This is a genomic window from Photorhabdus temperata (assembly GCF_025384845.1).
GTDB classification, from domain to species: domain Bacteria; phylum Pseudomonadota; class Gammaproteobacteria; order Enterobacterales; family Enterobacteriaceae; genus Photorhabdus; species Photorhabdus temperata.
This window is the reverse complement of sequence record NZ_JAJAFX010000012.1, coordinates 1-57,671: the sequence shown is the minus strand read 5'-3', so window position 1 is coordinate 57,671 and position 57,671 is coordinate 1. Positions and strand designations below refer to the sequence as shown.

Genomic DNA, 57,671 nt, shown 5'->3' with positions numbered 1-57,671 from the left:
ACAGGGGAAAAACTGGTGCGTTGGCAACATGAATATCAGCCAAATCCTGAACATTATGAAGTGTATCAAAAAGCTAAAGAGAACTGGCAGGCGATATATGCCGATCAGTTAACTTTGGTCGATCATGGTTTGACAACTTCATTATGGAAAGCACCAGGGTTATAAAAATTTCAGGTGTAATATTACCTCTGATTTTCATTTTCTTGTTTTGCTTTTTTTACTACCTATCCCATTAAGGCTATTTTATTTGTTCTTCTTTGTCATAAAGAGTGAACCTGTGGTGGGATAGGTTCTTATAATCATATTCTTTCTTTATTATCAATGCGATTTTTTTATCTGCAATTCTTCAATTCTTATCTTTCTGTTCGAGATATATCCGGTAATCTTGTGGTAATATTTATCCTGAAAGACTTCTATTGATGGGTCTTAATGTCTTTATACCCTTCATCTTTCAAGTTGCTGCTTTGTTGGCTGCGTTCACTTACCCCAGTCACATAGTTACCTATGCTCCTGGGGATGCGTTCACTTGCCGCCGCGCTGCAACTTGAAATCTATTGGGTATAGTTTCATATTTCGGGTTAGTTGATGCAGTAATAAATTGAAAATAATAACGTCAATTATATTTTTCATAGTAATAATATGAGCATAAATAAGATTAACACGGAAAACATTAAAACAGTTTTCTTTACGGTTGGTGATTCAATATGAATAGCACTAAAACAGTCAATGTCCAACATATTATTAATAATCAAAAACTTTCAAAAGTTCAATGGCAAGTATTAATTCTTTGTTTCTTAATTGTTGTTATTGATGGTTTTGACACTGTATTAATGGGATATATTGCACCAGCAGTAATAAATGATTTTAAAGTAGAAGGTGCTATTCTTGGGCCGACTATGAGCGCCGCACTTTTGGGGTTATCGTTGGGCTCGATCTTTTCTGGGCCACTTGCAGATCGGTTTGGTCGAAAGTCAGTGCTGATGACATCAGTCACTGTTTTTGGCCTATTGAGTCTTGCCACCGCTTTAGCAGGTTCAATACAGACATTAACTATTTTGCGTTTTCTGACTGGGTTAGGTCTTGGCGCCGCAATGTCAAATGCAGTCACTCTAATGTCTGAATATGCACCGGAGCATCGGAGATCGTTGTTAATAAATATCGTTTTTTGTGGTTTTCCTCTTGGTGCAGCGATAGGCGGAATAGTTTCTGCATGGATTATTCCACATTTTGGTTGGCAGGGCGTTCTGATTTTAGGGGGGATTTTGCCATTATTTCTGTCTCTATTTCTCTTCTCTTTATTACCTGAATCACTTAGATATCTGGCTTTGAAAGGGGGAGCAGAAGGTAATATAAGACGGATTTTATCTAAAATGACCGGTAATTCTTTAAATGATATAAATAAGTTTATTTTTGATGAAGAAGAAATTATACATAAATCGTCAGTTAAAGCGGTTTTATCTAATCGATTCTTACTTGGGACTAGCATGTTATGGACAACCTATTTCATGGGAGCATTGGTCTTTTATGTGCTGACAAGTTGGCTGCCATTTTTAATGAACGATGTTGGTTTCAGTATTAGCATGGCGGCAACACTGACAGCATTATTTCCTTTGGGGGGCGTAATAAGCGCTGTTTTTTCTGGTTGGTTAATGGATCGAATTAATCCTCATAGGGTGGTAGCAACTAATTATCTATTAGCGGGTATTTTAGTTTTCTTTATTGGTCAGGGAGAGAATGTATTATTACTGAGTATTTTTATATTTCTTGCAGGAATAACAATGAATGGCGCTCAGGCATCGATGGGAGCCATCTCCGCACAATTTTATCCGACATATTGTCGGGCAACGGGGGTTGCCTGGATGTTAGGATTTGGAAGATTTGGTGGGATCTGCGGTGCTTTATTTGGAGCAGAGCTGATTAAGCTTGAATTAAATCATAGCAGTATTTTTGCAATTTTATCCATTCCCGCTATGTTAGCTGCTTTAGCATTGACATTTAAAGATGTGAGTTATAGAAGGCGTAAATAGATAACTTTATAAAGAGATTATAAATATATTTAATTAATGTCATTCTTATTAGGGCTTATTTTGTTAAGTGATTTAACAGAGATAATATAAAGTATTATTAATGTATTTCTTGGCGGTAATAAGTATCGAAAAATGGTGAGTGTAACCCTTGTTATATAGTTATTCAGATACCTTGAATTTTAATAATGTTAAATAGAGCCTCTAATTCCATAGCGCAATAATAAATGTCGTTGAATGTTAGGGAAATGACATTATTTTATTATCATAGAATAATACACAATGAAGTTATTTATGATTCTAAATCATTTCATTATGATATTAAACACAATACTGATTATATTAATTTTGTGATCTTGTTATGATAAAATAATATATAAATAAGTTAGTTTTAATTTGTATTGATTTCTTTTGTGGTATTGATATTCAGATGTTTTTTGCTGTTGAAAAGTAATGTTTTATGAATTATTTTAACCTTGTTTTATATTTTCAGATAATTGAATATTTAGTGGTGTTTTTTAATTTTCAATGAGTTAAAATTATTTTTAGGTGTTTTACCATTATTGGGATGGAGGCCTTATTCTATCTGCTACTGTCAAGGTAAACTTTTTGATAGTTTAAGGTGAATCAGTTTGGTTTATTTTTCGAAACACCTGATTTATTCTTGAAATAATTTTAATTGGAAATTAATCGAAGACAGATAAAATACAGTGGTGATTTGGTATCTATACATAATAAATGAGATTAATTATCCCATGTATAATGGTGTAATTCAGTGTCAGCCAATAAGAATTGTAGCAAATTAGTATAACGCATATAAAGAATCGAATGAAAAAGGAATATCTTATTTAAAATCATAAGATAAATCATTTATTTCATTATCGGGGAAATTAGCGTCGGAAAATTATTAATTAGAGGTTATTAACCGGACTATGGCATCCATATCTGATTGTTTTGGATTGATGTCAGACAGGTCCGTTTTCATTTCTTGGGGCAAGAAATAAGAAAAAAACATGAGTATTGACTGTCGGGAATGACAGCTTTCGAATTTATAACAGATTCGTTGGGGGAATAGATGAAAGATAATATTGTTAGATTGGGAAATGTTCTTAAAACTGAACTTGTCTCTCAGACGTCAGAAAATATCACTAATGTAAGTGACAGCTCACCGCAGAATCAGAATGTAAAGAAGATCCTCCAGGCACTTATGCCCAGTGAATTATTTTGGTATGAGCGTCTTGCTGCTTTACAACCACTCCAATTACCTTTCGAAACCACTGGGGAGCAAACGGAACCCAGTTGGGCAATAAGCGCCTGGCAGTCCCCATTGCCAGGAAATAGTGAAGAAGATCCATTACGGCTTTTATTGCAGACGTTCGTTATTTATCTTGCGCGCTTGACTCATCAAACCGAATTCCAAATTGGCTGGTGTGTGGATGAAGAAAAAGAGACACCAAATATGTTAACGGGTCTGGCGCCTGTGGTGCCCATGGCCGTGGAGATAGCGTTTGATAAGCCGTGGAGCATGGTCGCTGACTGGATTGATGACGAACTGGCCCGGCTGGCGCAGCATCGTACATTTAGTCTTGATTTCCTCTTCCGTACTCCCTCACTGCGTGCTATCCCGGCGTTGGCAACAAGCCGGCCGTGGCGGATTGCCGTCTCTGTGATACAGGATGACAGGCCGTGTGATCAGGAGATGCTCGGCGAGTTACTGACCCTCCAGATCAATGCACAGGGTGGTTTTCGCTGGATATACGATGCAAATGGCCTGAGTGCGGAAGAGATTCTGCGGATGAGTGAACACTTACAGGTGCTGGCCCTGTCGAAAAGGATGGACGATGAAGTTCCCGTCCGACAGCTGAATTTATTGCCTGAGGCTGAACGTACATTATTACTGGAAACCTGGAACACCACTCAAACACCGTATCCTGACCAGTTATGCATTCATCAGTTGTTTGAGCAACAGGCAGAAAAAAAACCGGAGGCCATTGCGCTGATCGAAGGGGATAAGACTCTTAACTATGCTGAATTGAATATCCGCGCTAACCGGTTAGCGTGCCAACTGATCGAGCAGGGAATTAGCCCAGATGAACATGTGGCGATATTATTAGAACGCTCCATTGAGCTGGTGGTGGCGCAGTTGGCAATCCTCAAGGCCGGGGCGATTTATGTCCCTGTTGATCCCAGTGTGCCGGATGAGCGGAAAATCTGGCTGATGAACGATTGCTCCGCTAAGTTGTTAATCACCAATGCACAATCTGATGTTCCGTCAGGCCTCTCGGTACCGCTGCTTCGCTTCTCCGGTGAGGCGGATACCCGCAGAGAAGAAGACAGTTTTAATCCTGATTTACCGCGCTCCAGCGCCGGGTCAGCGTATATCATGTATACCTCCGGCTCGACCGGCACGCCCAAAGGGGTGGTAGTGCCTCATCGCGCTGTGGTCCGGCTGGTCATCAATAATGGCTATGCCGAAATCGAACGGGATGAGCGGGTTGCTTTTACGGCTAACCCGGCGTTTGATGCCAGCACGTTTGAAGTCTGGGCACCGTTGCTCAACGGCGGTACGCTGGTGGTTATCGACCATGCCACGTTGCTGACACCCCACAAGTTAGTACAGGTGTTACAGGTGCATCATGTCACGGTTCTGTGGCTGACTATCGGGTTGTTTAACCGGCTGGCGGCAGAATTATCCCCGGTTCTACCACAGATTAAGGTGCTGATTTTCGGGGGAGATATCCCCGATCTGCATGTGATTGCTCAGGTTCTGGATCACCATCCGCCACAGCGATTATTACAGGCTTACGGTCCGAGCGAGGGAACCACCTTTACCACGATGTATCCTATTGAGGCCTTACCGCAGGGCGTGACTCGGATCCCGATTGGTCAGCCGATAGCGAATACCCGTGTTTATCTACTGGATGCTGATGGTCAGCCGGTGCCGATAGGGGTGATCGGTGAGATTTATGTGGGCGGAGATGGCGTTGCCTGTGGTTATCTCAATCGCCCTGAGTTAACCGCTGAACGTTTCCTGGTGGATCCGTTTAGTGATCAAGCGGATGCCCGTATGTACCGGACCGGGGATTTGGGCCGCTATTTGCCGGACGGCAATCTGGAATTTCTTGGCCGTAATGATCAACAGGTGAAAATTCGTGGCTTCCGGATTGAACCGGGGGAAATTGAGGCCCGGCTGGTGGAATACCCGGCGGTGCGTGAAGCGGTGGTGTTGGCGCTGAATGACGGGCAAGACAAACGTCTGGTCGCCTATGTGGTAGCACCAGCGGATGATGGATTGGTTAACCGCCTGCGTAGCCACCTGAGCGCCATATTGCCTGATTATATGGTACCGGCGGCGTTTGTGCGTCTGGATGCCTTCCCGTTGACGCCGAACGGCAAGTTGGACCGCCGGGCGTTACCTGCGCCCGGGCAGGAGGCTTTTGCCCGCCAGGTCTATGAAGCTCCGCAAGGCGAGATGGAAACGGCACTGGCTGCTATCTGGAGCGAATTACTGGGGATTGAGCCGATTAGCCGGCACGACAACTTCTTTGCTTTAGGCGGTCATTCATTGTTGGCGGTACGGATGATGAACCGTGTGACCGCCCTGGGGGTAGAGTTATCGTTAACTGAGTTATTTAAAGCGCCTTCTTTAATGGCCTTTGCTGAAGTGGTCATCGCCCGGCTTGATCAACCGAGCGATACATTGCCCGTCATCATGCCGATATCCCGTGAGGGAGAGTTGCCGTTGTCATTCGCTCAACAGCGCCTGTGGTTTCTCACACAGTTTGATGGCGTCAGTGATACTTATCATATCCCAATGGCGCTGCGTTTGCGTGGTCAGCTTGATATGGCCGCCTGGCAGCAGGCGCTGAATGTTTTGTTTGCCCGTCATGAAGCGTTACGTTCGGTATTTATTGTTGTCGATGGTCAGCCTCAGATACAACTATTGGCGCCGGACAGTGGATTACCGTTATCACAACATGATCTGCGCGGGATAGCGAAGGTTGAAACGGTACTTGAACGTTTGAGCGCCGAAGAAGTTTATACACCATTTGATCTCCAGCGTGGTCCGCTTATTCGCGCCTGCCTTATCCGGCTCACGGATGACGAATATCAGTTTTTACTCACCCAGCATCATATTGTTTCCGATGGTTGGTCTATCAATGTGCTGGTACGTGAATTAAGTACCCTCTATACGGCGTTTCTGGCAGAACAAGCGGATCCATTGCCTCCGCTGGCGATTCAATATCCTGATTATGCCGCCTGGCAGCGTCAGTGGTTGTCGGCCCGTACCCAAATTCAATCCGACTATTGGCGTACCATGCTGGCGGATGCGCCGGTTCTGCTGGATTTACCCACTGACCGGCCACGCCCGCCAGAACAGTCGTTTAGCGGGAATGTTGTGCCTGTCAATCTGGGTGTGGAGTTGACGGCATCCCTTAAACGTCTGAGTGAACAGCAGGGTGTCACGTTATTTATGACGTTATTGTCAGCCTGGGCTGTGATCTTGTCGCGCCTGTCAGGTCAGGATGATGTGGTGATTGGCGCGCCAAGTGCAGGCCGCAGTCGCCGGGAAGTGGAGCCACTGATCGGTTTCTTTGTGAATACGCTGGCGTTGCGCATGGATTTATCGGGTGAGCTGAATGTGGCTGAGTTGCTGGCACGGGCGCGACAAGTCGCACTGATGGCACAGGAGCACCAGGATTTACCATTTGAACAAGTGGTGGAAATCGTGCAACCACCGCGCCGACTGGCGCATACCCCGTTGTTCCAGGTGATGTTTGCCTGGCAGAACAATGAAAATACTGAGTGGAGATTGCCGGGGCTGGCGGTGTCACCGATTGACCAAGCCTTTGATTTCGTCAAGTTTGATCTTGAATTAAATCTGTTTGAGAAAGAAGACCGGATTGTCGGTCATCTTGGTTATTCAACTGCCCTGTTTGATCAATCGACAATTGAACGACACATCGGATATTTGCATGTGGTGCTGCAAGCCATGGTCGCTGACGTTCAGCAGCGGATCGGCAAAATTGACATTCTGGCGCCAGCGGAACGTAAATTGTTGTTGGAAACCTGGAACGCAACGGAAGCCGCGTACCCTGACCAACTGTGCATACATCAGTTATTTGAACAACAGGTGGAGAAGAATCCGGGGGCGACAGCGCTGGTATATGAAGGGCAAATCCTGAGTTATGCGGAGCTGAATGCTCAGGCTAACCGGCTGGCGCATCAGCTGATTGCATTGGGGGTGGTACCGGATCAGCGGGTAGCCATTTGCGTGACACGTTCACCGGCTATGGTGGTGGGATTGTTGGCGGTGTTGAAAGCTGGCGGTGCTTATGTGCCGCTGGACCCAACTTATCCGGGTGAGCGTCTAGTGCATATTCTGAATGATGCTGCACCAGCTATTTTGCTGGCGGATGAAGTTGGGCGGGCTGTGTTGGGTGAAGCGGTTCTGGCGACACTGACGGTACTCGATGCAAATATCCTGCCGGATCAGCCGGACAGTCATCCGCAGGTACCTGCATTGACTTCACGGCATCTGGCTTACGTGATTTACACCTCCGGTTCGACCGGTATGCCGAAAGGGGTGATGGTTGAACATCGCGGTGTGGTTAATCTGGTATTGACCCAAATTGCCCGGCTTAACATGCGTGTAACCAGCCGGATGTTGCAGTTTGCTTCATTCAGCTTTGATGCCAGTGTTTGGGAAATCATGATAACACTGGGCGCGGGAGCTGGCTTGGCTATCCCAGCCGACACAGTTCGTCAGGATCCGCGCCGCCTCTGGCGTTATCTGGAAGAACAGGCGGTGACGCACGTCTGTTTGACGCCCGCTTTGCTCCAGGAAGGGGCTGATTTGCCGGAGATAACGATAAAACCCACGTTAGTCCTGGCGGGTGAAACCCCCAGTGCCGCGTTGCTTCAGGTATTGCGGGGCCGGGTAACGCTGTTCAATGCGTATGGCCCGACAGAAACCACGGTTTGTGCGACGACCTGGCGTTGTCCGTCAGACTATACGGATGAGTGGATGCCGATTGGGCAGCCGATGGTTAACACGCGGGTTTATCTGTTGGATATCTATGGTCAGCCAGTACCGTTAGGAACGGTGGGCGAGTTGTACATTGGCGGTATTGGCGTCGCCCGGGGTTATCTCAATCGCCCTGATCTGACCGCGGAACGCTTCCTGGCTGATCCATTTAGTGATGCGCCAGAGGCGCGGATGTACCGGACCGGGGATTTGGCCCGCTACTTGCCGGATGGCAATCTGGTGTTTGCTGGCCGCAATGACCATCAGGTGAAAATCCGCGGTTTCCGCGTTGAGCCGGGGGAAATTGAAGCGCGTCTAACTGAACACCCTGTGGTGAGTGGCGCACGGGTAGTGGTGTTGGGCGGCGGGCAGGATAAACGTTTAGTTGCCTATGTAGTAGCGGAAGCCGATGATGGGCTGGCCGCCAGCTTGCGTGACTATTTGAATGATATTTTTCCCGATTATATGGTGCCGGCGGCGTTTGTCCGTTTGGATGCCTTTCCGCTGACGCCGAACGGTAAACTGGATCGCCGGGCGCTACCCGCTCCGGATCAGTATGCTTTTGCCCATCAGGTTTACCAAGCGCCGCAAGGCGAAATTGAGACAGCATTAGCGACTATTTGGCGTGAATTACTGGAAGTTGAGCAGATAAGTCGGCACGACAACTTCTTTGCCCTCGGTGGTCACTCGCTGCTTGCGGTACGGATGATTGAACGTTTGCGGCGTATGGGATTGGGTATCTCGGTACAAACGTTATTCCAGCATTCGACCCTCAGTGTCCTGGCTCAGTCTCTGGCCCAACATCGTGAAATCCCGGTGCCTGACAACGGTATTACACCGGATACGGTTGCGTTGACGCCGGAAATGTTGCCGTTGATTGATCTGACTCAACCTGAAATTGACCACATTGTTGAGCAGGTACCGGGTGGGATTGCCAATATTCAGGATATCTATGCCTTGTCACCGCTACAGGATGGCATTTTATTCCACCATTTGCTGGCAAATGAGGGTGACCCTTATTTGCTGATAACCCAACAGGCTTTTGCCGATCGGTCTTTGCTGGACCGTTATCTGGCGGCGGTGCAACAGGTGGTTGATCGCCACGATATCCTGCGCACTGCTTTTGTTTGGTCCGGCTTGTCCGTGCCGGCGCAAGTGGTCTGCCGTCGGGCGCCACTGTCAGTGACGGAATTGACTTTAAATCTGGCTGACGGCCCGATCAGTGATCAGCTATTCCAACGTTTTGACCCGTGCCGGTATCGTATTGACTTGGGACAGGCACCGTTGCTGCGCTTTGTGGTGGCGCAGGAAACCGATGGCCGTTGGATCCTGTTGCAACTGTTGCATCACCTGATTGGCGACCATACCACGCTGGAAGTGATGAACCGCGAAGTGCAGGCCTATCTTGCCGGACGGGCAGAGAGATTGCCAGCGCCGACACCGTTCCGCCATCTGGTGGCGCAGGCCCGGCTGGGGGTGAGTCAGGCAGAACATACCCGCTTCTTTACCGACATGTTAGCAGGGGTGGATGAACCGACGTTACCGTTCGGACTAACGGAAGCACATCATGACGGTTCACAGGTCACGGAGTCACACCGGATGCTGACGGCCGGGTTGAACGACCATTTACGTGGTCAGGCCCGGCGTTTAGGTGTCAGTGTGGCGGCATTGTGTCATGTGGCCTGGGCGCAGGTGTTATCGCGCACCAGCGGGCAGGCGCAAGTGGTGTTTGGTACCGTGCTGTTTGGGCGTATGCAGGCAGGGGAAGGCGTTGACAATGGCATGGGGTTGTTTATTAATACCTTACCGTTGCGGTTGGATATGGATGAAACCCCGGTACGGCACAGCGTACAGGTCGCCCATAGTCGGCTGGCGGGATTGCTGGTGCATGAACATGCTTCACTGGCGCTGGCTCAACGTTGCAGTGGGGTAGCCAGTGGCACGCCGCTGTTCAATGCGTTGTTGAATTACCGGCATAATACGCCGCCGGTCACTGCGGATGAAATCATCAGCGGCATTGAATTCCTTGACGCGCAGGAGCGGACCAACTACCCGTTTGCTTTGTCAGTGGAAGATTTTGGCGACGCACTGGGGCTGACGGCTCAGGTGGTGCAGCCGTTTGACCCGGAGCGGTTATGCGGCTATATGCAACAGGCGCTGGCGAGTCTGGTGAATGCGCTTGAACAGGCTCCGGAGACACCAGTACAGGCGCTGGAAATTTTGCCGGAAACGGAACGCACATTATTGCTGAAAACTTGGAATGCCACGGAAACCGCGTCTTCTGATGCGTTATGTATCCATCAACTGTTTGAACAACAAGTGGAGAAAACGCCTGCTGTCACGGCATTAGAATATCAAGAACAACGTCTCAGTTATGCCGAATTAAATGCCCGTGCCAACCAACTAGCCCATCAACTGATTGCGCTGGGTGTAGAGCCGGGCCAGCGGGTAGCGATTTGTGTATCACGTTCCCCGGCAATGGTCATTGGGATGTTGGCGGTGCTGAAAGCGGGTGGCGCCTATGTCCCGTTGGATACCGCCTATCCGGTTGAGCGTCTGACGCATATCCTGAATAATGCCAAACCGGCGGTGGTACTGGCGGATGAAGCTGGACGGGGGGCGTTGGGTGAAGACCTGCTGGCCGGATTGCTTGTCCTTGACCCGAATACCCGGCTTGACCAACCGGCCAGCAATCCACTGGTGCCGGCGTTGACGCCACGGCATCTGGCTTATGTAATTTACACCTCCGGTTCAACCGGACAGCCAAAAGGGGTGACGATAGAACATCAGGCGATTTATCAGCGTAGTTTAGGTTTTGATGCAACCTATGCGGTGACGGCGCAAGACCGGGTGCTGCAATTTTCCTCTTTTGCCTTTGATGCGTCGGTCGAGGAATTTTTCTCGTCATTATCTCATGGCGCGACGCTGGTGATGCGTGATGATAGCTGGTTGGCTTCGGTACAGGCATTTATTGTTTTAACCCGGCAACATCGTATTACGGTGATGTCTCTACCGACACTGTTTTGGTCTGAACTGGCGGCATTACCGCTACCGGAATGTCTCCGATTAATCATTATTGGTGGCGAGGCAGTTAAAAAGAGCGCCATTCAGGCGTGGTTTGGGCAGAAAGCCTATCGTCCCCGGTTATTAAATACCTATGGCCCGACTGAAAATACCGTGATTGCCACTTGTAAGGCGATATTATCGCCGGAAGACGTGGCTTCTATCGGTCGGCCGGTGAAAAATACCTGCATTTATCTGCTGGACAGCAACGGCCAACCAGTGCCATTAGGCGGTATCGGCGAAATCTATATTGGCGGTGTGGGTGTTGCCCGGGGTTATCTTAACCGGCCAGAATTGAGTGCAGAGCGTTTCCTGTTCGATCCGTTCAGTGGCAACCCGGATGCGCGCATGTACCGAAGCGGGGATTTAGCCCGTTACCTGCCGGACGGCAATCTGGAATTCTTGGGCCGTAATGACCATCAGGTGAAAATCCGCGGTTTCCGCATTGAACCGGGAGAAATCGAGACCCGGCTGATGGAATATCCAGCGGTGCAAGAGGCGGTGGTGCTGGCGTTGGGCGAGGGACAGGGTAAGCGTTTGGTGGCTTATGTGGTGGCGGAAACGGATGACGGGTTAGTTAACCGTCTGCGTGAACATTTGAGTACGTTGTTGCCTGACTACATGGTCCCAGCGGCCTTTGTTCAGTTGGATGCTTTCCCGCTGACCCCGAATGGCAAACTGGATCGCCGGGCGCTGCCGGCACCGGGAGAGGAGGCTTTTGCCCGTCAGGTTTACCAAGCGCCGCAAGGTGAAGTGGAAACTGCTCTGGCAGCGATTTGGCGCGAGTTGCTGGGGATTGAACAAATCAGCCGGCATGACAATTTCTTTGCGTTGGGTGGTCATTCGTTACTGGTTGTCCGGATGATTGAATATTTGCGGCGTATTGGTCTGGGCGTCTCGGTACAAACGCTGTTCCGGCATCAGACGCTCCGGGTTCTGGCTCAGTCTCTGGATCAGCATCGTGAAATCCAGGTACCTGAAAACCGCATTACACCGGATACGACGGCGCTGACGCCAGATCTGTTGCCGCTGATTAACCTGACCCAGCCTGACATTGATCTGATCGTCGGACAAGTGCCGGGCGGGATAGCCAATATTCAGGATATCTATGCGTTGTCGCCATTGCAGGATGGGATTTTGTTCCATCATCTGTTGGCAAACGAAGGTGATCCGTATCTGTTGATTGGTCAAATGGCCTTTGCTGACCGATCTCTATTAGATCGTTATCTGGCCGCGGTTCAACGGTTAGTTGATCGGCACGATATCTTGCGTACGGCGTTTATCTGGCGGGGATTATCCGTACCGGCGCAGGTGGTTTTGCGTCAGGCAACCTTGTCGGTGACGGAATTGACACTCGACCCGGCTGATGGGCTGGTTAGTGATCAGTTGTTCCAACGCTTCGACCCGCATCGGTATCGTCTCGATTTAGGTCAGGCGCCCTTGTTACGTTTTGTGATTGCGCAGGCAGAAGAGGATCGCTGGATCTTGCTGGAACAGCAGCATCACCTGATAGGTGACCACACCACGCTGGAAGTGATGAACCGTGAAGTGCAGGCGCATCTTACCGGTCAGGAGGGTAATCTGCCTGCGCCGGTTCCTTTCCGCAATCTGGTGGCTCAGGCCCGGCTCGGTGTCAGTCAGGAAGAACACACCCGTTTCTTTACCGGGATGTTAGCTGAGGTCGATGAACCGACACTGCCGTTTGGGTTGACGGAGGTGCATCGCGATGGTTCACAGGTGACAGAGTTTTACCGGATGCTGACAACTGGGCTGAATGATCGTCTGCGCGATCAGGCCCGGCGTTTGGGCGTGAGTTTGGCCGCTTTGTGCCATGTGGCCTGGGCGCAAGTATTGTCACGTACCAGTGGTCAGGAGAAAGTGGTATTCGGCACCGTACTGTTTGGACGTATGCAGGCGGGGGACGGTGCTGACAGCGCTATGGGATTATTTATCAATACGTTGCCGCTGCGGTTGGATATGGATGAAACCCCGGTACGGGACAGCGTGCAGATCGCCCATACCCGATTCGCCGGACTACTGGAACATGAACACGCTTCATTGGCGCTGGCTCAACGTTGCAGTGGTGTGCAGGGTGAGATACCGCTGTTTAGTAGCTTGCTGAACTATCGACATAATGCCTTGCCGACAACATCGGATGACATCATCAACGGCATTGAATTCCTCGGTGGACAGGAGCGGACTAACTATCCGTTAGCGTTATCGGTGGAGGATTTTGGTGAAGCACTGGGGTTGACGGCTCAAGTGGTACAACCGTTTGATCCGGAAAGGATATACGGGTACATGCAACAAGCGCTGGAGAGTTTGGCGGAAGTACTGGAACAGGCCCCGGAAACACCGGTACGCCAGTTGGAAATTCTGCCGGAAGCAGAGCGTACACTGTTGCTGAAAACTTGGAATGCCACGGAAACCGCGTCTTCTGATGCGTTGTGTATCCATCAGCTGTTTGAACAACAAGTGGAGAAAACGCCGGATGTCACGGCGTTAGAATATCAAACACAACTTTTCAGTTATGCCGAATTAAATGCCCGTGCCAACCAACTGGCGCATCAACTGATTGCGTTGGGTGTAAAGCCGGATCAACGGGTGGCGATTTGTGTGTCACGCTCCCCGGCCATGGTGGTGGGAATGCTAGCGGTGTTGAAAGCGGGTGGCGCCTATGTGCCACTGGATACCGCCTATCCGGTTGAGCGTCTGACATATATCCTGAATGATGCCAAACCGGCGGTGGTACTGGCGGATGAAGCTGGACGGGGGGCGCTGGGTGAAGAGCTGCTGGCAGAGTTGCTTGTCCTTGATCCGAATACCCGGCTTGACCAACCGGCCAGCAATCCACCGGTGTCGGCATTAACGCCACAGCATCTGGCCTATGTGATTTACACCTCCGGTTCAACCGGGCAGCCAAAAGGGGTGACAGTAGAACATCAGGCGGTTTATCAGCGCAGTTTAGGTTTTGATGAAACCTATGCAGTGACGGCGCAAGACCGGGTATTGCAATTTTCCTCTTTTGCCTTTGATGCGTCGGTCGAGGAGTTTTTCTCATCATTATCTCATGGCGCGACGCTGGTGATGCGTGATGATAGCTGGCTGGCTTCGGTACAGGCATTTATTGCCTTAACCCGGCAACATCGTATCACGGTGATGTCTCTGCCGACGCTGTTTTGGTCTGAACTGGCGGCATTACCGTTACCGGAATGTCTCCGGTTAATCATTATTGGCGGCGAGGCAGTACAGAAGAGCGCTATTCAGGCGTGGTTTAGGCAGAAAGCCTATCGTCCCAGGTTGTTAAATACCTATGGTCCGACTGAAAATACCGTGATTGCCACCTGTAAGGCGATATTATTGCCGGAAGATACGCGCTCTATCGGTCAGCCAGTGAAAAATACCTGCGTTTACTTGCTGGACTCAGATGGTCAGCCGGTACCATTGGGCTGCGCCGGAGAAATCTATATTGGCGGTGTGGGCGTTGCCCGGGGTTATCTTAACCGGCCAGAATTGAGTGAGGAGCGTTTTCTTGTCGATCCGTTCAGTGACAACCCGGATGCGCGCATGTACCGAAGCGGAGATTTGGCCCGTTACCTGCCGGACGGTAATCTGGAATTCCTGGGCCGCAATGACCATCAAGTGAAAATTCGCGGTTTCCGCATTGAACCGGGTGAAATTGAGTTCCGGCTGCTGGAATATCCGGCGGTGCAAGAGGCGGTGGTGCTGGCGTTGGGCGAGGGGCAGGATAAGCGTCTGGTGGCTTATGTGGTGGCGGAAACGGATGGTGAACTGGTTGATAGCCTGCGCAACTACTTGAGCGCGATTTTGCCTGATTATATGGTCCCGGCGGCCTTTGTTCAGTTGGATGCTTTCCCGCTGACGCCGAATGGCAAACTGGATCGTCGGGCGCTGCCGGCACCGGGAGAGGAGGCTTTTGCCCGTCAGGTTTATGAAGCACCGCAGGGCGAAATGGAAATTGCATTGGCAGAGATTTGGCGTGAGTTGCTGGGGATTGAACAGATTAGCCGGCATGACAATTTCTTTGCGCTGGGCGGCCATTCGTTGCTGGCGGTGCGGATGATGAACCGTGTCGCGACTTTCGGTGTTGAATTGCCGTTGAGCACGTTGTTTAAAGCGCCTTCTTTAATGGCCTTTGCTGAGGCAATGAGTTCCCGGTTTGATAAACAGCGCGCAATATTACCTGCCATTCTGCCGATATCCCGTGAGGGGGAATTGCCGCTGTCATTTGCTCAACAGCGTTTGTGGTTCCTGGCGCAGCTTGATGGCGTCAGTGATACCTATCATATTCCGGTGGCCTTACGCTTGCGTGGTCAAGTTAATATTGCTGCCTGGCAGCGGGCGCTGAATGCCTTATTTGCCCGTCATGAAGCGTTACGTTCTGTCTTCGTTTCCGTTGACGGTCAGCCTCAGGTCCGATTATTGGCGCCGGACAGCGGATTGCCTTTGTCTCAACATGATCTGCGCGGGATCCCGGATGTTGAAACGGTACTTGAACGTTTAAGAGCAGAGGAAGTTTATACGCAATTTGATCTCATGAGTGGTCCGCTTATTCGCGCCTGCCTTATCCGGTTTGCGGATGATGAATATCAGTTTTTGCTCACCCAGCATCACATTGTTTCCGATGGCTGGTCTGTCAATGTGTTGATACATGAACTCAGTACCCTTTATACGGCTTTCCTGACAGAACAAGCGGATCCATTGCCACCATTGACGATTCAATACCCTGATTATGCCGCCTGGCAGCGTCAGTGGTTGTCGGCTGAGCGTACCCAAATTCAATCCGACTATTGGCGTACCATGCTGGCGGACGCGCCGGTTCTGCTGGATTTACCCACTGACCGGCCACGTCCGCTTGAGCAGGAGTTTGTGGGGAATACTTTGCCGGTTAATTTGGATGCGGAGTTAACAAAAGCCCTTAAACGCCTGAGTGAACAGCAGGGTGTCACATTATTCATGACGATTTTGTCAGCCTGGGCGGCGGTTTTGTCGCGTTTGTCAGATCAGGAAGATGTCGTGATTGGCACACCGAGTGCAGGCCGCAGTCGCCAGGAAGTAGAGCCGCTGATTGGATTCTTTGTCAATACGCTGGCGTTGCGCATTGACTTATCGGGTGAGCCGAATGTGGCTGAATTGCTGGCACGGGCGCGACAAGTCGCACTGATGGCACAAGAGCACCAGGATTTACCGTTTGAACAGGTGGTAGAAATCGTGCAACCGCCGCGCCGATTGGCGCATTCCCCGTTGTTCCAGGTGATGTTTGACTGGGAGAACAATGAAAGTACCGAGTGGCGATTGCCAGGGCTATCCGTATCACCGGTCGATCAAGCCTTTGATGTCGTTAAGTTTGATCTGGAACTGAGTTTGTCTGAGGAGGAGGGCGGGATTATCGGTCATCTCGATTATTCAGCGGCTCTGTTTGATCACCCGACAATCGAACGACATATCGGATATTTGCATACGGTGCTGCAAGCGATGGTTGCTAACGTTCAGCAGCGGATTGGGGAAATTGATATTTTGGCGCCGGCAGAACGTAAATTGTTGCTGGAAATCGGCAACGCGACAGAAACCGCGTATCCTGACCCGTTGTGTATTCATCAGTTATTTGAACAACAGGTGGAGAAAAACCCGGGTGCGATAGCGCTGGAGTATCAAGAGCAGGTTCTCAGCTATGCCGAACTGAATGCCTGTGCTAACCGGCTGGCGCATCAACTGATTACGCTGGGCGTAGAGCCGGACCAGCGGGTGGCGATTTGCGTGGCGCGTTCACCGGCAATGGTGGTGGGATTGCTGGCGGTGTTGAAAGCGGGTGGAGCTTATGTCCCGTTGGATACCGCCTATCCGGGTGAGCGTTTAGCCCATATCCTGCATGATGCGGCGCCGGTGGTGGTACTGGCGGATGAAACTGGCCGGGCAGCATTAGGCGAGTTGGCATTGGCCGGGCTGATGGTACTTGACCCAAATATTTTGCCGGATCAGCCGGACAGTAATCCGCTAGTCCCGGCGTTGACGCCACAGCATCTGGCTTACGTCATCTACACCTCCGGCTCAACCGGGCAGCCGAAAGGCGTGATGGTAGAACATCAGGCTATTTATCAGCGTTATTTGGGTTTTAATGAGACTTATGCCGTCACGCCACAAGATCGGCTGCTACAATTCGTCTCTTTTTCTTTTGATGTCTCGGTAGAAGATTTCTTCTCGTCATTATGTAACGGCGCCACGCTGGTGATACGTGATGATCGTTGGTTGGCCTCTGTGAAGGAATTCATCAGGCTAACCCGGCAAAGTGGTGTCACGATGGTGTCATTGCCGACCTTATTCTGGTCTGAACTGGCGGCCAGAGATCATGGATTACCGTTGCCGGATTGCCTCAGGCTGATCATCATTGGGGGCGAGTCAGTCAAAAAGAACGCTATTCAAGACTGGTTTACCCATGAAACCCACCGTCCCCGGTTATTGAACGGTTATGGCCCGACTGAAAACACCGTGACGGTGACCTACAAGGATGTATTATCGCCGGAAGATGACCGTTCTATTGGCCGACCAGCGAAAAATGCCTGTATCTACCTGCTGGATAAATATGGTCAACCGGTACCATTAGGCTGCGCCGGTGAAATGTATATTGGTGGTGTGGGTGTGGCGCGTGGTTATCTGAATCGTCCTGAGTTGACCGCTGAACGTTTTCTGATTGATCCGTTTAGTCGTGTACCGGATGCCCGGATGTATCGTTCTGGAGATTTGGCCCGCTACCTACCGGACGGTGACTTGGAATTCCTGGGCCGTAATGACCATCAGGTGAAAATCCGTGGTTTCCGTATTGAACCGGGTGAAATTGAGGCCCGGCTGACGGCGTATCCGGTGGTGCAAGAGGCGGTGGTGCTGGCGTTGGGCGAGGGACAGGATAAGCGTCTGGTGGCCTATGTGGTAGCGTCAGCGGATGAGGGATTGGTTAATAGCCTGCGTCGCTACCTGAGTGCTATTTTACCTGACTACATGGTGCCGGCGGCCTTTGTACGTTTGGAGGCTTTTCCATCGACGCCGAATGGCAAACTGGATCGCCGGGCGCTACCGGCGCCGGGGGAGGAAGCCTTTGCCCGTCAGGTTTACCAAGCGCCGCAAGGGGAGATCGAAACAGCACTGGCGGCGATTTGGCGTGAACTGTTAGGGATTGAGCAGATTAGCCGGCATGACAATTTCTTCGCACTCGGTGGTCATTCACTGTTGGCGGTGCGAGTAATGAACCGTGTTGCGGCTTTAGGTGTTGAATTGCCGCTAACCACGTTGTTTAAGTTCCCCTCTTTGATTGGTTTTGCTGAGCAGATCCGTACCCGGTTTGATAAACAAGACCGGGGATTGCCTGCCATCCTGCCGATATCCCGTGAGGGTAAGTTGCCGCTGTCATTCGCGCAACAGCGTTTGTGGTTCCTGGCGCAGCTTGATGGCGTCAGTGATATCTATCATATCCCGGTCGCCCTGCGTTTGCGTGGGCAGTTTGATATCGCCGTCTGGCAGCAGGCGCTGAATGCCTTATTTGCCCGTCATGAAGCGTTACGTTCGGTATTTATTGTTGTTGACGGCCAGCCTCAGGTACGACTACTGGCGCCGGACAGTGGGTTAACTTTGTCTCAATGCGATCTGCGTGGTATCCCAGATGTTGAAACGGTACTTGAATGCTTAAGCACAGAGGAAGCTTATACGCCATTTGATCTCATGAGTGGCCCACTCATCCGTGCTTCTCTCATCCGGCTCGCGGATGACGAATATCAGTTTTTGCTCACCCAGCATCACATTGTTTCCGATGGCTGGTCTGTCAATGTGCTGATACGTGAACTCAGTACCCTCTATACGGCATTTCTGGCAGAACAAGCGGATCCATTGCCCCCGCTGGCGATTCAATACCCTGATTATGCTGCCTGGCAGCGTCAATGGTTGTCTGCCGAACATACCCAAACTCAATCCGACTATTGGCGCACCATGCTGGCTGACGCACCGGTTCTGCTGGATTTACCTACTGACCGGCCACGCCCCCCTGAACAGTCGTTTGTGGGGAGTACCTTGCCGGTCAATCTGGATGCGGAGTTAACCCAAGCCCTTAAACGCCTGAGTGAACAGCAGGGTGTCACATTGTTCATGACGATTTTATCAGCCTGGGCGGCGGTTCTGTCGCGCCTGTCAGGTCAGGATAATGTGGTGATTGGCACACCGAGTGCGGGCCGCGGTTGCCAGGAAGTAGAGCCGCTGATCGGTTTCTTTGTCAATACGCTGGCGTTGCGCATGGATTTATCGGGTGAGCCAAATGTGGCTGAGTTGCTGGCACGGGCGCGGCAAGTCGCCCTGATGGCGCAGGAGCACCAGGATTTACCGTTTGAACAGGTGGTGGAAATCGTGCAACCACCGCGCCGGCTGGCGCATACCCCGTTGTTCCAGGTGATGTTTGCCTGGCATAACAATGAGAATGCCGAGTGGGAATTGCCGGGGCTGACAATGTCACCGGTCGATCAAGATTTTGATATCGTTAAGTTTGATCTGGAGCTGATCTTGTCGGAAGTAGAGGGCCGGATTATCGGTTATCTCGATTATGCAACCGCCCTGTTTGATCAACCGACAATCGAACGACACATCGGATATTTGCATACGGTGCTGCAAGCGATGGCTGCAAATGTTCAGCAGCGGATCGGGGAAATCGATATCCTGACGCCGGCAGAGCGTAAGTTGTTGTTGGCAATCGGCAACACGCCGGAAATCGAGTACCCTGATCCATTGTGCATTCATCAATTATTTGAACAACAGGCAGAGAAAACGCCGGATGCTGCGGCGCTGGTGTATCAAGAGCAGACGTTCAGTTATGCGGAACTGAATACCCGGGCTAACCGTCTGGCCCATCAACTGATAGCGCTGGGGGTTGCACCGGATCAACGGGTGGCGATTTGCGTGTCTTGTTCCCCGGCAATGGTGGTAGGGTTGCTGGCGGTGCTGAAAGCGGGTGGGGCCTATGTACCACTGGATACCGCCTATCCGGTTGAACGTCTGACGCATATCCTGAATGATGCCAAACCGGTGATAGTACTGGCGGATAAAACCGGACGGGCAGTATTAGGAGAGCAAGCACTGGCAGAATTGATAGTACTGGATCCGAATGTTCAGCCTGACCAGCCGGGCAGTAATCCTCTGGTGCCGGCGTTGACGCCACAGCATCTGGCCTATGTGATTTACACCTCCGGTTCAACCGGGCAACCAAAAGGGGTGACGATAGAACATCAGGCGATTTATCAGCGCAGTTTAGGTTTTAATGAAACCTACGCGGTGACGGCGCAAGACCGGGTGTTGCAATTCTCCTCTTTTGCTTTTGATGCGTCGATCGAAGAATTTTTCTCGTCATTATCTCATGGCGCGACGCTGGTGATACGTGATGATAGCTGGCTGGCTTCGGTACAAGAATTTATTGCCTTAATCCGGCAACATCGTATTACGGTGATGTCTTTGCCGACGCTGTTTTGGTCTGAACTGGCGGCATTACCGCTACCGGAGTGCCTCAGGTTAATCATTATTGGGGGTGAGGCGGTACAGAAGAGCGCGGTTCAGGCGTGGTTTGCCCAGAAAGCCTATCGTCCACAGCTGTTAAATACCTATGGTCCGACTGAAAATACCGTGATTGCCACCTGTAAGGCGATATTATCGCCGGAAGATACGCGTTCTATCGGTCGGCCAGTGAAAAATACCTGTGTTTACCTGCTGGACCCCTATGGTCAGCCGGTACCATTGGGCTGCACCGGCGAAATGTATATTGGCGGCGTCGGGGTGGCGCGCGGTTATCTTAACCGGCCAGAACTGAGCGCCGGGCATTTTATGCCGGATCCCTTTAGCTTGGTATCCGGTGCCCGGATGTATCGTTCCGGGGATTTGGCCCGCTATCTGCCGGACGGCAATCTAGAATTCCTGGGCCGTAATGACCATCAGGTGAAAATCCGCGGTTTCCGCATTGAGCCGGGGGAAATTGAAACCCGGCTGGTGGAACACCCTGCGGTGAGTGAAGCTGTTGTGCTGGCTTTGGGTGAGGGACAGGATAAGCGTTTGGTGGCTTATGTGGTCGCGGAAACGGATGACGAACTGGCTAATAGCCTGCGCAGCCACCTGAGCGCCATGTTGCCGGATTATATGGTCCCGGCGGCCTTTGTTCAGTTGGATGCTTTCCCGCTGACGCCAAATGGCAAACTGGATCGCCGGGCGCTGCCGGCGCCGGGAGATAACGCTTTTGCCCGTCAGGTTTACCAAGCGCCACAAGGTGAGATAGAAACTGCGCTGGCGGTGATTTGGAGCCAGTTATTGGGGGTTGAACAGGTTAGCCGGCATGACAATTTCTTTGCCCTGGGCGGCCATTCATTGCTGGTTGTCCGGATGATTGAATCTCTGCGGCGTATTGGTCTGGGTGTTTCAGTGCAAACGCTGTTCCGGCATCAGACACTCCATGCTCTGGCTCAGTCTCTGGCGCAGCACCATGAAATCCAAATACCGGAAAACCGGATTACATCGGATACGACGGTGTTGACGCCAGATCTGCTGCCGCTGATTAACCTGACCCAGCCTGACATTGATCTGATCGTCGAGAAAGTACCGGGTGGGATTGAAAATATTCAGGATATCTATGGGTTGTCGCCGTTGCAGGAGGGGATTTTGTTCCACCATCTGCTGGCAAACGAAGGCGATCCATACCTGTTGACCGGTCAAATGACCTTTGCTGACCGTGCTCTGTTAGACAGTTATCTGGCGGCGGTTCAACGGGTGGTTGACCGGCACGATATCCTGCGGACTGCGTTTATCTGGCGAGGATTATCCGTACCGGCGCAGGTGGTTTTGCGTCAGGCGACCTTATCGGTTACTGAACTGAAGTTAACGTCTGCTGATGGGCCGATCAGTGATCAGTTAACTCAGCGTTTTGATCCACGTCAGCATCGTATGGATCTGGGACAAGCGCCGCTGCTGCGTTTTATGATGGCACAGGAAGAAGGAGAACGCTGGATCCTGCTGGAACATCAGCATCATCTGATTGGCGACCACTCGACGATGGAAGTCATGGATCGTGAAGTGCAGGTGTATCTTGCTGGTCAGGAAGCGCGTTTGCCTGCTCCGGTTCCTTTCCGCAATCTGGTGGCGCAGGCCCGGCTCGGTGTCAGTCAGGCAGAGCACACCCGTTTCTTTACCGGGATGTTAGCTGAGATAGATGAACCGACACTGCCGTTTGGGCTGACGGAGGTGCATCGTGATGGTTCACAGGTGACGGAATCATATCGGATGTTGATGACTTCACTGAATGACCGTTTACGTAGTCAGGCCCGGCGTTTGGGTGTGAGTTTGGCGGCGCTGTGTCATCTGGCTTGGGCGCAGGTATTGTCGCGCACCAGCGGTCAGGAGAAAGTGGTGTTCGGCACTGTGTTATTTGGACGGATGCAGGCGGGGGACGGTGTTGACAGCGGTATGGGATTATTTATCAATACCTTGCCGCTGCGTCTGGATATGGATGATACACCAGTACGGGACAGCGTGCAGGCCGCCCATACCCAGCTTGCCGGATTATTAGCGCATGAACACGCTTCATTGGCGCTGGCCCAGCGTTGCAGCAGTGTGCAGGGCGAGATCCCCCTCTTTAGCAGTCTGTTGAATTATCGGCATAATGCCCTGTCGGCAACGTCGGATGAACTCGTCGGCGGTATTGAATTTTTGGATGGACAGGAGCGGACTAACTATCCGTTAGTGCTATCGGTAGAGGATTTTGGTGAAGCTCTGGGGCTGACGGCTCAGGTGGTACAGCCGCTTGATCCGGAAAGAATATGCGGGTACATGCAACAGGCGCTGGAAAGTTTGGTGGAGACACTTGAACAGGCTCCAGAAACACCGGTACGGCGGTTGGAAATTTTGCCGGAAGCGGAGCGTACACTGTTGCTGAAAAGCTGGAATGCGACGGAAACCGTGTACCCTGACCAGTTATGCATTCATCAATTATTTGAACAACAGGTGGAGAAAACGCCAACGGCGCCGGCGTTGATCGCGGGAGATAAGATTCTTAACTATGCAGAATTGAATGCCTGTGCTAACCACCTGGCCCGCCAACTGATTGAGCAGGGAATTAACCGGAATGAGCACGTGGCGGTTCTGTTAGAACGCTCTATCGAACTGGTGGTGGCCCAGTTGGCTATTCTTAAGATTGGAGCCGTTTATGTTCCTGTCGATCCCCGAGTGCCAGACGAGCGGAAAGTCTGGTTGATGAACGATTGCTCCGCTAAGTTGTTGATCACCGATGCGCAATCTGAGATTCCGCTTGGCCTGTCTGTTCCTCTGTTTCGCCTCTCCGGTGAGACCGATACCATTAAGGCGAAAGATAGCCTCAATCCTGATTTACCGTGTTCCAGTGCTGGGTCAGCGTATGTTATGTACACCTCCGGCTCGACCGGTATGCCCAAAGGCGTGGTTGTGCCTCATCGTGCGGTAGTCCGGCTGGTCATCAAGAATGATTATGCTGAAATCGGGCGGAATGATCGGGTTGCTTTTACCACTAATCCGGCTTTCGATGCCAGTACGTTTGAAGTCTGGGCGCCGTTGCTTAACGGCGGTGCGCTGGTGGTGATTGATCACGCGACTGTGCTGACGCCCAAAGAGTTTGTTCAGGCATTGCAGGTTCATCGCATTACGGTGTTGTGGCTGAGTGTCGGGCTGTTTAACCGGCTGGCGACAGCGTTGTCTCCGGTTTTCCCGCAGCTCAGGATCCTGATTGTCGGCGGAGATGTACTTGATCCGCATGTCATTGCCCGGGTTCTGCATGATAGCCCGCCACAACAATTATTGAATGGCTATGGCCCGAGTGAAGGCGCCACCTTTACCACCACCTACCGTATTACGGCGTTACCACAGGGAGCGACGAGGATCCCGATTGGCCGGCCAATAGCCAACACGCAAATTTATCTGTTGGATGCTGATGGTCAACCGGTGCCATTGGGTGTGACCGGTGAGATTTATGTCGGCGGAGATGGGGTTGCCTGTGGTTATCTCAATCGCCCTGAATTGACCGCGGAACGTTTCCTAGTTGATCCGTTTAGTCAACAATCGGATGCGCGCATGTATCGGACCGGGGATTTAGCCCGTTACCTGCCGGACGGTAATCTGGAATTTCTGGGCCGTAATGATCAACAGGTCAAAATTCGGGGTTTCCGGATTGAACCGGGTGAAATTGAGGCCCGGCTGGTGGAATATCCTGCGGTGCAAGAAGCCGCGGTGCTGGCGTTGGGAGAGGGACCGGATAAGCGTCTGGTGGCTTATGTGGTGGCGGAAGCGGATGACGGGTTGATTAACCGTCTGCGAGAACATCTGAGCGCCATGTTGCCTGACTATATGGTCCCGGCGGCCTTTGTTCAGTTGGATGCTTTCCCGCTGACGCCGAATGGCAAACTCGATCGCCGGGCGTTACCGGCACCGGGAGAGGAGGCTTTTGCCCGTCAGGTTTACCAAGCGCCGCAAGGCGAGATAGAAACTGCACTGGCGTCTATTTGGCGTGAATTGCTGGGGGTTGAGCAGATTAGCCGGCATGACAATTTCTTTGCGCTGGGTGGTCATTCGTTGTTGGTTGTCCGGATGATTGAATCCCTGCGGCGTATTGGTTTGGGCGTATCGGTACAAACACTATTCCGACATCAGACACTGCGTGTTCTGGCTCAGTCTGTGGCTCAACAGCGTGAAATCCAAATACCTGAAAACCGCATTACAGCGGATATGACGGTGCTGACACCGGATCTGCTGCCATTGATTGACCTGACACAGCCTGAAATTGATCTGATCGTCGGTCAAGTGCCGGGCGGAATGGTCAATATTCAGGATATCTATGGGTTATCGCCGTTGCAGGAGGGGATTTTGTTCCACCACCTGCTGGCAGACGAAGGTGATCCCTATCTGTTGACCAGTCAGATGGCCTTTGCTGACCGCGCTCTACTGGACAGTTATTTGGTAGCGGTTCAACAGGTGGTTAATCGGCACGATATCTTGCGTACGGCGTTTATCTGGCAAGGATTATCCGTACCGGCACAGGTGGTCTGGCGTCAGGCGACCTTGTCGGTGACTGAACTGACACTGGATCCGGCTGACGGCGCGATCAGTGACCAGTTAACCCGGCGTTTTGACCCGTGTCATCATCGTATAGATCTGGATCAGGCACCGCTGCTGCGTTTTATCATTGCACAGGAAGAAGAGGGACGTTGGATCTTACTGGAACAGCAGCATCACCTGATTGGCGACCACACCACACTGGAAGTGCTGAACAGTGAAGTACAGGCGTATCTTACCGGTCAGGAAGAGAGTTTGCCTGTCCCGGTTCCTTTCCGCAATCTGGTGGCTCAAGCCCGGCTTGGCATCAGTCAGGCAGAGCATACCCGTTTCTTTACCGAGATGTTGGCGGAGGTCGATGAACCAACACTGCCATTTGGACTGACGGAGGTGCATCGTGATGGTTCGTTGGTGACGGAATCTCACCAGATGCTGACGGCGGCACTGAATGATCGTTTGCGTAGTCAGGCCAAATATTTGGGCGTGAGTTTAGCAACCCTGTGCCATCTGGCCTGGGCGCAGGTGCTATCGCGCACCAGTGGTCAGGAGAAAGTGGTGTTTGGCACGGTGCTATTTGGCCGGATGCAGGCCGGCGAAGGTGCCGACAATGGCATGGGGCTGTTTATTAATACCTTGCCGTTGCGGTTGGATATGGATGAAACCCCGGTACGGGACAGCGTACAGGCTGCTCATACCCGGTTATCGGGGTTGCTGGAGCATGAACATGCCTCATTGGTGCTGGCTCAACGTTGCAGTGGGGTAGCCAGTGGCACACCCCTGTTCAATGCGTTGCTGAACTACCGGCATAATACGCCGCTGGCGGCCTCGGATGAATTCATCAGCGGTATTGAATTCCTTGACGCGCAGGAACGAACCAACTATCCGTTTTCTCTGTCAGTGGAAGATTTTGGCAACGCACTGGGGCTGACGGCTCAGGTGGTACAACCGTTTGATCCGGAAAAGATATGTGGCTACATGCAGCAGGCGCTGGAAAGCCTGATCGAGGCGCTTGAACAGGACCCGGAAACACCGGTCCGGCAGCTGGAAATTTTGCCGGAAGCGGAGCGTACATTGTTGCTGAAAACTTGGAATGCCACGGAAACCGCATATCCAGACCAATGGTGTATTCATCAGCTGTTTGAACAACAGGTGGAGAAAACCCCTGACGCGACAGCGTTAGTGTATGAAGGGCAGACGCTCAGTTATACCGAACTGAACACCCGTGCTAACCGGCTGGCGCATCAGCTGATTGCACTGGGCGTAGCACCGGACCAGCCGGTGGCGATTTGCGTGTCGCGTTCATTGGCAATGGTGGTCGGATTGCTGGCGGTGCTGAAAGCGGGCGGCGCCTACGTGCCGTTAGACCCGGCTTATCCGGGTGAACGTCTGGGGCATATCCTGAATGATGTTGCACCGTCAGTGATACTGGCGGATGAGGCGGGATGTGCGGTACTGGGCAGGGAAGCGCTGGCCGGACTGACGGTACTCGATCCTAATCTTTTGCCTGACCAGTCAGACCGTAATCCACAGATACCTGCGCTAACTTCCCGTCATTTGGCCTATGTGATTTACACTTCCGGCTCTACCGGTACACCGAAGGGTGTTATGGTTGAGCATCGCTCTTTGTTGAATTTACATGGAACGCTGACAGCCCGCGCATTTGCATCTTCACCGGCCCCTTACCGGGTTAGCCTGAACGCCAGTATTTCCTTTGATGCGGCATTGCAAAACATACTTGGCCTGTTGAATGGCTACACGCTGGTGATTGTTCCACAAGATGTGCGCGCCGATAGTGCGGCCTTATTGCAATTTTTAGCCAGGACAAATCTTGATGTGCTGGATTGTACGCCAATGCAATTAGAGATGTTGTTGGCAGCGGGTTTGCATCAGCATCAAAAAGCGTTGACGCTGCTGATTGGCGGTGAGCCTATATCAGTACAAACCTGGCAGGCGGTAGCCAGTATACCGCAACTGACGGCTTATAACGTCTACGGTCCAACCGAATGCACCGTGGATGCGACGCTGGCCTGCATAGAGCCGGCGCATCCTTACCCGACGATTGGTCGCCCGCTTGCCAATACCCGGCTTTATTTACTGGATAAGTTTGGCTGTCCTGTGCCGTTGGGCGTGGTGGGGGAATTGTATATTGGCGGGGCGGGTGTGGCGCGGGGTTATCTGAACCGGCCAGAATTGACCGCGGAACGTTTCCTGGTGGATCCGTTCAGTGACAACCCGGATGCGCGCATGTACCGGACTGGGGATTTGGCCCGTTACCTGCCGGATGGCAATCTGGAGTTCCTGGGCCGTAATGACCATCAGGTGAAGATTCGAGGCTTCCGTATTGAACTGGGTGAAATTGAAACCCGGTTATTGGAACACCCTGCGGTGAGTGAATCTGTCGTGCTGGCGTTGGGAGAAGGGCAGGATAAGCGTCTGGTCGCCTATGTGGTGGCGCCAGCGGATGACGGATTGGTTAACCGTCTGCGTGAACATCTGAGTGCGTTGTTGCCTGACTACATGCTACCGTCCGCTTTTGTGCGCTTGGATGGCTTGCCATTAACGCCGAATAGTAAATTGGATCGCCGGGCGTTGCCGGCACCGGGCGAGGACGCGTTTGCCCGTCAGGTTTACCAAGCGCCGCAAGGCGAGATGGAAACTGCCCTGGCGGTGATTTGGCGTGAATTGCTGGGGGTTGAACAGATTAGCCGGTATGACAATTTCTTTGCTCTGGGCGGTCATTCGTTGCTGGTTGTCCGGATGATTGAATCCCTGCGGCGTATTGGTCTGGGTGTCTCGGTGCAAACGCTATTCCAGCATCAGACACTCCATGTTTTGGCTCAGTCTCTGGCTCAGCATCGTGAAATTCAGGTCCCTGAAAACCGCATTACAGCGGATATGACGGTACTGACACCGGATCTGCTGCCGTTGATTAATCTGACCCAGCCTGAAATTGATCTGATCGTCGGGCAAGTGCCGGGCGGAATGGAAAATATTCAGGATATTTATGCGTTGTCGCCGTTGCAGGAGGGGATTTTGTTCCACCATCTGCTGGCAGATGAAGGTGATCCGTACCTGTTGGCTGATCAGATGGCCTTTGCTGATCGCTCTTTGCTGGATAATTATCTGGCGGCGGTTCAACAGGTGGTTGACCGGCACGATATCTTACGGACCGCGTTTATCTGGCAAGGATTATCTGCACCGGCGCAGGTGGTTTTGCGTCAGGCTCCTTTGTTAGTCACTGAACTGAAGTTAATCCCCTCTGACGGGCCAATCAGTGCTCAACTGGCCTGGCGTTTTGACCCGCGTCATCATCGTATGGATTTGGGGCAGGCGCCGCTGTTGCGCTTTATGATGGCACAGGAAGAAGGGGGGCGTTGGCTCTTGCTGGAACAGCAGCATCATCTGGTTGGTGACCATTCGACGATGGAAGTGATGGATCGGGAAGTGCGGGCGTATCTTGCCGGTCAGGAAGCACGTTTACCTGCGCCGGTTCCTTTCCGCAATCTGGTGGCTCAGGCCCGACTTGGTGTCAGTCAGGAAGAACACATCCGTTTCTTTACCAATATGTTAGCTGAGGTCGATGAACCGACACTGCCGTTCGGGCTGACGGAGGTGCATCGTGATGGTTCACAGGTGACGGAATCGCATCGGATGCTGACAACCGAACTGAATGACCGTTTGCGCGGTCAGGCCCGGCATTTGGGCGTGAGTTTGGCCGCCTTGTGCCATCTGGCTTGGGCGCAGGTACTATCGCGTACCTGCGATCAGGAAAAAGTGGTGTTCGGCACCGTGCTGTTTGGCCGGATGCGGGCGGGAGACGGTTCTGACAGCGGCATGGGGCTGTTTATCAATACCTTGCCGTTGCGGCTGGATATGGATGATACCCCAGTACGGGACAGTGTACTGACAGCCCATAGCCGGTTAGCGGGATTGCTGGATCATGAACATGCGTCACTGGCGCTGGCCCAGCGTTGCAGCGGTATACAGGGGGAGATCCCACTGTTTAACAGCTTGTTGAACTATCGGCATAATGCCTTGCCGGAAACGTCGGACGAAATCATCAGTGATATTGAAGCCTTTGGCGGACAGGAGCGGACCAACTACCCACTGGCACTGTCAGTGGAAGATTTTGGTGAAGCGCTGGGGCTGACGGCTCAGGTGGTGCAGCCGTTTGATCCGGACAGGATGTGCGGATACATGCAGCAAGCGTTGGAAAGCCTGGCAGAAGCGCTTGAACAAGCCCCTGAGACCCCGGTACGGACACTGAACATGTTACCGCAAGCAGAACGAAAACTGTTGCTGGAGACCTGGAATGCCACGGAAACCGCGTATCCTGAGCAGTTATGTTTTCATCAATTGTTTGAACAACAGGTGGAGAAAAACCCTGACGCGATAGCGTTAGTGTATGAAGGGCAGAACCTCAGTTATACCGAATTGAACACTTGGGTTAACCGGTTGGCGCATCAGCTGATTGCACTGGGTGTCGTACCGGATCAACGGGTGGCAATTTGTGTGGCGCGTTCACCGGCAATGGTAGCGGGATTACTGGCGGTACTTAAAGCGGGTGGGGCTTATGTGCCGCTGGACCCAACTTACCCGGGTGAACGTCTGGCGCATATCCTGAATGATGCCGCGCCGACTATTTTGCTGGCGGATAGTGTTGGGTATGCGGTGTTGGGGGCGGAGGGATTGGCTGTGCTGACCGTGCTTGACCCGAATATCCTGCCTGATCAGCCGGAGAGTAACCCGCAGGTTCCTGCATTGACTCCACAGCATTTGGCGTATGTGATTTACACTTCCGGTTCTACCGGTATGCCAAAAGGGGTGATGGTGGAGCATCGTGGTGTGAGTAATCTGGCGCTGGCACAAGTTAGCCGGCTTGACATGCGTGTAACTAGCCGGATGTTGCAGTTTGCTTCCTTTGGCTTTGATGCCAGTGTTTGGGAAATCATGATAGCGCTGAGTGGGGGAGCAAGCTTAATTATCCCTGCCGACGCGGTTCGTCAGGATCCATACCGTCTCTGGCATTATCTGGAAGAGCAGGCGGTAACGCACGCTTGTCTGACGCCCGCGTTGCTGCGGGAGGGGATTGATTTGCCGGCGATAACGATAAAACCCACATTGGTACTGGCGGGTGAAGCCCTGAGTACTGTGTTGCTCCAGGCTCTGAAGGGGAAGGTAACGCTGTTCAATGCGTATGGACCGACGGAAACGACGGTCTGCGCTACGACCTGGCGTTGCCCGTCAGACTATATGGGTGAATGGGTACCGATTGGGCAGCCGATAGTTAACACGCGGGTTTATCTGCTGGACACCTATGGTCAGCCCGTACCGTTGGGGGCCGTGGGAGAACTGTATATTGGAGGGGCGGGTGTAGCGCGAGGTTATCTCAATCGTCCCGAGTTGACCGCTGAACGCTTCCTGGTTGATCCTTTTAGCGATAAACCGGATGCGCGCATGTATCGAACCGGGGATTTGGCTCGTTATCGGCCAGACGGCAATTTGGAATTCCTGGGGCGTAACGACCAACAGGTGAAAATTCGTGGTTTCCGGATTGAACCCGGTGAAATTGAGGTCCGGTTGATGGAATATCCGGCGGTAAGTGAATCTGTTGTGTTGGGATTGGGGAAAGGGCAGGATAAACGTTTGGTCGCTTATGTGGTGGCGCCAGAGGAGGAGGGGCTGGCTAATCACCTGCGTAGCCACCTGAGTGCCGTTTTACCTGATTACATGGTGCCGGCGGCGTTTGTGCGTCTGGACGCCTTCCCGTTAACGCCGAACGGTAAATTGGATCGCCAGGCGTTGCCTGCGCCCGGGCAGGAAGCTTTTGCCCGTCAGGTCTATGAGGCCCCGCAAGGCGAGATAGAAACTGCACTGGCGACGATTTGGCGTGAATTACTGGGGATTGAACAAATTAGCCGGCATGACAATTTCTTTGCGTTGGGAGGCCACTCGTTGCTGGTTGTCCGGATGATTGAATGCTTGCGGCGTATTGGTTTGGCTGTCTCGGTGCAAACACTATTCCAGCATCAAACACTTTGTGTCTTGGCTCAGTCTGTGGCTCAACATCGTGAAACTCAGGTGCCTGAAAACCGGATTACACCGGATACGACGGTATTGACACCAGAGTTGCTGCCGTTGATTGATCTGACTCAGGCTGACATTGATCTTATCGTTGGGCAAGTACCGGGCGGGGTGACCAATATTCAGGATATCTATGCGTTGTCACCGTTGCAGGAGGGGATTTTGTTCCACCATCTGCTGACAAACTCAGGTGATCCGTACCTATTGGCTGGTCAAGTAGCCTTGGCTGACCGTGCTTTGCTGGATCGTTATCTGACGGCGATTCAACAAGTGGTTGACCGGCACGATATCCTGCGTACCGCGTTTATCTGGCAAGGATTATCGATGCCGGCGCAGGTAGTTTTGCGTCAGGTACTTTTATCAGTGACTGAATTGACGCTGGACCCGGATGACGGGGCGATCAGCGAGCAATTGGTTCAACGCTTTGATCCACATCATTATCGTCTCGATTTGAGCCAGGCACCGTTGTTGCGTTTTATCGTGGTGCCGGAAACTGATGGCCGTTGGATTGTATTGCAATTGCAGCATCACCTGATTGGTGACCATACGACGCTGGATGTGATGGATCGAGAGGTGCAGGCGTATCTTGACGGTCAGGAAGCGAGTTTGCCGGCTCCAGTTCCTTTCCGCAATCTGGTGGCTCAGGCCCGGCTTGATGTCAATCAGGAAGCGCATACTCGTTTCTTTACCAATATGTTAGCAGAGGTAGATGAACCCACACTGCCTTTTGGGCTGACGGAGGTGCATCGTGATGGTTCGCAGGTGACGGAATCTCACCGGATGCTGACGGCTGCGCTGAATGATCATTTGCGTGGTCAGGCCAGACGTTTGGGCGTGAGTTTGGCCGCCTTGTGCCATCTGGCTTGGGCACAGGTGTTATCGCGTACCAGTGGTCAGGAGAAAGTGGTGTTCGGCACTGTGCTGTTTGGACGGATGCAGGCAGGGGACGGCGCTGACAGCGGCATGGGATTGTTCATCAATACCTTGCCGCTGCGGTTGGATATCAATGATACGCCGGTACGGGACAGCGTACAGGCAGCCCATACCCGACTTGCTGGATTATTAGAACATGAACACGCTTCATTGGCGTTGGTCCAGCGTTGCAGTGGTGTTCAGGGGGAGATCCCACTCTTTAGTAGCTTGCTGAACTATCGACATAATGCATTGCCAACAGAGTCGGATGAACCCATCAGCGATATTGAATTTCTGGGCGGACAGGAGCGGACTAACTATCCGTTTGTGCTGTCGGTGGAGGATTTTGGCGACGCACTGGGGCTGACGGCTCAGGTGGTGCAGCCGTTTGATCCGGAACGGGTATGTGGGTATATGCAGCAGGCGCTGGAGAGTCTGGTAGAGGCACTTGAACAGGCCCCGGAAATACCAGTTCGGGCACTAAACATTCTGCCTGAAACGGAGTGTACATTGCTGCTAAAGAGCTGGAATACGACGGAAACCGCGTATCTTGACCAGTTATGTATTCATCAGTTGTTTGAGCAGCAGGTGGAGAAAAACCCGGATGCCACAGCATTGGTGTATGAAAACCAGACGCTCAGTTATGCAGAACTGAATGCCTGGGCTAACCGGCTGGCTTACCAACTGATTGCCTTGGGTGTGGCGCCGGATCAGCGGGTGGCGATTTGCGTGTCACGTTCACCGGCGATGGTGGCCGGGGTGTTGGCGGTATTGAAGGCGGGTGGCGCCTATGTGCCGCTGGATCCCGCTTACCCGGGTGAGCGTATGGTCCATATTCTGACTGATGCCGCGCCTGCGATGTTGTTGGCGGATAATGTCGGGCGTGCGGCATTAGGCGCAGAGGCGTTGGCTGCGCTGACCGTACTGGATCCGAATATTCTGCCTGACCAGCCGGAAAGTAACCCACAGATATCTGGATTAACCTCACAGCACTTGGCGTATGTGATTTACACCTCCGGCTCGACGGGCACACCAAAAGGGGTGATGGTCGAACATCGAGGGCTGGTCAACCTGACTCTGGATAAAATTGCCCAGTTTGGCATTGGCGCGGATAGCCGGATGTTGCAGTTTGCCTCATTGGGCTTCGATGCCAGTGTCTGGGAAATTATGATGGTGCTGGCTGGTGGGGCGACTTTAGTTATTCCTGCTGATATTGTCCGCCAGGACCCCGGTCGCCTCTGGCATTATCTGGAAGAACAGGCGGTGACGCACGCTTGTGTCACACCGGCACTGCTTCGGGAAGGTGCCAATTTATCAGAGATAACGATAAAACCGACATTGATATTGGGCGGTGAAGCCCCCAGTGCGGCGCTAATACAAGCGTTGAGGGGAAAAGCAACTCTGTTCAATGCGTATGGCCCGACGGAGATCACCGTGTGCGCCACCAGCTGGCGTTGCCCGTCAGATTATACGGCGGCGTTGATCCCTATCGGCCGTCCGACTGCCAACACGCGGGTTTATCTGCTGGATGGTCATGGTCAGCCAGTACCGTTAGGCGCGATGGGGGAGTTGTATATTGGCGGGGCCGGTGTAGCGCGGGGTTATCTCAATCGCCCTGAATTGACCGCTGAACGTTTCCTTATCGATCCCTTTAGCGATAACCCGGAGGCGAGAATGTACCGCACTGGGGATTTAGTCCGTTACCTGCCGGACGGCAATTTGGAATTCTTAGGCCGTAGCGACCAACAGGTGAAAATTCGCGGTTTCCGGATTGAATCCGGTGAAATTGAGGCCCGGTTAGCGGAGCATCCTGCGGTGAGTGAATCGGTGGTGCTGGCGTTGGGTGAAGGGCAGGATAAACGTTTGGTCGCTTATGTGGTGGCGCCAGCGGAGGAGGGATTGGCTAATCGCCTGCGTAGCCACCTGAGTGCCATGTTACCTGACTATATGGTGCCAGCGGCGTTTGTGCGTCTGGATGCACTTCCACTGACCCCGAACGGTAAACTGGATCGCCGGGTGCTACCGGCACTGGATAATGAAGCCTTTGCCCGTCAGGTTTATGAAGCGCCCCAAGGTGAAACGGAAACCGTATTGGCAGCGATTTGGCGTGAATTACTGGGGATTGAGCAGATTAGCCGTCATGACAACTTCTTCGTGCTGGGCGGTCACTCACTGCTCGCTATGCGAATGATAAATCTTGCTGCTGGCCGGGGTTTGGCTTGCACATTAAATGCGTTGTTCCAATTCCCAGTGTTGGCTGAATTGACAGCAAAAATCACCTCAGATTCTCTATCTCAGCCACAAAATGGTGCTATATCGGTGCGATCTGACGGAACAGGGTTGCCGCTGTTCTTTGTGCCTAGCGGAATGGGCGACTACTCTTATGTCTTTGGATTGGCTCAACAGATTCAGCCAGGTTACCCGATTTATGCACTGCCCTGGTCATCCATCAATGAAGAACCGATGTCGATGATGGAGGCGCAAGCTGCCAGAATGATCAGCTTGATAAAAGCGGTTCAACCGGAAGGCCCGTACCGGCTGGGCGGTTACTCTTCCGGCGGCATATTGGCTTATGCTATTGCCGAGAGGTTGTTACATGCCGGTGAGAAAGTGAATTTCCTGGGATTGATTGATACGCCGGCTCCTCACTATTTTGGGCCGCAGAAAATGCCGTCTAAACATCAATTCTTTATCGAGTTAGCAAGGCAATCAGGGGAAGAGCGGACCCAAGAGATGGCGGAGTTGTATCGGCAAATTGATGAATTGAATTTAGTGCAGTTTATTGAAGCGGCACAAGAATTGGCGTTATATCCGGCAAATCTGTGCGCTGATTTAATCGCAAAACGTTGGGAGCAGATAGAGAGTTATGCGCAGATGGTGAGAGATTATGATCCGCAGGCATTGGCGGTAACGCTGCATCAGTTTTATGCAATGGAACCTTCACCCTCTATCTCTTTTATGGCGGATGAAGAGCCGGAACGTCTAAGTATAGAGCCATCGCTGGGCTGGGAGCAGATAATACCTGATGCTTCGCTTCAACTGATTGCGATACCGGGTAACCATTTTAGTGTGTTAGAGGATAATGAACATAAAACTGCTTTAGCTCAGGCTCTGAATAGGGTGCTGGCAATCAGTTGTAATGGGGAGGCGCTATCATACTGATATATTAAGGAGTATTGGATAATTTAATGTTGTCGTGATAATCCGGTATATATTGTTTATACCGGATTTTTCATGAGAAATTGTTTAACTGGTTTATGAAAAAATTTATTCCCCTGTTGAAAACGTTATTAAAGTTGGTTGTTGTTTTAATATATTATCTGATTAACCTGAATTTCGCTTAAGAAGGAAATGAAAGTATCTGAGATACGATCAACATTTTTGTCAAAGAAAATGTAAGACATCTCCGTCAGCCCGGTTTCTTGCTTAATATTCCTTCAATATAAAAGAAAATGTGCTACCATTCACCGATGAAAAGAAAAAACACACCAACGCCACATGATTCTGTTTTTAAAAAGTTTTTAAGTCATATCGATACGGCCAGAGACTTCCTGGAGATTCATTTGCCTGCTAAATTACGGGCGGTTTGTGATCTGGATACATTGCGGTTGGAATCAGGATCGTTTATTGAAGACAATCTGCGGGCGCATTATTCCGACATTTTGTATTCATTGAAAACGGCGCGGGGTGACGGTTACGTGTATTGCGTGATCGAACACCAGAGTTCCCCGGACAAAATGATGGCATTTCGATTGCTACGTTACGGTATTTCAGCCATGCAACGGCATCTGGAGCAGGGACATGAAAAATTGCCGCTGGTCATTCCGGTATTGTTTTATCACGGGAAAATACAGCCGTATCCCTGGAGTACCAATTGGCTCGACTGCTTTGATGATCCGGCTCTGGCGAAGGAAATCTATTCCGGTCCCTTCCCGCTGGTAGATGTGACGGTAATCCCCGACGATGAAATTCTGACGCATAAACGGGTCGCACTACTGGAAATAGTGCAAAAGCATATCCGGCAGCGAGATATGGCGGAGCTGCTGCAAGAGTTGGTCATACTGCTGACGTATGATTACTATACGGATGAACAGCTAAAAAGCGTGCTAAACTACTTATTACAGGCGGGAGATACCGCCGATCCAGAGGGTTTTATCCGGCGACTGGCAGAACAGTCCCCGAGGTATGAGGAGGTACTGATGACAATAGCACAAAGATTGGAACATAAAGCACGTCAGGAAGGGCGTCAAGAAGGGCGTCAGGAAGGATTGCAGGAAGGATTGCAGGAAGGGCGTCGGGAAGGACTCCAAGAAGGATTGCATAAAGGTGAAAAGCAGGGGATCCTGAAAGTCGCGTGGGCGATGATGGACATGGGTGTCGACCGTGAAACGATAATGAAAACGACTGGGTTGAGCCAGAACGAGCTTGAGCAAATACGCCACTAACGCGTGCTGAGAGTTCTTAATCAGTATTCAATGACTCATGTTAAAAGAGGATCTTACGGTGACTGTCAGAACAGTCACCGAAGTATAAGTATTGACCGTGAAACGGTGATGAAAATCACCGGACTGAGCTTGAACAAATGTCTGACAAACTGACTATTGATACGTTATCGGCATAAAAATGCTTGAGCCAATGCACGAAACGCATAATAGAAGCGGCACATTTACATGCCAAGCGATAAGATCGAGTCTGAATCTACGTGCTTCTGAAATCTCTGTTCTTAAGCAGAGCTGAGGTTGATTAACCTATTTAATATTCTTATTTGTCTTTTTTACGGGGTATATAAACATTAATAAAATCAATGCTTTTTATTATTTTCACTGATAGGTTTATGATAGGCAGGTTTTAAACTGTTATTAAAAGTTATTTTTTTAACCTCTGGTTTTAATCGGTATAATAAGGTTTTAACCGTTGTTTTCACTACTTTTAGCACTTATTTTTTATTAAATTTAATCATCATGGTATATTGTATTTTACGTTTAATTAAACATTGATTATATTCACTTTTTATCTTTACTGACGTTGTTTTACTGGCAATGATGAACAGTTTTTATAAGTCTTTTATCTTCATAAATCAATCTGTAAATAGCCTGATGGTATAAAAACACCCTTTTATGTTTTTTCGAATAATATCTTTTTTTGCTAATTTTTTCAATTTTCTGTTAACGTTTAATAGACTTCGATTAAATATAATCAATAGTATTTTAAAAATTTCATTTATAGTTAAATCCGTCTTTTATACAAAAGCTTTAATATCTCTATTTTCGTGCTTTTAAATGGTTATGGCAGGGCTGGTAAATGTAAAATAAGAGAAGGATAACGTTGTTGATAAATAAATTAAACATGATAGGGAATAAGCCGTTTTTAGTTACTCTGTATCTTTCAAAAACGGGTATTAATGGGCATCTGTTTTTTTATCCTTAGCTAACTAATCACTGAAAAAAATAGCTTGTCGATCGACATCTATTTAAATGATGTTTAAATAAATCTGTAAACCAATTTAATAACGTCTTATTATATCAACAATGGTGAAAAGTCTGGTGGATTAATTATCTATGATTAAATGGATATTTAATCGTTAATAAATTATTAAAATAGCTTTGGAAAATAATGATATAACTTGATTTTAGCGTTAAATCACATTTAAGGTATAAAAAGAGACATGATTTAAATTAAACGGTAGAAAATCAATGTTATTAAACGGGATAAGATAGTGTAAAACAAGTTTAAATGGGCGTATTCAATGTATCGCAGCGTTGCATAACAAATTCAATGCAATAACGCTGTAAGTCATCCAGTTCGTATTCGGTTAAATTATTTATTTGCGGATTTTGTTATTCTGTTTTTCATAAATGATTATTTAACTGGTTTATGAAAGCGTTTATTCACCGGTTGAAAATGTTATTAAAGTTGGTTCCTTTTGGAAAATAGATTGTCTGGTTAACCAATTCATATTTTTTATCTATCCTTTTTTACGGGGTATATAAGTATTAATAAAACCAATGATTTTTCTCATTTTCACTGATAGGTTTATGATAGGCAGGTTTTAAACTGTTATTAAAAGCCATTTTTTTAACTTCTGGTTTTAATCGGTATAATGAGGTTTTAATCGTTGTTTTCACTACTTTTAGCACTTGCTTTTTATTAAGTTTAATCATCATATGTTCTAGATAAAAATTTTTAAAATCCCGGTAATGTGACAGATGAAAAAGGATCAAAATGGTCATGATTTCACTGGGATACATGTGACCTTGTCGGCGGCGTAAACGATGCCCGCTATCGAGACAAAATTGTTCCCATTGAGGGATGAAAAAACGGCAAAAATCATCGATATCACAGAAAATCTCAACTAACTTATCCATAGCTTGTTCCACCTCGGAGCTGTTTTTGGTGTGCACCAAAACTTTGCTCCTGGAACAGGCTTCTCGTCAATTTCTTATCCAGAATTCAGGTTAACTATCCTTTGCGGTATTGAAGGGAATATAAATGAAGTCGAGACTGTTTTATATATCGTGAATTATTTTATGAGAAAAGGGAATATCACTATCCTTTTTCTCATTTATCAGATTGACGATAATTGCATTCGTACTGAGTTTGTAATACTTTATTACAGTTTGTAACACTTTGTTACAAATTTATTTTTTTAATTGGAAAAAGATGAAAATTTTCCTTGCTATTTTCTGGATATGGACAAACAGTTAATAAAGTCACTCACTGTGAGCCAGCAGGAAGAGCAAGGAACACTGGCCTTACAACATTACTGCGATGGAAAGGACCTTTTAGTATGAAAATAGTGAAAATCACTCTGTCATTGTTATTGTTGTATTTTATTTACTGGTTGATGGGAGATACCTTTTTTAATTGGCTTTTTCCCTTTTCATCTGTTGGAAAGGGGCCGTGGATAACAGTAGAAGGTGTCGCGCCGAAATACACAAAACCGTATGTATCGGCAGAGTATATTTCAAAAGATTGTCTTGAGTATGAGCTTGATGCGGGTATGTCGCTTCATAAAGTACCGACCTATAATAGGCTCCGACTGGATGTAAAAGCCGATCCACAAACCGGTTATTTTCAGGCGAAATTACCTTTCTAGTGATCGCAAGCTACTTTTTCCCAGTGATTAACCAGCTGAGGGTAGAATTTTATAAAGTCATATTTAGCAAATATTATGTGAATCCGCCTCTGTTTTAATTCCAACATCTGCAATATATTTGGGCTTATATGGCAAAGCAAATTTTTCTTGAATTTGTTTACTACTTATTAGCCCATGTAAGTCACACGCTGATTTCTCAGGGCAGGAAGAATTACCGTTCTGACAAAGGTATTTGTATATACAATGAATATCCTCGACAATGTTGATACAAAATATTAAGGAGGCAATATGACCACAGTTACATTAAAAAAATGGGGTAACAGCCCTTCAATCAGGATCCCTGTTAGCGTTATGCAGGCGGCATCGCTGAACGTAGAAGATAAGCTGGAGCTGAGCGTGGAAGAAGGCCGTCTGGTCTTGGTGCCGGTGAAAGCGAAAGAGTATAGCCTTGATGCACTGCTCGCCGGTATTACCGACGAGAACGTTCACGAAAGAGTAGATTTTGGCTCACTGGTTGGTAAGGAATTGCTCTGATGGTTTCTCGTTTTGTTCCGGATGCCGGGGATCTGATTTGGGTTGATTTCGACCCAATCGCGGGGCATGAGCCGGGAGGCCGCCGCCCTGTCGTGGTGCTCAGTCCGGTTCCTTAATAATAACAAAGTAGGTTTACTGCTCTGTGTTCCCTGTACCACAAAGGCAAAAGATTACCCGTTTGAAGTTGAGTTATCAACGGATCGCGATGGCGTCGTTCTGGCTGACCAGGAAAGTTGAAAAGAAAGGGAAGATAACACTGGACGAGCTGGCCGACATACGAGCCAAAGCCAAAGCGTTAATCGGTTAATCGAATAAGGCCGGATTATCCGGCCTGAAAAGGAGGAAACATGCAAGATGTAACTGATAAATGCATCCCGTATTCTTACCATAATAATATTAACATCTTTATTTAATTTATTTTACAAATTAGTAAATAAAAACTTATTATAAATTGGATATAAATTATATTGTGAATGAATTGCCACTTTATTAACTTATTAATATTAATCGTGCTTGAGTGTGTTTATTAGGTCATCTTGGGGGTGTAAACGGACTTTTTCTGTATGAATATTGCTTTTGAATTTTTGCTATATATTATTCGGTTCTATTTATCTAACTTATTCATTCAAAAAACTTATTAATAAATTCAGGGGATTCTGAATTTAATTTTTTATTGTTTTTCTTTCCTTATTAATAAATTGTTTTTTAGGTAAGAACATGGCTGGAAAATCTAAATAAGCTATCTCTAATGTTAATTAAAACTAAAGTATTTTATCTCTTTAATTTCATCTGACTGGAATAAAATTAATCTAAAGGATTGCTTATGGGTAAATCATCAAGCAGTAGTGCACAATACTTTTTCACCGGAAATTATGTTGCTGATAACGATAATAATAATATCGATGCGATTGGAATTGGTGGTCGCATTTATGCCCGTGGCGGGGATGATTACATCACCCTTGGTTCGATTGCTGCGAAAGTCTATACCGGTGAGGGGGATGATACGGTAGTCGGTGGGGCTGCATACTTAGAGATAGAGGATACCAGTGGCGATCTGTCGATAAAAGGCGGCGCAGGTTACGCAGAGATTAATAAAAGTGAGAGTGGTGACGTTTCATTTTCCGGTGCGGCGGGAGGTGTTTCTACGGCGTATTCCGGTAACAGTGGCAACCTCGGTTTTACGGGTATTGCAGCTTATAATAGTTTGAACCGTAAAGGTTTAAAGGGTGACATAAATTTCAAAGGTGCCGGTGGCTACAATAAATTATGGCATGAAACCGACCACGGTAATTTGTATTTTACTGGAGCGGGTGCGAGTAACAAAATCGATCGCACTTGGCTTAAGCAGTATCAAGGTTCTCAGGGGCATGTGGCGTTTAGTGGCGTAGGCGCGGCAAATTACATCAACTCGCGGGTAGAACGCGGTAATATTACTTTTAATGGCGCCGGTGCGGATAATTACATTGTTCGTAAAGGTAAAGACGGGGATGTTATTTTACGCGGCGCAGGTGCTGCAAACCGTATTGAACGTTTACGCCAACGTGAAGATGAATATGGGCAAACCCGCGGGGATATCACTTTTGAAGGCGTTGGTGGCTACAATAAAATTTACTCTGATGTGTCACGTGGTGATATTCATTTTTCTGGTGCGGGTGCTTACAACGAACTCACCCGCACAGATGCAAACTTGAATAAGGCTTATCATGGTGAGCCAATTGGCGGCGCATTGGAATATGCCAAGGCGGAAGAAATCGTATTAACGACGGCGACGATGGGCGGCTATTATCTCCGGGATCCTAAGCTGGTCACTGGGATTAAATCAACCACAGAGCCAAATACTTATCTCTTTGCGATGACTGATACCCGGTACACGCATGTCAATAAAATTCAACTTCAAAACGATCCTGTTACCGGCAAGCTCAGTTATCACGCCACCTCCTGGTATAAAATAGGCAATCATCTTGACGGTATTGCCTCGGATAATATCCAATCTCTCAATGGGTTTATTGATGTCAACGTTAATGGCGCCTATCGTCTTTTTAATTTAATGATTGAACACCCGAAACCCATGACTGTTCATGGCACCGAAGAAAGTTTGTTGGAAAATGAGTGGGTAACTTATATCGTCGGGGCTGATGTTAATGCGAAACAAATTACCCTCGCTAATGCAAAAATGGGGGGGCACTCTGTCTTTTCCAATCGTGAGAAAGTGGATGTTTTCGCTGTCAAATGGAATCGCCAACCCAATACTTATGTCTATGCCAAATATATCGAGTCCTATACCCACGTCGTGCTGGTTGAATTGGCCGATGATCCTGAAACCGGTTCACTGAAATACCTGACCAAAGCGTGGCGGAAAACCGGTGATCATACCGGTGATGTAGCGAATGAAGATTTCTCCCCGGCAAATGGTTACAGCTCAATAGAGGCAGGTGGTTGTACGTTGAGCAAACTTCGATATAAGTTTGAGGCGATGTACACGATTTCTGAGGAAATCGGTCGTACCGAAGGGGCTGTTCAACAAAATATCAGTGAGAGTTCAGGTGATATTAATTTTAACGGCATAGGAGGCGGAAACGTTATTAAATCCGATGTCACCCGCGGCAATGTTAATTTTGAAGGTGCAGGTGCGGCTAACATCATTGTAAAAAGTGGTGACGAGGGGGATTTGAGATTTCACGGCGCCGGTGTAGCTAACGTACTGGTTCACCAGAGTCTGCGCGGAAAAATGAATGTTTATGCCGGTGGCGCGGCCAACCTGCTTGTGCGGATAGGTGATGGCCAATATCTGGCTCATCTTCTGTCAATTAGCAATATCTCGATTCACAAAGGTCAGGGCGATAGCCGGGTGGTGATGTTGGGTGGCTACAATACGCATACTCAGATAGGCAATGGCGGCGCTAATTGGTTAGCCGCAGGTGGTTTTAACGTTATGGCTCAAAAGGGCAACGGGGATATTTCTTCGATACTTTTGGGGGGCGCTAATGTGTTGACCAAGTTTGGCGCCGGTGGGCTGGTTTCTGCAATGTTTGGTGGTGCCAACATTATCACCCATATCGGTGATGATACTGAAGCATCCGATACCACGGTCATTGCGCTGGGCGGCGCCAATGTTTTTACCAAACAAGGCAAGGGTAATGCGCTGGCGGTGATGGGCGGTGGGGCGAATGTCCTCACGCACATCGGTGATGGTAATACTACCGGCGTCATGCTCGGTGGCGCCAATATTCTGACCAAAGTCGGCCATGGTGACACGATTGGCGCCATGTTGGGGGCAGGTAATGTGCTGACTCATGTCGGTAATGGCCGGACGCTGGGGGTAATGGGCGCCGCAGGCAATATCTTCACTAAAGCTGGCAATGGTGAGGTGATTGCTGCCATGGTAGGTGCGGGTAACCTCTTTACTCATGTTGGCAAAGGTGATGTGTGGGCGTTGATGGGCGGTTTAGGTAACGTTTTCACTAAAGTGGGTGAGGGCAATGCGTTGGCGCTAATGGCGGCGGTCGGCAATGTGTTTACTCATGTTGGTGATGGCGTCAGCGTTGCCCTGATGCTGGCAAAAGGCAACATTGCCACCAAAGTGGGTAATGGCATGACGCTGTCGGCCATGGTTGGCAAGGCCAATATTTTTACCCATGTCGGTGATGGCAAGACCTTTGCTGCCATGCTTGGCAGCGCTAACGTTCTGACGAAAGTTGGTGATGATTTGACCGCCGGTTTAATGGTGGGCAAGGCCAATATCTATACGCATGTCGGTGACGGCACCAGTATTGGCTTGTTTGCCGGTGAACTGAATGTCATGACCAAAGTTGGGGACGGCACTTCGCTGGCGGCGATGTTTGGTAAAGCCAATATGATGACGCATGTGGGGGGAGGCTTAACCGGTGCTCTGGTACGGGCAGAAGCTAATATTATTACCAAAGTGGGTGATGATTTTATGGGGGTTATTGCCTCTGGCAGAGCTAACATCACCACGCATGTGGGCAATGGGGCAACAGCAGGTGTGTTGCTGGGCAGAGGCAATGTTCTGACCAAAATTGGTGAAGGTACGACGGTTGGCCTGCTCATCTCCAATGTGGGTAATGTGATGACCCATGTAGGTAAAGGTATGACGGTAGGGCTTGCTAAAGGTAACACCAATATTATTACCAAAGCAGGTGAGGGTGAAGGCGTCAATGCTGTCTGGGGGAAAGCCAATATCCTGACCCAGACCGGTGATGGTGACCGTTACAACTTCGCTAAAGGTGATGACAATATCATCACTAAAATGGGTGATGGGCAGGAAGTCACGGTAGTTCAGGGTGACACCAATATCATTACCCATGTCGGTCATGGTGATGATTACACCGGGGCTTGGGGTCAAGCCAATGTGATTACTAAGGTCGGTGAGGGTCGTCATGTTGTGCTTGCCAGGGGTGATGCCAGCATAGTGAGTCAGATTGGTCAGGGTGACAGCTTTTATGCGTTGTGGAGTGATAAAAACATCGTCACGAAAGTGGGGGACGGTAGGCAGGTTACGGCGGTAAAAGGCCAAACGAATATCACGACCATGATCGGCAATGGCTTAAACGTCACGGCAACTCATGGCGACTTGAATATCAATACCAAAGTGGGGCAGGGCGTTTCGGTTAATGCGGCGTGGGGCAATAATAATATCAATACCCAAGTTGGGGATGGTCTCAATGTTGCGGTGATGAAAGGTGAAAGTAATGCCAATATTCATATTGGTGATGGCTTGGTAATCAGCGCCGCTTACGCACGAAATAATGTGGCGATTAAGCTTGATAATGGCGATTTTTACAGCCTGGCTGTCAGTAACACTGAAAGCAACTCACTCTCTTCCTTTTTTGACAACATCAAACAGACGGTATTAGGTGTCAGCGGCAGTCAGGCGATCAACTATTTAGTTCGTGGTGATGAAGCAAACACTTCTGGCGCACGTAAAGGCCGGGGAGCGATTAATTTAGCTGAAGTTTCCGCTATTGACGGTTTTAAGGTAGATGAAGTTGAGCAGGTCAGTTCAGACTTGGATAACCGTCTTAGTGGTTCTGTGACAAAGATAGCGACGCCTGATGTCAGCTTAATTGAACGTTCTTTAAGTCAAAAAGTTGGATCTGCATCAGATCAGAATGAAAATCTGATTATCAACGGTGATTTTGAACAAAATGAGCAAGGTTGGCTATCAACTAATGGGATTGAGGCATACGGTGCTGCGAGCGCTTATAGCCTGGATAACGCCGGACATGGCGATCGGGTCAGTGAACTTGATGTTAAAGATAACACCACTATTTACCAGGACCTGCAAAATTTGCATGAAGGAGAAGTGATTTCACTGAGCTTTGATTTTGCTAATCGTCCTGATTTAAATTTTGCCGACAATGGCATCAATGTTTTCTGGAATGGCAAACTTGTCTTTTCAACTTCTGGCGATACCGCCAAATGGCAAAATAAGACGTTGGAATTAATCGCCAAAGAGGGTCGCAACTGGGTTGAATTTGAAGGTACTGGTCTGAGTGATGGAATGGGCTATGTTTTGGATAACGTTATTGCCCAATCTCGGACGCCAAAACAGTTTCATCGGGTTACCGAACATGTAAAACAGGATAAAGCGGTACAGAACGCCTTAAGTGATAAGGAAAATGTGGACAAAGATCGCCGGTTGTTGGAACAGGAAAGAGATAAGCAGCTTGCTGCAATGACAACATTCCAATCCCAACTGGAATCAACAAATCAGGACGTGCTGAAAACCAATGGTCAGGCACAGCGTGAGGCGTTGCAAGAAGAATATCGATCGGTGACTAGTGAGTTGATTCCCATGGCTCAAGGTTTGGATGTGCTGAACAGCTACGCAAATTACCAAGGGAAATCAGGTGAAAAGTGGCGTCATCATTTTGCTGGTGGATTATTAAACAGCGTTCAGGATAAATTAAATCAAGCCAATTCTACCTCACAGCAACAATTAGATAATGTGCAGCAAGTGATTGCCGTTAACCAACAACACATCAAAAAAGCGATTGAGCAGTCAGAAGCCGGTGTAGTGAAAAGCGAGCAAGATCGTGACAATGCAAGGCAGGATATTGCCGTTACTCAGAAAAAAGCAGAGTTGAGAGAAAAAGAGGCGCTTTCACAGCAATTGCGGGCAGAAAAAGCGGCAAATGACGCCAATAAGACCTGCCAGGGTGCTAAAGATCGGGGTAAACGCGATATTGCTGAGGCGGAAAATAAAGCCGCTCAGGCACAATCCGATGCGAAAAGCGCGAAGCAGAGTGATGATGCCAAGCCACAGCGAGTGGGCGCTTATGGCAGTGATTTATCTGGCGAAGCTTATCAAACAACCGCGTCGGCGGAAACCGGCAGCCATATTAACCCTGAATCTGCTGTTCGTGCAGATGGCCGGTTTAGTGACAATCTGGGTGAAGAACAGCAGCAGGCTCTGGAGAGGGTTAAACAAGCTGTTAACCGTTTACAGACCAATACTGGGTTCCAATATGCGGCAGACGAGCGGGAAAGGTTGCGTGCTGAACAGTTTGTACCCGGTTACAACCTGTTTGACGGGCAAACGTCGTCTTCTCAAAAGCCTGAACTCACCAAAGGGGACCTGTTGCAAAAAATTGACAATAAAATTTTTGATGTGAAAGCACATGGAAAAGAGTTGAAAGCTTATTCATTCCATTTCAGTCAGAGTGACAATCTGCTGGAAAAACTTAAGAAAATCATTCCAGAAATGGGCAGTGTGCTTCTGACTAATGGAAACAAGGTAGAGTCGAAAGAGTTCCTGAAGGGATTATGTTTTGCCCTGTCTGCCCGTTATCTGATCGAAGAGCGGATACATGGTGCAGGAGGGGGTAAAGCTTATACGCTGTGGCTAAAGGATGCCGTTAAAGCTTACAACGACAAATCGGTCAATAAGAAAACGAACATCAACGCCATCGAATCCTCGTTGCTGAATCAATATCGCCGGCAAAATATTGGTTCGGCGATTGAAGATCTATTATCGATGCAGTACAGCCAGTCGATGGATAACTCCACAATTGCTGCACGCAGAAAAGCCAACGCCGCTTATGGTGGAAAATTAAAAGCTAATGGGCTGACCGGACCGAATATCGATAATGCATTGAGTTATGAGGCTGAAGGCTACGAGTCTGTTATGAGTAAACTGCGTGATGTGAATAGATCGGTTTACATGACATTTATGTCTGAAGATCACGCAATGTCGGTTGTTGTCCACAGACAAGACGCGCAGACCGTTTGGTCATTCTATGATCCTAACTTTGGCGCCAAATCATTTGCCGACTATGATGATTTTCGCCGTTTTATGGACTCTTTCCATAAAAGTTACCTCACGAAATATCAATTTCAGGTGAGTGAAAATCCTGGTCAAAGCTTCTATGTTCAATTCAACGAGTTTCGAGAGGGCATCATCACCAGATATGACGGTGTCTGGAAAGCGTCGCGTGATGGTGAACAGAGCTATGTACTGCGGGCATTAAAAGGGCAGGGTAAGATTTTTACATTGGGTTCAGGTGCTACCGGGCGTGTGGTTGATTACCGTGAAAATCATGTCACGCTGGAAGTGATGACTAAGCAAGGTAAGAAAGTGCTGGTTGAAGTTGAGAGTAACAACGTTAAGCAGGTGGTCAACGTTGTGCAGTTGAATATCGACAAAGTGTTTACTTATCCAACAGCCAGTAAGCTGACACTTAAAGTGCCAGTTGAGGGCGGCAGACCGGCACTTGTGTTGGAAAAACTATCATCAAATGACGTTATTAAAAATAAACAGGTCGCAACCTGGGATCGTGTGGCGGTCACAGCACAAACCGATGGCCGTAAGAGCCGTTTTGATGGTCAGGTGATTATTCAAACAGAAAATGATCCGGTAGCAGCTAAAGCCGCGGCTAATCTGGCGGGGAAACATCCGGATTCGAGTGTGGTTGTTCAGCTCGATTCCGACGGTAAATACCGGGTAGTCTACGGTGATCCGGCTAAATTATCGGGCAAATTACGCTGGCAGATTGTCGGGCATGGTCGTGAAGAATCAAAGCACAATAATACTCGCCTCAGTGGTTACAGTGCTGATGAACTGGCGAAAAAACTCAAACAGTTCAGCCGGGATTTTAGTCAGGCGGGTACACCTGACCACATCAGTATTGTCGGCTGTTCTCTGATCAGTGATAACTGGCGGGATGGTTTTGCTGGCCGTTTTGTCGTTGCTCTGGAGAAACACGGTATTCGTAGTGACGTTTCAGCCCGTCGTAGCGAAGTGGCCGTCGATGCTACAGGGCGTAAATTTACCCGTGATCACAGTACTCGTGACCACAACAGCCAGTGGGGTCATCATTTGGCTAATAATAAAATCGTATTTAGATGGAATAAACGGGGTGAATTGGCATCCAGCATAGAAAGAGTGATCCACGGTGTTACTGCAAATGATATCAACCTCTCTCAAGTGGGTATAGCCAATGTCGATGAGTTAGCCAAAGGTGCGATTGCGGATAATGCGAATAGTTTCACCACGCCAGAGAAGCGTAAAACCCGGGTTGGTATTAATTCAGAAAATCACGCTAATCACTCTCAATGGGATTATTCCGGTAATGTTCAGGTCAATGTCGGTGAAGGGGAATTTACCGCGATCAACTGGGGAACATCGAACGTTGGCATCAAAGTAGGAACCGGTGGTTTTAAATCACTGGCCTTCGGGGATAACAACGTCATGGTTCACATCGGTGATGGCGATAGCGGGCACAGTGTTGATATCGGTGGTTATCAGGCGCTTGAAGGGGCGCAAATGTTCATTGGTAACCGTAATGTGAGCTTCAACATGGGCCGCAGTAACGATCTGATTGTGATGATGGATAAATCAATCCCGACGCCACCGCTGATCAACCCATTTGATGGTGCCGCACGCGTCGTTGGTATCTTGCAAGGGATTGCCCGTTACGGGGAAGAACAACAGTGGTTAGCTGCGCAGGAACAGCAGTGGACAATCACCGGTGCGAAGAAATTTGTTCAGGATATGTCTGGCCTTGATCAAACCAGTAGCGTGGATTATTACACCCTGACTGATCTCAATGCTCAAAGTGAACGCAGTAGTCGCGCGCTGAAAAACGATATCGAATTAACACTGAACAAGAAATATAACGAATGGTTAAGTCGTAATGGCAACAAGGCTGACACCGGCAACATGAGCCGGGCAGAACAATTTCGCCGGACCAATAAAGAGCTGACTTTCAACTTTGCCGTGGGCGGTCAGGGGGCGGATATTCAGGTGACAACCGGTAGTTGGAATCTGATGTTCGGTGACAATATCCAGTCGATTCTGGATACCAACCTCGGTTCATTATTTGGTCTGATGACTCAACAGTTTACCGCAACTGGCCTGGTGCAAACCACCTTCACCTATAATCCGCACGACTTACCGCGTCAACTTAAGAACCGGTTGCTTGGCCGGTTGGCGAGTGTCGGGGCAGACACCACCTTAGCGGATATCTTTGGTGTGGATTACACGGCGGAAGGCCATCTTGTTTCCCGTACCGGTGAAGCGGTGGATGGTGTTGCCATTTTGCAGGAGATGATTGAAATCGTCGGGGAATTCAGTGGTGAGCAGCTAAAAGCCTTCATTGATCCGGACAAATTGCTGGCGGGTTTACGATCTGGCATGGATATGGGGGCGGACGGCGTTAAATCCTTTGCTGAAAGTCATGGTTTAAAAGCAAAAGCGGTTGATGAAGAGAGCAAGGTTTCCATAGCCAAGGTTGCACATGTTCAAACCGCTCTTCCTGCGACGGACAATATCAAATCCGAACGGGCATTGGGTTTCAATGCATTGAACCTGCCTAACCTGTTTGCGACGATGTTCAGTCAAGACAAACAAACAGAAATGCAATCGTTAGTCACCAACCTGAAAGAGAATCTGACGGCTGATTTGCTGAATATGGAGGAAAAAACCTTCGATTTCCTGCGAAATAGCGGTCATCTGCAAGGCGATGGCGATATTCATATCTCGCTGGGCAACAGCAACCTGAACTGGGGAGGCGACGGCAAAGACCTTGGTGCGTATCTGGGCGATAACAACAACTTCTGGGGTGGCAGTGGTGGTGATGTTTTCTATGCCACGGGTATATCCAATGTCTTTACCGGGGGAGAAGGCCATGATCTGGGCGTGCTGATGGGGCGTGAAAACTGGATGTTTGGCGGGGAAGGGGATGATACCGCTGTGGTGGCTGGACGCATTAACCAGGTATTTATGGGCGGGGGAAACGACCAGGCATTTATCTTTGGTGAAGATGGTTTTGTTGATGCGGGTCACGGGCAGGATTATGTAGTGACTTCGGGCAACCACAACCAACTGAATGCCGGGGAGGGGCAGGACTATGTTGTGACTATCGGTAATCACAGCCAGGTTGGTTTAGGTAAAGGCGCTGACTTTGCCAATGTCTTTGGTAATCACAACCGGATTCATGGCGATATTGGTAATGATGTCATTAAACTGATGGGCTACCATGCAGAGATCAATGGCGGAGAAGGTGATGATCACCTGATAGCGACCGCTATATCAAAGCTTAGTCGGTTTAATGGTGGTGATGGACAGGATGTGCTGATGTTAGCGGGGTACCAAAACACCTTCCAGGGCGGTGCTGGTGTAGACAGCTTTGTGGTTAGCACAGAAGTGATTGATAATCAGGTTAACGATATCAATGCAGAAGATATGATCTTCGTTAACGGCATTGACTGGCAAAACTTATGGTTTCAGCGCAGTGGATATGATTTGGTGTTGTCGGTGAATCGCCCTATTCAGGACGATACTGCTCAGAGCATATTTGAATCGGTAGGTTCAGTCACCTTTAATGATTACTTTGATGGCAATCGCGCCAAATTGGTGACGCAGATGGGTAATAATAATGAATCAGGAGAGCGTGGATTTACTGCATTGTCAGACAATGCGGTTGATTCATTGATTCAGGCAATGAGCAGTTTTGCTCCCAACGCAGGCGATAATGGTTTTATCGAAAGTCTGGACAGTAAGGCAAAAATCGCTATTACAACGGCGTGGGCAGATACAATGATTGGAAAAGGAAAATTTGCTTAATTAACGCTTTATAATAAAAATAAAAATTATAAAATAATATTGGCTCACAGAAAGGCGAGCCAATATTTATCGCGAATTAATTGCCTGCATTATTCCGCATCAATATTGAGAAAACGATGAATTGCCCTTAAAACGGCGTCTGGTTTTTCTGCGTGAACCCAGTGACCGCAATCGGCGACAACCCAGGCTTTAGCTTGTGGGAACTGTCTGGCGATATCATCCCGATACTCTTCCTGAATATAAGAAGAAAGACCGCCGCGAATAAACAGCGCGGGATGAGGCCATGCCGGTATTTCCTGCCAGCCGATAATCTTTTCATATTGATTGATTAATACTGGCAAATTGAATTTCCATTCTCCCTGACGGAATGATTTCAATAAAAACTGAATAACACCCTCTTCCTGAATATCTTCCCGCATAATTTCGGTGGCTTCCTGACGGGTATTAATGCCGGCTTTCGTCACTTTATTCAATGCGGTAAAAATCTGGTCATGGCGGTGAACCTGATAGGCGATTGGCGCTATATCAATAAGAACCATTTTTTCTATCCGTTCTGGCGCTAGGGCGGACATTGTCATTGCGATCTTACCGCCCATTGAATGACCAATAATAATGGCGGATTGAATTTGCAGATGATCCAGCAGAGAAATAACATCCTGTGCCATATCGTGGTAATCCATGTTATCTGCCTGTGGAGATAAACCATGATTACGTACATCAACCTGAATAACGGGATAATATTGCTGTAAATCACGGGCCAGGACCCCAAGATTATTCAGATCGCCAAATAACCCGTGGATCAATACAACAGGAGTGGAAGAGACAGGATTTTCCGGTGTCTGTATATGATGATTTAACTGGCTGTTTAATTTCATGATGGGAATAGTTTTCCTTCGGGTATTGAGATTATGCCGTGCATGTTATGGGATATTGTTGTTCAAATTGTAACAAAGCAACCAGGCTATGCAATTATAGTTAATAATTTCTTGTAATTGAATTGTCCTTAAAGTGTTCAGTGCGTCAAAAACTTGTTAATTTTCATGCTAATACTTAATCGCTTAAAAAACAAAAACGCTTCAAATTAATGATATTTTTAAATAGCAGGTTTTAAATAACTTGTGAGATAATCGTCGGTTCAGCCATCTTAATGTGGTTGTTTATTGTGTGTTTATGTGATCTATATCTTAAAAAATTGTGTGTTAACTTTAAATTTTTGTGAAAAAATAATGAAAATTTACTTTATATTTTATGTAAATAAAGGATATAGGGTAAATTCAACAACAATCACACCGTTCTAAGAAGAATAAATAGAATCTGATTTTATACTATGGATTAGGGAATAAGAAGTGAAAAGAAATTTACTAAAAAGTCTTTATTTTCAAGTTTTGCTGGCAATAACTATCGGCATATTGCTGGGGCATTTCTATCCTGAACTGGGCGCGGAAATGAAGCCATTAGGTGATGGATTTGTAAAATTAATCAAAATGGTTATTGCGCCAGTTATTTTCTGTACGGTTGTGACCGGTATCGCCGGTATGGAAAGTATGAAAGCCGTGGGTAAAACAGGCGCTATTGCTCTGGTCTATTTTGAAATAGTCAGCACAATTGCTTTAATTATTGGGTTAATCGTTGTTAATGTTGTCCAGCCTGGTGCAGGGATGAATATTGATCCCGCTACGTTAGATGTTAAAGCTGTCTCTATATATGCGGAGAAAGCGGCTGAACAGGGCATAATCGCATTTTTACTTGATGTTATTCCGGGCAGTGTCATCGGAGCATTCGCCAGTGGTAATATTTTGCAGGTTTTATTATTTGCGGTGTTATTTGGCTTTGCACTTCATCATTTGGGAGAAAAAGGGAAACCAATCTTTAATATTATTGATGGCTTCTCTCAGGTGATTTTTGGTATTATCAATATGATAATGCGATTAGCGCCTTTGGGGGCTTTTGGTGCAATGGCATTTACCATCGGCAAATATGGTATTGGTTCATTAATACAATTAGGGCAGTTAATAGTTTGCTTCTATATCACTTGTATTCTTTTTGTCATATTTGTTTTAGGAACAATAGCAAAAGTGACCGGATTTAGTATATTCCGGTTTATCAATTACATTAAAGAAGAATTATTAATCGTATTGGGAACATCCTCTTCTGAATCTGCATTACCGCGTATGTTAGATAAAATGGAGAAGGTGGGATGTCAGAAATCAGTTGTTGGTTTGGTGATACCAACCGGATATTCATTTAATCTGGATGGTACTTCTATTTATCTGACAATGGCGGCGGTATTTATTGCGCAGGCAACCAATACACATATGGATATTGTGCATCAAATAACGCTATTAGTGGTGTTGCTTTTATCTTCTAAAGGGGCTGCTGGCGTAACTGGTAGCGGATTTATTGTATTAGCGGCAACAATTTCTGCTGTTGGACATTTACCACTGGCGGGTCTGGCATTAATTCTGGGAATAGATCGTTTCATGTCAGAAGCAAGAGCGTTAACCAACCTGATTGGCAATGGGGTTGCAACAATTGTAGTCGCAAAACGTTGTCGTCAGCTTGATGAAGCTAAATTAAACCAAGTATTAAATGCTAAATAAGCGAATCTTTAGATTTATGCCTGTTTGATGATCACTCAATAAAACAATTCCGGCCATTGGGCCGGAATCTTTACACCCAGTCAAAATAGTCAAAAACAAATTTATTTCTCCTTCCTTGCAAGACACTTAATCTGTTCTATCCTTTCTTTTATATATTAATCAAAATTAAATTATTGATTCTTGCTAAAGCAGGAGGCGAAACAATGTCACTTGGTGATGAGATTGTCACCCGAATTGCCCGGGTCGGCGCGCAACACACTGTGCTCGTTTCTCCTCCACAAAGCGTTCCCGGACCAGCGGCTGCCCGCGTGGGCGACCCGATTAAACATGCCAGTTTCCTCGGTGCGCTGGCTGGGGCTATTGCTGGTGCGCTGATAAGTGCTGCGGTATTTGCCGTGGCGGCTGCCGTAGTCGTGGGTACCGGCGGATTAGCCACTGTTGCAGTGATTGCGCTGGGCACTGCCGGTACTCTGGCCTTGGGGAAGGTTATCAGTGCCGTCAGTTCGGCCGTCACGAACATGGTGGACAGCATCGGCCCGCCCAGTGGAGTGCTGATGACCGGCTCCCCGAATGTGTTTATTGAAGGTAAACCGGCGGCACGAGCCATAGTCGATACTGCCGCTTGCAATAAACACCCGGCACCGCCTCTGATTGCTCAGGGCAGTGAAACGGTATTTATCAATGGCTCCCAGGCGGCTCGGGTTGATGACAAACTGGCCTGTGGCGCGACTATCAAAGCCGGGGCTAAAACCGTGTTTATCGGCTCTGGTCGGGGCACCTACTTAGAAGTTGCCGAAGAGTTCTCCGCCTGGGAACGGGCGATACTGATAGCCGTTGAGTTTCTGGTACCGCCATCCCGGGGCGCCATCAAGGGTATCGGTAAACTGTTTACCAAAGCCGGTCAGGGCGTGTTGAAAGGTGTCGTGGCCGGGGCTAAACATGCCTGGAAAATCATATCGGGCGGAACCTTTTCCTGCGCTAAGAAGGTTTTTAAAGAAACCCAAGGCGTGAAACGTTACTGGGAAAGCGCCAAAAAGTTCTGCGTCGGCGATCCGATTGATGTTACCACGGGTCAGTTGTTCGACCAGAGAACAGATATCACCCTCGGTCAGACTCTGCCGCTGGTGTTTCTGCGCAATTGGGTGCCCGGTGATCAGGGGTTGCTGGGACCGGGCTGGACTGATAGTTTCTCCGAATGCGCCCTGACTACCGGTGACCGGGTAGAAATCCGCACCACCGAAGGCGCTTCTCTTTACTTTGCTTTACCACCCACCTATGCACACAGTACCAACCCGGATCACCCGGACTTTACTCTAAGCCGGGGCGAGCAGGGGTATATCCTCAGCCACCGTGATTCACCGGTACGCAAATATTTTGCCCTGCGACAACCGTCATTATCCTCCCCGGTTTCCACCGATGAGACCCAACGCTGGTTGCTGACCGAACACCGGGACGTTTATAACAACCGGCTGCGTTTTGCCTACAACGAGCAGTATCAGCTAACTCAGGTCATCCACAGTGACGGACCGATCCTGACACTGCGTTATAACCTGCGCGGGCAGCTCACTGAGATCCTGCGTACCGATGACGGGTTACAGGAAGTGATGGCCCGTTATCACTACCATGAAAATGGCCGGTTGGCGCAAGCCGACAGTACTCAGAGCTTTCACCTGTATTATGAATATAATGCGCAGGGGCTGATAAGCCGCTGGTCAGACGGTGACCAGACTTGGGTAGATTACCGCTATGATAAACAGGGACGCTGTACCGACAGTGTGGGCGCTGGTGGTTTCTACCCGGTCCATCTGGATTATGCGCCTGGAATCACCCGCTCCACTACCCCGCAAGGGCACACCACCACCTGGTACTACAATGATCAGCATTTAGTGACTGAAATCCACACGCCCGGCGGCAGTGTGACCCGCAATGACTACGATGACTGGGGCAATCTGGTGCGACAGGTGTTACCGGAGGGGGAAACCCAGACACTAACCTATCTGGCGGATACTGGCCGGGTGACCTCTTTCACCGATGCCACCGGGGCTTGTTGGCAGTACAGCTATGATACTGACTTGCGCTTGACCGGCATAACCGATCCACTACAACGTACCAGCCTGCAACTCTATGATGACCAAGGCCAACCACAAGGATTCATCTCACCGAACGGCGATAAAACGACTCTGACCCGCAATGCCTTCGGTTTGGTGACTGCCGAAGAAAGCACAGGCGGCAATCGCCGTATACAGGAATATGATGACCATCAGCGGTTGGTGAGACTGTTTGATGAGGAGAACCGCACCGTCAGTCTGAGTTATGACAGCCAGGACCGGCTGCGGGGCCTGACTGCTGCCGGAGCGCTGTGGCGCTGGCGTTATAACCGTCATCACCGGGTGGCGGTCAGCGACCGGCCCGATAACAACCTGGAACATTTTACCCATGATCGTCACGGTAACTTGACCCATTGGACCGATGCGCGCGGGGTGATATGGCAGGTGGAATACGGCCCGTTTGACCTGCCGGTAGCGCGGCGGGACGGCGAAGGGCATCGCTGGCAGTATCGCTATGATGCCGATACCTTGCAACTAACCGAAGTAATTAACCCACTGGGTGAAAGCTACACTTACACCTTAGATGCGGATGGCCGGGTTATCACGGAACAGGATTATGCCGGTACCCGCTGGCACTATCGCTATGATCGGTCGGGTAACTGTATTGAAAAACGGGACGGAGAAGAGACGGTTACCCGTTATACCTATGATGCCGTTCAGAGACTGACAGCTCTGGATACGCCAGAAGGCACGACCCGTTATCATTACGATATTATGGGGAGATTGTTGACGGTAGAATCCCCAGACAACACCCTGCATTTTGAATATGACGAACAGGACCGGATAGTGCGGGAAATCCAGCCATATGGCGAAATTCTGCGTCACTACCCGGATAACCGCACTGTCGAGCGGCAACTGCTTACTGGAGAAGCAAACCCGGTTGAGGGGCCATCCCGATTCACTGGGCAGACCCACCTTGGACACTGGCAGAGTCAGATACAGGTTAATCGGTCTGGGGAGCTGACTGGATTGACGCTGGGCAATCAGTTGCCCCTGACGATAGAGCGTGATGATGCCGGTCGGGATACGGGCCGTTACACGGAAAGCGGCTTTATCCTGCGCCAGCAATATAACTTAATGGGCTTACTGAATGCGCAGCGGGCCGGTTGTAACCCGCACTTCTTCCGGCCGGTTGAGCTGGAAGAGATTTCCGAACCCACCTATGCGGGTGTGGCGCGTCGGTATGAATATGATACTGCCCTGAATCTGACCGCAGCCAATGACGATGTGCAACGGTTGCACTATATCCTCAACGGTAACGGCCAGGTGGTCTCGGTGAGTGATGAAAGGAACCTGCGCGAGCATTATCAGTATGATGCGACGGGTTACCCCTCCCGGCGGTTTGACGGGGTACAGGATATTATGGGGGAAACGCTCTACCATGAGGGCCATCGCCTGAACTGGGTGGGTTCGCACCGGTTTGTATACGATCGGGCCGGTCGCATGGAGGAGAAGCAATTTTTAGCAGAAGGTTACCGGCTGGCGCTGACAAAATACCGCTGGAACAGTCAGAACCAACTGACCGGGCTGATAACCCCGGATGGTCATCAGTGGACCTATTGCTATGACGCCTTGGGGCGGAGGACGGAAAAGCGCTGCATCCAGACCGGTAAACTTACCACTTATTTGTGGGACGGAGATACACCAGCCGAAATCCGGGAATATCAGCACGGCCGGCTGAAAATGATCCGCCATCTGGTGTTTGACGGTTGGGAACTGATTGCCCAGCAGACGCAGCAGTTTACCCTCAATCTGGACAACCGGGTGGACCTGGTGGTGGGGGACATCCAGACCCAATATGCGGTGAGTGCGCCGACCGGTGAACCGCTGGCGCTGTTTGACCCGGCAGGCAAACGGGTGTGGCGGCAGCCGAAGCAGTCGCTGTATGGGCTGAACCTGGAATGGCCGGAGAACATGCCGCTTGATCCGGGCTTGCGGTTTGCGGGGCAAATTTTTGATGAGGAAAGTGGTTTATTCTATAATCGGTTCAGATATTATTTGCCGGAAGGGGGGTGTTATCTCAGTACCGA

At 49.3% G+C, this 57,671-nt stretch carries 9 protein-coding genes and 3 pseudogenes (1 of these 12 running past the window's edge); 10 read left to right on the top strand and 2 right to left on the bottom strand.

Translation table 11 applies throughout. The annotated features are described in order from the left end of the window. The 4 genes from lsrK to LGZ99_RS06675 all read left to right on the top strand — a co-directional run. On the top strand, window positions 1-165 hold the final stretch of the coding sequence (lsrK, locus tag LGZ99_RS06690) for an autoinducer-2 kinase (protein ID WP_036838056.1). Its footprint begins 1,428 nt before the window's first position; the window shows 165 of its 1,593 coding nt (coding positions 1,429-1,593); the start codon falls outside the window, past its left edge; it ends in the stop codon at window positions 163-165. A gap of 539 nt (window positions 166-704) precedes the next feature. Beyond that, complete coding sequence (locus tag LGZ99_RS06685) at window positions 705-2,027, top strand: MFS transporter (RefSeq protein ID WP_036838054.1); 1,323 nt, start codon at window positions 705-707, stop codon at window positions 2,025-2,027. Between the two features lie 1,072 nt (window positions 2,028-3,099). Next, window positions 3,100-35,379 (top strand): non-ribosomal peptide synthase/polyketide synthase, encoded by a 32,280-nt coding sequence (locus LGZ99_RS06680; protein ID WP_262978973.1) that lies wholly within the window; start codon window positions 3,100-3,102, stop codon window positions 35,377-35,379. Between the two features lie 308 nt (window positions 35,380-35,687). Next, complete coding sequence (locus LGZ99_RS06675; RefSeq protein ID WP_262978972.1) at window positions 35,688-36,662, top strand: Rpn family recombination-promoting nuclease/putative transposase; 975 nt, start codon at window positions 35,688-35,690, stop codon at window positions 36,660-36,662. 1,716 nt (window positions 36,663-38,378) lie between these two features. Here the strand turns inward: LGZ99_RS06675 and LGZ99_RS06670 are convergent. Beyond that, window positions 38,379-38,582 (bottom strand): annotated as a pseudogene (locus LGZ99_RS06670) (IS982 family transposase); the annotation flags it as partial. Between the two features lie 479 nt (window positions 38,583-39,061). Here LGZ99_RS06670 and LGZ99_RS06665 point away from each other — a divergent pair. From LGZ99_RS06665 to rtxA, 4 genes and pseudogenes are all read left to right on the top strand, one after another. After that, a pseudogene (locus tag LGZ99_RS06665) lies at window positions 39,062-39,310 on the top strand (hypothetical protein); the annotation flags it as partial. Between the two features lie 291 nt (window positions 39,311-39,601). After that, a complete protein-coding gene (locus tag LGZ99_RS06660) occupies window positions 39,602-39,847 on the top strand; it encodes an AbrB/MazE/SpoVT family DNA-binding domain-containing protein (protein ID WP_036841424.1) in 246 nt (81 codons plus the stop codon). Then, window positions 39,847-40,154 (top strand): annotated as a pseudogene (gene mazF / locus LGZ99_RS06655) (endoribonuclease MazF). Before LGZ99_RS06660 ends, mazF begins: the two are co-directional and overlap by 1 nt. A 516-nt stretch (window positions 40,155-40,670) precedes the next feature. After that, a complete protein-coding gene (gene rtxA / locus LGZ99_RS06650; RefSeq protein ID WP_262978971.1) occupies window positions 40,671-50,933 on the top strand; it encodes an MARTX multifunctional-autoprocessing repeats-in-toxin holotoxin RtxA in 10,263 nt (3,420 codons plus the stop codon). 89 nt (window positions 50,934-51,022) lie between these two features. On the opposite strand, the gene ybfF is transcribed toward rtxA, so the two are convergent. After that, window positions 51,023-51,808: an esterase gene (ybfF, locus tag LGZ99_RS06645; RefSeq protein WP_023045640.1), complete on the bottom strand. Its 786-nt coding sequence runs from the start codon at window positions 51,806-51,808 to the stop codon at window positions 51,023-51,025. Window positions 51,809-52,279: 471 nt separating this feature from the next. Here ybfF and LGZ99_RS06640 point away from each other — a divergent pair, with 471 nt between their 5' ends. Together LGZ99_RS06640 and LGZ99_RS06635 are read left to right on the top strand one after the other, a co-directional pair. Beyond that, complete coding sequence (locus LGZ99_RS06640) at window positions 52,280-53,533, top strand: dicarboxylate/amino acid:cation symporter (RefSeq protein WP_021325086.1); 1,254 nt, start codon at window positions 52,280-52,282, stop codon at window positions 53,531-53,533. Between the two features lie 203 nt (window positions 53,534-53,736). Continuing rightward, the coding region (locus LGZ99_RS06635; RefSeq protein WP_262978970.1) for a PAAR domain-containing protein at window positions 53,737-57,671 on the top strand (3,935 nt) is incomplete at its 3' end.

What these genes read in the sequence shown, in the direction of transcription:
- LGZ99_RS06685 (WP_036838054.1), top strand. Translation starts at nt 705, where the DNA reads ATGAATAGCACTAAAACAGTCAATGTCCAACATATTATTAATAATCAA.
- LGZ99_RS06680 (WP_262978973.1), top strand. Translation starts at nt 3,100, where the DNA reads ATGAAAGATAATATTGTTAGATTGGGAAATGTTCTTAAAACTGAACTT.
- LGZ99_RS06675 (WP_262978972.1), top strand. Translation starts at nt 35,688, where the DNA reads ATGAAAAGAAAAAACACACCAACGCCACATGATTCTGTTTTTAAAAAG.
- LGZ99_RS06660 (WP_036841424.1), top strand. Translation starts at nt 39,602, where the DNA reads ATGACCACAGTTACATTAAAAAAATGGGGTAACAGCCCTTCAATCAGG.
- rtxA (WP_262978971.1), top strand. Translation starts at nt 40,671, where the DNA reads ATGGGTAAATCATCAAGCAGTAGTGCACAATACTTTTTCACCGGAAAT.
- ybfF (WP_023045640.1), bottom strand. Translation starts at nt 51,808, where the DNA reads ATGAAATTAAACAGCCAGTTAAATCATCATATACAGACACCGGAAAAT.